Origin of the sequence: Teichococcus aestuarii (assembly GCF_042651065.1) — a bacterium.
Lineage (GTDB): Bacteria > Pseudomonadota > Alphaproteobacteria > Acetobacterales > Acetobacteraceae > Pseudoroseomonas > Pseudoroseomonas aestuarii.
In genome coordinates this window covers 54616-109215 of the sequence record NZ_JBHSCH010000006.1, presented here as the reverse complement: position 1 = coordinate 109215, position 54600 = coordinate 54616, and the positions used below count along the sequence as shown (strand labels likewise).

The 54600-nt window shown below is 72.2% G+C and carries 53 protein-coding genes and 2 tRNA genes (2 of these 55 cut by a window edge); 22 read left to right on the top strand and 33 right to left on the bottom strand.

Annotated features, from left to right (window positions below; translation table 11 throughout):
- Both ACFOY6_RS05175 and ACFOY6_RS05170 read left to right on the top strand, forming a co-directional pair.
- Positions 1-183, top strand: partial view of a hypothetical protein gene (locus ACFOY6_RS05175; protein ID WP_379633302.1) — the end only. Its footprint begins 228 nt before the window's first position; only the last 183 of its 411 coding nucleotides appear in the window; the start codon falls outside the window, past its left edge; the stop codon is at positions 181-183.
- A 10-nt stretch (positions 184-193) separates the two neighbouring features.
- Positions 194-625 (top strand): secondary thiamine-phosphate synthase enzyme YjbQ, encoded by a 432-nt coding sequence (locus tag ACFOY6_RS05170; protein ID WP_109516175.1) that lies wholly within the window; start codon positions 194-196, stop codon positions 623-625.
- A gap of 10 nt (positions 626-635) precedes the next feature.
- Here the strand turns inward: ACFOY6_RS05170 and ACFOY6_RS05165 are convergent, their stop codons facing one another.
- Positions 636-1058 (bottom strand): DUF4112 domain-containing protein, encoded by a 423-nt coding sequence (locus tag ACFOY6_RS05165; RefSeq protein ID WP_379633304.1) that lies wholly within the window; start codon positions 1056-1058, stop codon positions 636-638.
- A 201-nt stretch (positions 1059-1259) separates the two neighbouring features.
- On the opposite strand from ACFOY6_RS05165, the gene ACFOY6_RS05160 reads away from it, so the two are divergent.
- Together ACFOY6_RS05160 and ACFOY6_RS05155 are read left to right on the top strand one after the other, a co-directional pair.
- The gene (locus ACFOY6_RS05160; RefSeq protein WP_379633306.1) at positions 1260-1733 is read left to right on the top strand and encodes a hypothetical protein; all 474 of its coding nucleotides are present in this window, start codon (positions 1260-1262) and stop codon (positions 1731-1733) included.
- 2 nt (positions 1734-1735) lie between these two features.
- Positions 1736-1867 carry a hypothetical protein gene (locus tag ACFOY6_RS05155; protein WP_379649329.1) on the top strand — a complete coding sequence of 44 codons (132 nt, stop codon included), beginning with the start codon at positions 1736-1738 and terminating at the stop codon, positions 1865-1867.
- 8 nt (positions 1868-1875) lie between these two features.
- Here the strand turns inward: ACFOY6_RS05155 and ACFOY6_RS05150 are convergent, their stop codons facing one another.
- The 4 genes from ACFOY6_RS05150 to ACFOY6_RS05135 all read right to left on the bottom strand — a co-directional run bounded on the left by ACFOY6_RS05150 (position 1876) and on the right by ACFOY6_RS05135 (position 5095).
- Positions 1876-2079, bottom strand: a complete 204-nt coding sequence (locus ACFOY6_RS05150) for a hypothetical protein (RefSeq protein WP_379633307.1) — start codon at positions 2077-2079, stop codon at positions 1876-1878.
- A gap of 145 nt (positions 2080-2224) precedes the next feature.
- Entirely contained in the window at positions 2225-3544 is a 1320-nt protein-coding gene (locus ACFOY6_RS05145; protein ID WP_379649327.1) for a TRAP transporter large permease, read from the bottom strand.
- Positions 3541-4047 carry a TRAP transporter small permease gene (locus ACFOY6_RS05140; RefSeq protein WP_379649325.1) on the bottom strand — a complete coding sequence of 169 codons (507 nt, stop codon included), beginning with the start codon at positions 4045-4047 and terminating at the stop codon, positions 3541-3543. Before ACFOY6_RS05140 ends, ACFOY6_RS05145 begins: the two co-directional genes overlap by 4 nt.
- A 43-nt stretch (positions 4048-4090) precedes the next feature.
- A complete protein-coding gene (locus ACFOY6_RS05135; RefSeq protein ID WP_379649323.1) occupies positions 4091-5095 on the bottom strand; it encodes a TRAP transporter substrate-binding protein in 1005 nt (334 codons plus the stop codon).
- A 280-nt stretch (positions 5096-5375) separates the two neighbouring features.
- Between ACFOY6_RS05135 and ACFOY6_RS05130 the strand changes: the two genes are divergently transcribed.
- A complete protein-coding gene (locus ACFOY6_RS05130) occupies positions 5376-7313 on the top strand; it encodes a sensor domain-containing diguanylate cyclase (protein ID WP_379649321.1) in 1938 nt (645 codons plus the stop codon).
- 48 nt (positions 7314-7361) lie between these two features.
- On the opposite strand, the gene ACFOY6_RS05125 is transcribed toward ACFOY6_RS05130, so the two are convergent.
- Complete coding sequence (locus ACFOY6_RS05125; RefSeq protein WP_379649319.1) at positions 7362-8366, bottom strand: 2-hydroxyacid dehydrogenase; 1005 nt, start codon at positions 8364-8366, stop codon at positions 7362-7364.
- 244 nt (positions 8367-8610) lie between these two features.
- Here ACFOY6_RS05125 and ACFOY6_RS05120 point away from each other — a divergent pair, with 244 nt between their 5' ends.
- A complete protein-coding gene (locus ACFOY6_RS05120) occupies positions 8611-9804 on the top strand; it encodes an MFS transporter (RefSeq protein ID WP_379649317.1) in 1194 nt (397 codons plus the stop codon).
- Between the two features lie 17 nt (positions 9805-9821).
- Here the strand turns inward: ACFOY6_RS05120 and ACFOY6_RS05115 are convergent, their stop codons facing one another.
- Complete coding sequence (locus tag ACFOY6_RS05115; protein WP_379649315.1) at positions 9822-10724, bottom strand: DMT family transporter; 903 nt, start codon at positions 10722-10724, stop codon at positions 9822-9824.
- A 198-nt stretch (positions 10725-10922) separates the two neighbouring features.
- Between ACFOY6_RS05115 and ACFOY6_RS05110 the strand changes: the two genes are divergently transcribed.
- From ACFOY6_RS05110 to ACFOY6_RS05095, 4 genes are all read left to right on the top strand, one after another.
- Complete coding sequence (locus ACFOY6_RS05110) at positions 10923-12158, top strand: ABC transporter substrate-binding protein (protein ID WP_379633319.1); 1236 nt, start codon at positions 10923-10925, stop codon at positions 12156-12158.
- A gap of 214 nt (positions 12159-12372) precedes the next feature.
- Positions 12373-13941 (top strand): ABC transporter substrate-binding protein, encoded by a 1569-nt coding sequence (locus tag ACFOY6_RS05105; RefSeq protein ID WP_379633321.1) that lies wholly within the window; start codon positions 12373-12375, stop codon positions 13939-13941.
- A gap of 3 nt (positions 13942-13944) precedes the next feature.
- A complete protein-coding gene (gene otnK / locus ACFOY6_RS05100; RefSeq protein WP_379649313.1) occupies positions 13945-15198 on the top strand; it encodes a 3-oxo-tetronate kinase in 1254 nt (417 codons plus the stop codon).
- Positions 15195-15848 carry a class II aldolase/adducin family protein gene (locus ACFOY6_RS05095; protein ID WP_379649311.1) on the top strand — a complete coding sequence of 218 codons (654 nt, stop codon included), beginning with the start codon at positions 15195-15197 and terminating at the stop codon, positions 15846-15848. The genes otnK and ACFOY6_RS05095 overlap by 4 nt, the downstream gene beginning before the upstream one ends.
- 8 nt (positions 15849-15856) lie before the next feature.
- Here ACFOY6_RS05095 and ACFOY6_RS05090 read toward each other — a convergent pair whose 3' ends face one another.
- The 9 genes from ACFOY6_RS05090 to ACFOY6_RS05050 all read right to left on the bottom strand — a co-directional run bounded on the left by ACFOY6_RS05090 (position 15857) and on the right by ACFOY6_RS05050 (position 26714).
- A complete protein-coding gene (locus ACFOY6_RS05090) occupies positions 15857-17104 on the bottom strand; it encodes an aminotransferase class III-fold pyridoxal phosphate-dependent enzyme (RefSeq protein ID WP_379649309.1) in 1248 nt (415 codons plus the stop codon).
- Between the two features lie 61 nt (positions 17105-17165).
- A complete protein-coding gene (locus ACFOY6_RS05085; RefSeq protein WP_379649307.1) occupies positions 17166-19334 on the bottom strand; it encodes an alpha-ketoacid dehydrogenase subunit alpha/beta in 2169 nt (722 codons plus the stop codon).
- 74 nt (positions 19335-19408) lie between these two features.
- On the bottom strand, positions 19409-21664 hold the full coding sequence (locus ACFOY6_RS05080; RefSeq protein WP_379649305.1) for a N,N-dimethylformamidase beta subunit family domain-containing protein: 2256 nt from the start codon (positions 21662-21664) through the stop codon (positions 19409-19411).
- Positions 21664-22008 carry a hypothetical protein gene (locus ACFOY6_RS05075; RefSeq protein ID WP_109516158.1) on the bottom strand — a complete coding sequence of 115 codons (345 nt, stop codon included), beginning with the start codon at positions 22006-22008 and terminating at the stop codon, positions 21664-21666. The genes ACFOY6_RS05080 and ACFOY6_RS05075 overlap by 1 nt, the downstream gene beginning before the upstream one ends.
- Before the next feature lie 76 nt (positions 22009-22084).
- Positions 22085-23146, bottom strand: a complete 1062-nt coding sequence (locus ACFOY6_RS05070) for an extracellular solute-binding protein (RefSeq protein WP_379649303.1) — start codon at positions 23144-23146, stop codon at positions 22085-22087.
- Positions 23147-23198: 52 nt separating this feature from the next.
- The gene (locus ACFOY6_RS05065; protein ID WP_379649301.1) at positions 23199-23912 is read right to left on the bottom strand and encodes a GntR family transcriptional regulator; all 714 of its coding nucleotides are present in this window, start codon (positions 23910-23912) and stop codon (positions 23199-23201) included.
- 5 nt (positions 23913-23917) lie between these two features.
- Positions 23918-24757, bottom strand: a complete 840-nt coding sequence (locus tag ACFOY6_RS05060) for an ABC transporter permease (RefSeq protein WP_379633335.1) — start codon at positions 24755-24757, stop codon at positions 23918-23920.
- Positions 24754-25626: an ABC transporter permease gene (locus ACFOY6_RS05055; protein ID WP_379633337.1), complete on the bottom strand. Its 873-nt coding sequence runs from the start codon at positions 25624-25626 to the stop codon at positions 24754-24756. Before ACFOY6_RS05055 ends, ACFOY6_RS05060 begins: the two co-directional genes overlap by 4 nt.
- The gene (locus ACFOY6_RS05050; RefSeq protein WP_379649299.1) at positions 25623-26714 is read right to left on the bottom strand and encodes an ABC transporter ATP-binding protein; all 1092 of its coding nucleotides are present in this window, start codon (positions 26712-26714) and stop codon (positions 25623-25625) included. Before ACFOY6_RS05050 ends, ACFOY6_RS05055 begins: the two co-directional genes overlap by 4 nt.
- Before the next feature lie 95 nt (positions 26715-26809).
- Between ACFOY6_RS05050 and ACFOY6_RS05045 the strand changes: the two genes are divergently transcribed.
- Genes ACFOY6_RS05045 through ACFOY6_RS05035 form a run of 3 tightly spaced genes read left to right on the top strand, consistent with a single transcriptional unit; the run spans position 26810 to position 32228 of the window.
- On the top strand, positions 26810-29140 hold the full coding sequence (locus tag ACFOY6_RS05045) for a penicillin acylase family protein (RefSeq protein ID WP_379649297.1): 2331 nt from the start codon (positions 26810-26812) through the stop codon (positions 29138-29140).
- Entirely contained in the window at positions 29137-30648 is a 1512-nt protein-coding gene (locus ACFOY6_RS05040; RefSeq protein WP_379649295.1) for an amidase, read from the top strand. Before ACFOY6_RS05045 ends, ACFOY6_RS05040 begins: the two co-directional genes overlap by 4 nt.
- Entirely contained in the window at positions 30645-32228 is a 1584-nt protein-coding gene (locus tag ACFOY6_RS05035; protein WP_109516151.1) for an ABC transporter substrate-binding protein, read from the top strand. Before ACFOY6_RS05040 ends, ACFOY6_RS05035 begins: the two co-directional genes overlap by 4 nt.
- A gap of 138 nt (positions 32229-32366) precedes the next feature.
- Here ACFOY6_RS05035 and ACFOY6_RS05030 read toward each other — a convergent pair.
- From ACFOY6_RS05030 to ACFOY6_RS04955, 16 genes are all read right to left on the bottom strand, one after another.
- Positions 32367-32442: transfer RNA gene (locus tag ACFOY6_RS05030), tRNA-Phe, on the bottom strand.
- A gap of 103 nt (positions 32443-32545) precedes the next feature.
- A complete protein-coding gene (yacG, locus tag ACFOY6_RS05025; RefSeq protein ID WP_109516150.1) occupies positions 32546-32734 on the bottom strand; it encodes a DNA gyrase inhibitor YacG in 189 nt (62 codons plus the stop codon).
- Positions 32724-33788 (bottom strand): ribonuclease E/G, encoded by a 1065-nt coding sequence (locus ACFOY6_RS05020; RefSeq protein ID WP_379649293.1) that lies wholly within the window; start codon positions 33786-33788, stop codon positions 32724-32726. The genes yacG and ACFOY6_RS05020 overlap by 11 nt, the downstream gene beginning before the upstream one ends.
- Positions 33773-34438: a Maf family protein gene (locus ACFOY6_RS05015; protein ID WP_379633344.1), complete on the bottom strand. Its 666-nt coding sequence runs from the start codon at positions 34436-34438 to the stop codon at positions 33773-33775. The genes ACFOY6_RS05020 and ACFOY6_RS05015 overlap by 16 nt, the downstream gene beginning before the upstream one ends.
- Positions 34438-34656, bottom strand: a complete 219-nt coding sequence (gene infA / locus ACFOY6_RS05010; protein ID WP_007003972.1) for a translation initiation factor IF-1 — start codon at positions 34654-34656, stop codon at positions 34438-34440. The genes ACFOY6_RS05015 and infA overlap by 1 nt, the downstream gene beginning before the upstream one ends.
- A 167-nt stretch (positions 34657-34823) precedes the next feature.
- Positions 34824-36119: a histidinol dehydrogenase gene (gene hisD / locus ACFOY6_RS05005; protein ID WP_109516148.1), complete on the bottom strand. Its 1296-nt coding sequence runs from the start codon at positions 36117-36119 to the stop codon at positions 34824-34826.
- On the bottom strand, positions 36116-36832 hold the full coding sequence (gene hisG, locus ACFOY6_RS05000) for an ATP phosphoribosyltransferase (protein ID WP_379649291.1): 717 nt from the start codon (positions 36830-36832) through the stop codon (positions 36116-36118). The genes hisD and hisG overlap by 4 nt, the downstream gene beginning before the upstream one ends.
- Before the next feature lie 36 nt (positions 36833-36868).
- Positions 36869-38128 carry a UDP-N-acetylglucosamine 1-carboxyvinyltransferase gene (murA, locus tag ACFOY6_RS04995; protein ID WP_379649289.1) on the bottom strand — a complete coding sequence of 420 codons (1260 nt, stop codon included), beginning with the start codon at positions 38126-38128 and terminating at the stop codon, positions 36869-36871.
- Between the two features lie 14 nt (positions 38129-38142).
- On the bottom strand, positions 38143-38697 hold the full coding sequence (gene dcd, locus ACFOY6_RS04990) for a dCTP deaminase (protein ID WP_109516145.1): 555 nt from the start codon (positions 38695-38697) through the stop codon (positions 38143-38145).
- 97 nt (positions 38698-38794) lie between these two features.
- Complete coding sequence (locus tag ACFOY6_RS04985) at positions 38795-38974, bottom strand: hypothetical protein (RefSeq protein ID WP_379649287.1); 180 nt, start codon at positions 38972-38974, stop codon at positions 38795-38797.
- Positions 38975-39041: 67 nt separating this feature from the next.
- Positions 39042-39116 (bottom strand) — tRNA-Thr (locus tag ACFOY6_RS04980).
- A gap of 145 nt (positions 39117-39261) precedes the next feature.
- Positions 39262-39453: a hypothetical protein gene (locus ACFOY6_RS04975; protein WP_109516143.1), complete on the bottom strand. Its 192-nt coding sequence runs from the start codon at positions 39451-39453 to the stop codon at positions 39262-39264.
- Between the two features lie 43 nt (positions 39454-39496).
- Complete coding sequence (locus ACFOY6_RS04970; RefSeq protein WP_109516142.1) at positions 39497-39868, bottom strand: phage tail fiber protein; 372 nt, start codon at positions 39866-39868, stop codon at positions 39497-39499.
- Between the two features lie 54 nt (positions 39869-39922).
- Complete coding sequence (locus ACFOY6_RS04965) at positions 39923-41146, bottom strand: hypothetical protein (RefSeq protein WP_379649285.1); 1224 nt, start codon at positions 41144-41146, stop codon at positions 39923-39925.
- The gene (locus ACFOY6_RS04960) at positions 41146-43599 is read right to left on the bottom strand and encodes a glycosyl hydrolase family 28-related protein (RefSeq protein ID WP_379649283.1); all 2454 of its coding nucleotides are present in this window, start codon (positions 43597-43599) and stop codon (positions 41146-41148) included. The genes ACFOY6_RS04965 and ACFOY6_RS04960 overlap by 1 nt, the downstream gene beginning before the upstream one ends.
- 42 nt (positions 43600-43641) lie before the next feature.
- Complete coding sequence (locus ACFOY6_RS04955; protein WP_379633358.1) at positions 43642-44295, bottom strand: hypothetical protein; 654 nt, start codon at positions 44293-44295, stop codon at positions 43642-43644.
- Between the two features lie 309 nt (positions 44296-44604).
- Between ACFOY6_RS04955 and ACFOY6_RS04950 the strand changes: the two genes are divergently transcribed.
- The 7 genes from ACFOY6_RS04950 (at position 44605) to ACFOY6_RS04920 (ending at position 51943) form a co-directional block, all read left to right on the top strand.
- Positions 44605-45717, top strand: coding sequence for a polyamine ABC transporter substrate-binding protein (locus ACFOY6_RS04950; protein ID WP_109516139.1), 1113 nt, complete (start codon positions 44605-44607; stop codon positions 45715-45717).
- Between the two features lie 3 nt (positions 45718-45720).
- Positions 45721-46767, top strand: coding sequence for an ABC transporter ATP-binding protein (locus ACFOY6_RS04945; protein ID WP_379649280.1), 1047 nt, complete (start codon positions 45721-45723; stop codon positions 46765-46767).
- On the top strand, positions 46767-47630 hold the full coding sequence (locus ACFOY6_RS04940) for an ABC transporter permease (RefSeq protein WP_379649278.1): 864 nt from the start codon (positions 46767-46769) through the stop codon (positions 47628-47630). The genes ACFOY6_RS04945 and ACFOY6_RS04940 overlap by 1 nt, the downstream gene beginning before the upstream one ends.
- Positions 47627-48436, top strand: coding sequence for an ABC transporter permease (locus tag ACFOY6_RS04935; RefSeq protein ID WP_379649276.1), 810 nt, complete (start codon positions 47627-47629; stop codon positions 48434-48436). Before ACFOY6_RS04940 ends, ACFOY6_RS04935 begins: the two co-directional genes overlap by 4 nt.
- A 206-nt stretch (positions 48437-48642) precedes the next feature.
- On the top strand, positions 48643-49446 hold the full coding sequence (locus ACFOY6_RS04930; RefSeq protein ID WP_379649274.1) for a DUF2189 domain-containing protein: 804 nt from the start codon (positions 48643-48645) through the stop codon (positions 49444-49446).
- Positions 49447-50200: 754 nt separating this feature from the next.
- The gene (locus ACFOY6_RS04925) at positions 50201-50569 is read left to right on the top strand and encodes an SPW repeat domain-containing protein (protein ID WP_146201838.1); all 369 of its coding nucleotides are present in this window, start codon (positions 50201-50203) and stop codon (positions 50567-50569) included.
- Between the two features lie 171 nt (positions 50570-50740).
- On the top strand, positions 50741-51943 hold the full coding sequence (locus ACFOY6_RS04920) for a pyridoxal phosphate-dependent aminotransferase (RefSeq protein ID WP_379649272.1): 1203 nt from the start codon (positions 50741-50743) through the stop codon (positions 51941-51943).
- A gap of 60 nt (positions 51944-52003) precedes the next feature.
- Here the strand turns inward: ACFOY6_RS04920 and ACFOY6_RS04915 are convergent, their stop codons facing one another.
- Positions 52004-53029, bottom strand: a complete 1026-nt coding sequence (locus ACFOY6_RS04915; RefSeq protein ID WP_109516132.1) for a zinc-dependent alcohol dehydrogenase — start codon at positions 53027-53029, stop codon at positions 52004-52006.
- Between the two features lie 151 nt (positions 53030-53180).
- Here ACFOY6_RS04915 and ACFOY6_RS04910 point away from each other — a divergent pair, with 151 nt between their 5' ends.
- The gene (locus ACFOY6_RS04910; RefSeq protein ID WP_379649270.1) at positions 53181-54380 is read left to right on the top strand and encodes a pyridoxal phosphate-dependent aminotransferase; all 1200 of its coding nucleotides are present in this window, start codon (positions 53181-53183) and stop codon (positions 54378-54380) included.
- Positions 54377-54600 carry the 5' end (the start) of a GNAT family N-acetyltransferase gene (locus ACFOY6_RS04905; RefSeq protein ID WP_379633370.1) on the top strand. It continues 781 nt past the right edge of the window, so 224 of the gene's 1005 nt are visible here — the first part of the coding sequence; the start codon lies at positions 54377-54379; the stop codon falls past the right edge of the window. The genes ACFOY6_RS04910 and ACFOY6_RS04905 overlap by 4 nt, the downstream gene beginning before the upstream one ends.

The following is a 54600-nucleotide window of genomic DNA, read 5'->3' as shown; positions in this document are numbered from 1 at the left end:
CCTTCGCCGGAGGCGATGCAGGGCTTCCTGTCCCGCGCCACCGGCCTGGTGGAGGAGGGCGATGGCGAGGCGGCGGAGATCCGGCAGAAGATGGGCGGCTTCCTGCTGCGCCCGGACGTGGCCGCCGCGCATGCGAAGCTGCGGGCCGTGCTGGCCGAGCTGCGCGCCCAGCGGCCGCACTGAGCCGCGCGCCATGCGGCAGCACAGCCACCGCCTGGAGGTCGCCACCCGCGGGCGCGGCCTGCGCGACATCACCGCGCCGCTCTGCGGCTGGGTGGCGGAATGCGGCATCGGCACCGGCCTGCTGACAATCTGGTGCCGCCATACCTCCGCCTCGCTGCTGGTGCAGGAAAATGCCTCGCCCGAGGTGCTGCAGGACCTGGAGGATTTCCTCGGCCGCCTGGTGCCGGATGGCGATGCCATGGCCTACCGGCATGACGAGGAGGGGCCGGACGACATGCCCGCCCATCTGCGGGCCGTGCTGACCCAGACGCAGCTTTCCATCCCCGTGCTGGAGGGGAAGCCGGTGCTGGGCCGCTGGCAGGCCGTCTATCTCTGCGAGCACCGCACCCGGCCGCACCGGCGGGAGCTGGTGCTGCACCTGCTGGGCACCCCCGCCGGCTGACGGCCGGGCCTCAGCCCGGCGGCAAGCGGCGCGGTGGCGGCCTGTCCGGCGAGGGCATGTCCAGCGGGGGGCTGTCGAGCGGGCGGTCCAGGTGCTCGCGCAGCAGCCGCATGTTGCGCAGATTGGCGCGGTAGAACACGTCCCCCGCCCAGCCGACCACCGGCACCGCGCTGATCAGCGTGTCGAGGCCGAGATGGCCCAGCATCCGCAGCAGCGTGGGCAACGGCACGCCGAGCCGCCGCGCCTCCCACAGCAGGTAGACCGACACCCCCTTGGAGGCCAGCAAACCCAGGCCGGGCACCAGATTCAGCACCGGATCGGCGCCGAAGCGGATGTTGGTGAGGGGAAGGCGCCAGCGGCTGTCCAGCAGGCGGGCGACGGCCTCCAGGCGGCGGCGGGTGGCATCGGTGTCGGCGTCTGTGCGAGGTGGCATGGCAGGGGCCTTGGCAGCGTCTGGAGAGGGAACGCGGGGGCAGGGCAGGCGTTCCGTCCCCTCCCGCCGGTGGCGATGCACGCCGGGGCTGTGGCGGAGTGCGCTGCCACCCCTTTCCCGCGTGCGTGATCGTTCGAACAAAAGAAGAACATTGCCCCGCTCCCGACCGCATGGCACACCAAGGCAGGACGGGAGGAGGGCATGGAAAATCTGGCGCGCTGGACCCTGGCCCAGACTTTTGGACTGCTGGGCACACTGGCGGTGATCTTCCGCGACAATTACCGCTCTCCCCTGCCGGTGCTGGAGCTGGGCGAAATGCTCGTGCGCTTCGGCCCGCAGGCCTCGGCGCTGGGGCTGCTGCTGGCGCTGTGGCCGGTCTCGGACCTGGTGTTCCGCGCCTGCGCACCGGACCGTGCCTGGCAGTGCGCGGGGGCCTTCAACCGCTGGGCGGTGGCGCTGCTGCTGTTCTTCCTCTGCGCCCATGCGGCGGTGCTGGGGCTGGTGGCGATGTCGGACCCCGCCCTGCTGGCGCGCGCCGTGCGCCCGGCGCTGCGGAGCGCCTATGGGGCGGCGCTGCTGGCCACCGCGCTGCTGTCCCTGGCTTATGTGCTGAGGCTGGAATTCACACTGTGGAAGGCGCATGATCAGGCGATGAGGAACGATCGCCAAGGCTGAGCATGGGGGGGCAGGACATCCTCGCCGCCCTGATCTGGGGTGCCAGCCTGCTCGGTATCGGGCTGGGCGGCTACGGGGTGGCGCGCTACGGGCTGGGCCTCTGGCGTATCTCGCGCGGCCGCCGCCGGCGCTGAGGCGCGCCTCAGTCCCGCCGCCGCCGGCCGATCAGCCGCGCCACCAGCATCAGCATGCCACCGGCGACGATGAGGCCGGCCGTGCCCGGGCTTTGCTCCACCGTCTCCATCAGCATGGCCGGGATCCAGAGCAGGGTGTCCCAGCCCAGCACATGAGCGGCGATGCCCAGCGCCACCAGCAGGCTGCCCAGAAACCAGAGCTGTGACGCCATCCGTCCGTGTTCCGCCTGATCCGTGCGGCGGCCGGCCGGCACCATGCCGGGCCGTGCCGTGCCGCCTGAAGGGCGGAGATCGTGCTTCGCGGCCCCGCCGGCAAGGGGGGCGGCGGGGAGGGGGCGCGGCGGCCCCCTCCCGGATTCAGTTGAGGAATTCCGGCGAGACCAGGCTCGGCAGGAACAGCACCAGCCCGGGCCAGGCGATGATCAGCAGCAGCACCGCCAGCATCGGCATCAGCATGATGAAGGTGTCCTTCAGCGCATCTGCCATGCGCATCCCCGCCACCGAGCAGGCGATCATCAGGCAGAGGCCATAGGGCGGCGTGACCAGCCCGAAGGCCAGCGAGACGATGCCGATCATGGCAAACTGCACCGGGTCGATGCCGACCGAGACGGTGAGCGGCTGCAGGATGCTGCCGACGATGATGATGGCCGGGATGGCATCGAGGAAGCACCCCGTGATCAGGAACACCGCGGCGATGAACAGGCCCACCCCGAGCGGCCCCATGCCCCAGGCCTCGACGCCGGCCAGCAGCACCTTCGGGATCTCGTAATAGGCCAGCAGCCAGCCGAAGGCGCTGGCGGTGCCGACGCAGAACAGCGCCACGGCCGCCAGCCGCCCGGAATCGAGCAGCGCCGCCCACAGCCCCTTCATGTCCATCTCGCGGTAGACCAGCAGCGAGAGGGCGCCGGCGTAGAGCACCGCAATGCAGGCGGATTCCGTGGCGGTGAACCAGCCGAACAGCTTGCCGCCGATGATGATGAAGGGCGTGGTGAGCGCCGGCAGCGCCACGAACAGCGCCACGCCCAGCTCCCGCAGGGTGGAGCGCGGATAGGTCGGGTAGCCGCGCAGCTTGGCGTAGGTGTGCACCGTGGCCATCTGCACCCCCGCGATCAGCAGCCCCGGCACCACGCCCGCCAGGAACAGCGCGCCGATCGAGACGCTGAGCACGCCGCCCCAGACGATCATCAGGATCGAGGGCGGGATGATGACGGCGAGCACCGCCGAGACGGCGGTGATGGCGACGGAGAAGCTGTCGTCATACCCCTCCTTGCGCTGCGCCTCGATGAAGATCTTGCCCTGGCTGGCGGCATCGGCGGTGGAGCTGCCGGAGATGCCGGCGAAGAAGAAGGAGAGCACCACGTTGATCTGCGCCAGCCCGCCGGGGAAGTGCCCGACCAGCGCCCGCGCCAGCCGCATCAGCCGGTCGGTGATGCCGCCGACATTCATCAGGTTGGCGGTGAGCAGGAAGAAGGGCACCGCCAGCAGGATGAAGCTGTTGTAGGCGTTGAAGGTCTCCTGCACCATCAGCGCGGGGGAGAGGTGCGGCTCGATCAGCATGATCGGCAGGCAGGCGAGGCCGAGGCAGAAGGCCACCGGCACGCGCAGCGCCATCAGCCCGAAGAACACCCCGAACATCAGCGCCGCCGCCGTGCCGGAGGAGAGGACGGCCCCGTTCATGCGTCCCGCCTCCGCAGCAGCAGCGCCGCGTCGGCCATGCGCAGCCCCATGAACAGCAGCCAGGAAGCACCGGCCACCGGCCAGGCCATATGGATCAGCCAGAGCGGCAACTCCGCCATCTCGCTGATGCGGTAGAAGGCGAACTCGGTGAACTCCCAGCCCCAGACCAGGAACACCCCGGCCATCACCAGCACGAAGCTGCCGGAGACCAGCTCCATCAGCGCCGTCGCGCGCGGGGAGAGGACGGGGAACACGTCGACGATGAAGTGCGTGCCCTCGCGCACCGCCAGGATGGCGCCCAGCATCACCATCCAGACCAGCGCGAAGCGCGCCATCTCCTCCGTCCAGATGTAGTGCGGGATGACAGCGGTGTAGCGCGAGAACACCTGCAGCGTGACAGGGAACAGCAGCACCAGCACGCTGAGGCCGAGCAGCCCCCGCAGCAGCGCCGCATAGGCGTCGGCGAGGCGCCGCAGCGGCCCCGCCCGTTGTGGTTCAGTCATCGTTTCGTCCAGCTAAAGGGCTAGGGTCGCTGCGGCCTGTCCCTCAGCTCGTCACCTCGGCGATGCGGCGCAGGATGGCCTCCGCGTCGATCTCCTTGGCGTAGGTGGCCAGCACCGGCGACACCTTCTGCTGCAGCGCGTCGCGGTCGGTGAAGGGCACGCGCTTCAGCCGCCCCGCGGCTTCCAGCGCGGCGATCTTCTGCCCGTCCTCGGTGGATTCGATCTGCCGCCCATAGGCCGCGGCCTCCGGCCCGGCGCGGCGGATGGCCGCCTGCAGGTCGGCCGGCAGCCGCGCGAAGGTGACGGCGGAGAAGCAGAGCGGGCGGATGGTGATGGCGTGCTGCGTCATCGAGAGGTGCGGCGCCACCTCGTAGAAGCGCATCTGCTCGACGCCCGCCGCCTCGTTCTCGCCCGCCTCGATGACGTTGTTCTGGATGGCGTTGTAGACCTCGTTGTAGGCGATGACGGTGGGGGACATGCCGGCCGCGGCGAAGGTGCGGCTCCAGATCGGCGCGCCCTGCACCCGCACCTTCATGCCGCGCAGCGCCTCCAGGTTGCCGGCCGGGCGGCTGGCGAAGATGTTGCGCACGCCGCCGCCGGCATAGCCCACCAGCATCACCCGCGCCCGCTTCTCCACCTCCTCGGCGATCGGCTTCAGCATGTCCTGCTCCAGCACCTTGTTCCAGTGCGGCAGGTCGCGGAACAGGAAGGGCGCGTCGATGAAGGGTGCTGCGCGGGAGAAGGTGGACATGTGCGCCGGCGAGACGATGCCGTAATCCACCGCGCGGCCCTGCGCCATGTACTCGAAGTACTGCTTCTCCAGCCCCAGGCTGCTGTTCTTGTGCAGGATGAAGTTGATGGGCTTGCCGTAATACTGCTTCACCAGCTCCTCGAACCGGACGATGCAGCGGGTGAAGGCGTGCTCGTCGTTGAACTGCGACGCGCCGTTCAGGGTGATGGCCTGGGCCTGGGCCCGCCCGGTGATGGCGAAGCCCGTGACCCCCCCCGCGACTCCCAGCGTGGCGCCAAGCAGCGTCCTGCGATCCATGGTCGTTCTCCCATATTATCAGATGGCCATACGTCCGATGGCCTGCGACGCAGACTAGACCGGTGACAAAGGAAAACAAAACCGCAGAAATGCGGGGCTGGGCGTCCCGCGCCGGCCGCCCCGGCGCCGGGGCAGGGGCCGGCGGGCAAAATCGAGGCACCGGCCGCGGCCACGGGCGGGGGGAGCCGGTCTAGTCTGCGCCGGTCGCTCCCCGGGTTGTCGAGGCCGCACCTTGCGTCTGCTCCTGCCCTTCAAGGTCCAGGCTTCCAGGTTGCACGGCGTGGCCGGGAGCCTGCCCCTGCGCATGGCCGCCTTCGGCATGCTGGCCTGCCTGGCGCTGCTCGGGGTCGAGACCCTGAACAGCGTCCGCGCCCGTGCCGAGCAGCTGCAGAAGGCCGAGGCCTCGGTCACCAGCCTGGCCCGCGCGCTGGTGCAGCATGCCGATGACATGCTGAGCCTGGCGGATGTCATGCTGGTCAGCCTCGTGGAGACCGCCCGGAGCGAGGGCCTGCAGCTTCCGGCCCTCGGCCGGCTGAACCTGTTGCTGGAGCGACGGGCCACCATGCTGCAGCGGGGCCTGCGCTTCTCCATCCACGGCCCGGACGGCGCCCTGCTCGCCACGTCCCATCCCGGCGCCGATGCCGGCCCGGCGGAGCGCGACGAATTCCTCCACCAGGGTGCGGCGGGCGGCGGCGTGGCCTATCTGGGCCTGCCCGTGCGCGACCGCGCGTCGGGCGCGTGGATGCTCACCCTCTCGCGCCGGATCGAAGGCCCCGATGGCAGCCTGGCCGGGGTGGCCGTCGCCACCATCGAGACGGCCCATTTCGTCGCGCACTACGCGTGGCTCGGCCTGGGGCCGCAGAGCACCGTCGCCCTGTTCCGCGACGACGGCACCGTGCTGGTCCGCCATCCGCCGCACGACGACCTGATCGGCCGCCGCAGGCTGCGGCAGGACATCCTGCAATCCGGGAAGGACGGGCCGGAGAAGCCGGACCGCTACATCTCGCCGGTCGACGGCGTGAAGCGCATCGGCGCCTTCCACCGGGCCGAGAACCATCCGATCCTGCTGGTGGTCTCGCTCTCCGTCGAGAACGTGCTGACGGGCTGGCGGAACGATCTGGCGAAGCGGGCCATGATCACCGGCGGGCTGATCCTGCTGCTCGCCTTTCTCGGCGTCCGGCTGACCCGCAGCGCCCTGGAGCGGCACCGTGTGGCCCAGGCCCTGGCGGAAAGCGAGGCCAGCTTCCGGTCGCTGGCGGAGAATTCGAGCGATGTGGCGATGCGGGTCGATATGCAGTGCATCATCCGCTATGTCTCGCCGGGCATCCAGCCCTGGCTGGGCTGGCAGCCGCAGCAGATCGCCGGGCAGTTCATGCCCAACCTCGTGGCCGCCGAGGACCGCGGCACCATACAGGCCACACTGCTGCGGATGGTCTCGGAGGGGCTGCCGCCAACCCGGCACACCCTCCGCCTGCACCGGCGCGACGGTGCGCTGGTCTGGGCCGAACTGGCGCTGCACCCCATGCGCGACCCCCGCACCGGCCGGCCCGACGGCGCCGTGATCGTCGCCCGGGACATCGGCGAGCACAAGGCGCGGGAGGCGCAGCTGCATCGGTTGGCCAGCACCGACGGCCTGACCGGCCTCGCCAACCGCCGGGCCTTCGACGAGACGCTGGAGCGCGAGTGGCGGCGCATGGTGCGCGGCGACGGCGCCCTGTCGCTCCTGCTGCTGGACGTGGACCGCTTCAAGCCGTTCAACGACCGCCATGGCCATCCGCAGGGCGATTGCTGCCTGAAGGCGGTGGCGGACGCGCTGTCCACCCTGGCGCGCCGCCCGGCCGACCTCGCCGCACGCTATGGCGGGGAGGAGATGGTGCTCCTCCTGCCGGACACGGACAGCGCCGGCGCGGCCCGCATGGCCGAGGCGGCGCGCGCCGCCATCGAGGGGCTGCAATGGCCGCATGAGGACAACACGCCGTTCCGGGTGGTGACGGTCAGCATCGGCGTTGCCACGGCCAGCCATGGCAGCGGCCTGATGGCCGCCGAGCAACTGGTCAAGGCGGCGGACGGCGCCCTCTACCACGCCAAGCGGAATGGCCGGAATCGCATCGTCCTGGCCGAGGCGCTGGCGGAGCGGCCGGCCCTGCCGGCGGGCGGGATGGAAGACTGGCCGCCCCCCACCCGGGCCGGGCAGCCCGGCCAGCCGGAGCGCGGCTGAGCCGGGCATGCGAGGCCGGGCATGCGAGGCCGGGCCGCCGCCCGCGGATCAGGCCGGCGGCGCGACCGCGTGGACGGGCCTGCCGGTCGCCGCGAAGCTGGACAGGTTCTCCAGCGTGGTGTGGGCGATGGCCTGCATCGCCTCGGCGGTGAAGAAGGCCTGGTGGCCGGTGATCAGCACGTTCGGGAAGGTGAGCAGCCGGGCGAAGACATCGTCCTGCAGGATCTGGTCCGACAGATCCTCGAAGAACAGGTCGCTCTCCTCCTCGTACACGTCGAGGCCCAGATGGCCGATCGCCCCGTTCTTCAGCCCCTCGATCAGCGCCCGCGCATCGACCAGCGCGCCGCGCCCCGTGTTGATGAGCATGACGCCATGCTTCATGCGGGCGATGGCCGCATGGTCGATCAGGTGGCGGGTGTCCGGCGTCAGCGGGCAGTGCAGCGACACGATGTCGGACTCCGCCAGCAGCGTCTCGAGCGGCGCCACCGTCGCGCCGATCGCCGCCAGCTCGGGGGAGGGGTAGGGGTCGTGCACCAGCACGCGGCAGCCGAATCCGGCCATGATCCGCGCGACGGCGAGGCCGATCTTGCCGGCCCCGACGATGCCGGCCGTGCGGCCGCGAAGGTCGAAGCCCAGCAGCCCCTCCAGCGCGAAGTTCCCCTCCCGCACCCGCGCATAGGCGCGGTGGATCTTGCGGTTGAGCGATAGGATCAGCGCCACGGTGTGCTCGGCCACGGCATGCGGCGAATAGGCCGGCACGCGCGCCACGGCGAGGCCGAGCGAAGCGGCCGCGGCGAGGTCGACATGGTTGAACCCGGCGCTGCGCAGCGCGACCAGCCTTGTGCCGCCGGAGGCCAGGGCTTCCAGCGCCGGGCGGTCCAGCTCGTCATTGACGAAGGCGCACACGGCCTCGGCGCCGGCCGCGAGGGTGGCGCTGTCGCGCGTCAGCCGCGCCTCCAGGTAGCGCAGCGCGTGGGGCTGGCCTGCCGCCGCATTGGCGGCGTCGAGGAACCGGCGGTCATAGGATTTGGTGCTGAAGACCGCGACCTGCATGGTGTCCTCCGTCTTGCCGGGATGGCGGGCACAGCGTCGCAAATCCGGCGGCCCGGCGCACCCCTTCTGCGCCGGGCGGGGGAGGCCTAGGCCGCTCCGGCTGCGCGCGGTATCTCGTCAGACGGCCATGGGCGAGGGCCGCCGGCGGAACAGCCGCCCTGCGGCGGGCCGACAGGGAGTGAAAACGATCTTGAGAATGCCGCTATGGGCCAGCGCCCTTGCCGCGACGCTGATTGTCCAGACCGTGAGCTCCTTCGCCAGCCTTGTCGTTCCGCTGCTCGGCCCGCCCCTCATGGCCCGCGCCGGCCTGCCGCCGGAGAGCATCGGCCTCGTCTCCGCCATGACCTCGGTCGGCATCTGCTGGAGCCTGGCCTGTGGCGGGCCGATGCTCGGCCATCACGGGCCGGTCCGGACGTTGCAGATCGGCCTCGCCTGCATGGTGGCCGGGCTGTTCGTGCTGTCGCAGCCGCTCGGCCTGCTGGGGCTGCTGGGTGCCCTGGCGATCGGGTTCGGCCTGGGGCCGAACACGCCGGCGGGCAGCCAGATCCTGATGCGCACGGCTCCGCCCCGGCACCGCACGCTGATCTTCTCGATCAAGCAGGCGGGCGTTCCGTTGGGCGGCGCGCTGGCCGGGCTGGTGGTGGCGCCCCTGGTGCTGCGGTACGGGCTGCCCGCCACCCTGGGCGTCGTCATCGGCGTGATCCTGCTCACTCTCCTGGTGGTGCAGCCCTTCCGCCGCCGGCTGGACGAGCCGCGTGGCGCGGGGCATCCGGGCTGGGCGCGCGCGCTGGTCTCCCCGGCGGGGATGCTCGGCTCCATCGGCGTGCTGCGCGCGCATTCCTCCCTGCCGATGCTGACGGCCCTGGGCGCCTCCTTCTCGATGACGCAGTCCTGCCTGACGGCCTTCACCGCGACCTACGCGGTGACCCGCCACGGCGCCTCCCTGGCCGAGGCCGGGCTGATCGTCGCCCTGATGCAGGGGGCCAGCATGGTGGGGCGGATCGTCATGGGCTGGGTGGCGGACCGCATGGGGCAGGCGATGCGGCTGCTGGTCCTGCAGGCCGGGGCCTCCGCCCTGGCGGTGGGGCTGCTGGTCGTGGCCGGCGGCCAGGGCGCCTGGGCGCTGTATGGCTGCGCGGCACTGGCGGGGCTGACCGCCATCGGCTGGAACGGCGTGCACATCGCGGAGCTGGCCCGCGTCGCGCCCCTGCACCAGGTGAGCGACGTGACCTCCGCCGCCAGCCTCTTCGGCTTCATCGGGTCGATCTTCGGGCCGCTGCTCTTCACCCTGCTGGTCAGCTGGAGCGGCAGCTATGGCCTGGCGTTCCTCTTCATGGCGGTCCAGCTCGCGGGCTTCGGGCTCGCTGGCGCCGCCTTCCTCTGGCGGGGTGCGGGCGGGCATGGCGCAGGCGGGCGGGCGGACGACGAGGCCCGCTGAGGGCCCGCGCGTTTCCCTCAGCCCGGGCCCGCCTCGTGGCGCAACTGCTGCTCCCGCAGGAAGATGAAGAGGCCAGCGCCGATGATGATGGCGGCCCCGGCCAGGGTTAGCGGCCCGATCACCTCGCCGAAGAAGAGGTAGCCGAACAGCATGCCCCACAGGATCAGCGTGTACTGGTAGGGCACCACCACTGAGGCCGGCGCCATCCGCAACGCCTGGTTCACGCAGAGATTGCCGGCGAGCGAGCCGATGCCGAGGAACAGCATCAGCACCAGGTCGATGGCGCCGGGCGGCGTCCAGCCCTGTGCCAGCACCAGCACGGCGCCGAAGAGCAGGGCGGCCAACAGCTGCGCCGTCATCAGCACCGTGCCGCGCGTGCCGGCCAGCTTGCGGGTGGCGACCAGGAAGCAGGCATAGCTGAAGCTGCCCGCCAGGGCGCAGGCCGCGCCGAGGGAGAGCGAGTCCGGCGAGGGATGCAGCGCCAGCACCACGCCGCCGAAGCCCACCGTCACGGCCGTCCACCGGCGCCAGCCCACCCGCTCGCCCAGCAGGAAGGGGGAGAGGGCGGTCACGTAGATCGGGCCGGCCATGTAGTAGGTCATGACCTCCGCGAGCGGCAGCGCGACGAGGGCCCAGAAGAACAGCGAGGTCTCCAGCGTCGAGAACAGCACGCGGAGCAGCTGCAGCCCGGGCCGCGGCGGCCGCAGGAAGGCGTGCGGACCGGTGCGGTAAATGAAGGGCGCCATGACGCAGAGCCCGGCGATGCTGCGCACCAGCAGCAGCTGGCCGACCGTGTAGGCCCCCACCAGCCATTTGCCCAGCGTGTCGTTGACGGCGAAGAGCAGCACGCCCAGCAGCATCATGGCGATGCCGCCGGCGGCGCCCGTGGGCATCAGGCCCAGGCGCAGGAATGCGGACACGGCGATAGACCCAACCCCTTGTGGCGCTTCTCGCCCGGAATGGGGGGCGCCGCCCCGCAGCAGTAGCCAGAGCCGGCCGCGCTGCAAAGGCCGCGCCGCGCGAGGGGCGCCGGCAGGCTTGCGCCGGGCCGCCCGCTATCCGCATCATGCGGCGCAAGCGCCCGCGCCATGACGGGCGGCATGGAGGATCGGATGAGGATGTTCACCCGCCGCGGCCTGATGGCCGCCAGCGCCACCCTGCCTGCGCTTTCCGCCCTGCCGGCGCGGCCCCGCGCCCAGGGCGCCGCGCCGACGCTGCGTATCGGCGTGCTGGCCGATTTCTCCGGCCCCTACCGGGATACCTCCGGCCCCACCTCGGTGGTCTGCGCGCGGCAGGCGGTGGCGGATCTCGGCCTGGATACGCGTGGCATCAAGGTGGAGATCCTGCAGGCCGACCACCAGAACAAGGCCGATGTGGGCCTTGGCATCGCGCGCCGCTGGTTCGACCAGGACGGGGTGGATGCGATCACGGAGGTGAACAACAGCGCGGTCGCCCTCGCCGTGGCCAACCTGGCGCAGGAGAAGGACAAGGTGGTGCTGGCCTCCGGCCCGGCCAGCGCCGTGCTGACGGGCGAGCGCTGCACCAGCAACCTGGTGCACTGGACCTACGACACCTGGATGTGCGCCAACGTGGTGGGCAAGGCCTCGGTCCGGGCGGGCAACGACAGCTTCTTCTTCCTGACCGCCGACTACAGCTTCGGCCACCAGCTCGAGCGCGACACCACGGCGGCGGTGCAGGGCGCCGGCGGCAAGGTGCTGGGCGGCGTGCGCTTTCCCTTCCCCGGCACCGCCGACTTCTCCTCCTTCCTGGTGCAGGCGCAGAGCTCGCGCGCCAAGGTGGTCGCCATGGCCACGGCCGGCGCGGACACGGTGAACTGCATGAAGCAGGCGCAGGAATTCGGCCTGACGCGGCGGCAGAAGATGCTCGCCCTGATCGCCTTCATTTGCGACATCCACGCCATGGGCCTGCCCGCCGCGCAGGGCCTGCTGCTGAACGAGACCTTCTACTGGGACCTGAACGACCGCACCCGCGCCTTCCTCGGCCGCGTGCGCGACAAGACGCCCACCAACTGGCCCAACCAGGAGCATGCCGGCACCTATTCCGCCGTGCTGCACTACCTGAAGGCCGTGGCCGATATGGGCCCCGACGCGGCGCGCGCCTCCGGCCGGGCTGTGGTGGAGCGGATGAAGGCCATGCCCACCGATGACGATTGCTTCGGCCCCGGGACGCTGCGCGCCGATGGGCGCAAGATCCATCCGGCGCATCTGTTCGAGGTGAAGCGCCCGGAGGAGAGCCGGGGGCCGTGGGATTACTACAAGCTCGTCGGCACTGTGCCGGCGGCGGAAGCCTTCCGCCCGATGGGCGAGGGCAACTGCCCGCTCGTCCGCAGCTGAAGGACATCGCGGGTGCCCTGGCGCCGGGTCCGGCGCGGGGCGGAAGATCCCCGACAGGCCCGGCGGCACGGCCGCCGGGATGCCTGAACAGGCACCCGGGCCTGATGGCCGCATCCCGATATATCATATCTTGCACGGGAAGACCGATGGCCTAGGATGTTCCGCGAGCGGGCCAGAACAGCCGACAAGCCGCTCCGGCAGACAGGAGGCGCCCATGGTCGATCCGAACATTTCCCGCCGTGCCCTGCTCGCGGCCGGAGCCCTTGCCGTGCCGGCGGTCCTCGGCACGCCACGCCCGGCGCGGGCGGCCGGCGCCATCACCGTGATGCTGGAATCCGAGGTGGTGGTGCTGGACCCGCACGCGACCACCGCCGCCATTACCCGCAGCTTCGGCTACCACGTGTTCGACACGCTGTTCGCGCAGGATTCCAAGGGGACGATCCGGCCGCAGATGGCGGAAGGGCACGAGGTCTCGGCCGATGGGCTGGAATGGCGCTTCACCCTGCGGGACGGGCTCGCCTTCCATGACGGTGCGCCGGTCACGGCCGCCGATTGCGTCGCCTCGCTGCGCCGCTGGACGGTGCGCGACAGCCTCGGCCGCATGCTGCTGGCGGCGATGCGGGAGATGCGGGCGGAGGATGCGCGCCGCTTCTCCATCGCGCTGAAGGAGCCGTTCCCGCTGATGCTGGAGGTGTTGGGCAAGCCCAACGCGCCGGTGCCCTTCATCATGCCCGCGCGCATCCTGCCCGAGGGCGACGCGCGCATCACCGAGATCACCGGCTCCGGCCCCTTCAGCTTCGTGCGCGAGCAGTGGCGCACCGGCGACCGCATGGTGCTGCGGCGCAACGCGCGCTACGTGCCGCGCGACGAGCCGGCCGATTTCCTGGCGGGCGGCAAGGTGGTGAAGCTCGACGAGCTGGTGCTCAAGACCATGCCGGACGACACCACCGGCGTGAATGCGCTGATCGCCGGCGAGATCGACTACATGCAGTACCTTCCCTTCGACTTCCTCGGCGTCCTCGGCCGCAACCGGGATCTGCGGCTGATGGAGCTGAAGGGCATCGACATGTTCCAGGGCAATTTCCGCCTCAACCACGCCAGCGGCCCCTTCGCCGACCCCGCGGTGCGCCAGGTGATGTGGAAGCTGGTGGACCAGAAGCAGGTGCTGGACGCCATCGGCATCCCGCCGCGGTTCCGGGTGGAGAACTGCCGCTCCTTCTGGATGTGCGACGCGCCGCTGGAGACCGCCGCCGGCAGCGATGTGGCGCGCTTCGACCCGGAGGCCGCGAAGCAGGCGCTGGCCCGCACCGGCTACAAGGGCGAGCCGGTGGTGATGCTGGAGGTCTCCGGCTCCATCTCGCAGACCGCCGGGCATGTGCTGGCCGAGAACATGAAGAAGGCCGGCTTCACCGTGGACGAGCAGGTGATGGACTGGGGCACGGTGCTGGCACGCCGCGCCAAGCCCGATGGCTGGAGCCTGTTCCCTGTCTACGCCAACGGCGTGGACATGGTCTCGCCGCTGAACCACTTCTATGTCGCCAACAACTGCGCCGACTATCCCGGCCGCAGCTGCGATGCGCGCATCACCGGCCTGCTGCGGGACTATGCCCGCGCGCCGGATCTCGCGGCGCGCCGGGTGGTGGCCGAGCGCATCCAGATCGCCGCCTACGAACTGGTGCCGAGCGTGATGTGGGGCCAGTTCTCGCGCCCCGCCGGCTACCGGGCGCGGCTGCGGAACATGATCCAGTCCAGCTTCCCGCTTTTCTGGCAGGTCGAGGTCTGACGCATGCTGCTGGGCGGGATCGCGGATGACCTGACGGGCGCGGTGGAGCTGGCCGGCATGCTGGCAGCGGGCGGGATGCGCGTGGCGCTGGTGCTGGACGACGCGCCGATCCCCTCCGGCCAGGATGCGGTGGTGGTGGCGCTGCCCTCCCGCGTCGCGCCGGTGGCGGAGGCACGCGATGGCTTCGCGCGCGCGGCCGATGCGCTGCTGGGCGCCGGGGCGCGGATGCTGTTCTTCAAATACTGCGCCACCTTCGATTCCACGCCCCAGGGCAATATCGGCCCCTGCGCGGACCTGCTGATGGAGCGGACGGGCGCGCCCTTCACCCTGTTCGCGCCCAGCTTCCCGGAGGCGGAGCGGCGGGTGTTCATGGGCCATCTCTTCGTGGGCGCCCAGCTCGTCTCCAACTCGCCCAAGCGCTTCGACCCGCTGACGCCGATGACCGAGCCGGATCTGGTGAAGGTGCTGGCGGCGCAGACGGCGCGGCGGGTCGGCCTGCTGCCGCTGCCGGTGGTCGCGCAAGGGGAGGCGGCGGTGGCGCGGCATGCGGCGGTGCTGCGGGAGGCCGGCCTCTCCTACGCCATCGCCGATGCCGCGACGGAGGAGGACCTCGCCACCCTGGCGCGGGCGAGCTGGGACTGGCCGCTGGCGACCGGCGGCTCCAACCTCGCCGCGCATTACCCGCCGATCTGGCGGGAGAAGGGGCTGCTCGCGCCCGCGGCCGCCCTGCCGCCCGCGCGGGCCGGCGGGCATGGCGTGGTGCTGGCCGGCAGCTGCTCGGACCGGACGCGGGAGCAGGTAGCGCATTTCGCCGGGCATCACCCGGTGTTGCGGATCGACCTGGCCCGGCTGGAGACGCCGGCGGCGGCGCTGCGCAAGGCGGCCGGCTGGGCCCTGCCGCGCCTGGAGCGGGGGCCGGTGTGCATCACCACCGCGGGCGATCCGGAGGCGGTCGCCGCCGCCCAGGCGCGCCTCGGGCGCGAGGGCGCGGCGCTGGCGGCGGTGCTGCTGCTGGGCGGGCTGGCGCTGGCGCTGGTCGCGGCGGGCGCCCGGCGCCTCCTGGTGGCGGGCGGCGAGACCTCGGGCGCGGTGATCCGCGCGCTGGGCATCGCCCGGCTTACGGTCGCGCCCTATGTCTCGCCGGGCATCGGGCTGTGCGCGGCGGAGGCGCCGGAGCCGCTGGCGCTCTGCCTCAAATCCGGCAAGCTGGGGCCGGTGGACATGTTCGGAACGGTGCTGGAGCGGATGCGCGCATGAACGGGGTGCGGCAGGCGCGCGAGGATGTCGCGCAGGGCTACCGGGAGCTGGGGCGGCTGGGGCTGAATTTCGGCAGCGCCGGCAATGTCTCGCGCCGTGTCGAGGGCGGCATGGTCATCACCCGCTCCGGCACCACGGTGGATGCCACGGCGGAGGCCGACACGGTGTGGATGTCTCTGGAGGGCGCGGCCCGGGATGACGCCGCGCCCTCCAGCGAATGGCCGATGCACGCCGCCATCCTGCGCGCCTTCCCCGAGGCGGGCAGCGTGGTGCACACCCATGCCGATGCCTGCACGGCGCTCGCCTGCCTGGGCGAGGGGCTGCCGGCCTTCCACTACATGGTGGCCGGCTTCGGCGGCGAGGATGTGCGCTGCGCCCCCTATGTCACCTTCGGCACGCCGGAGCTGGCGGTGGTGGCGGTCGAGGCGCTGCGCGGCCGCACCGCCTGCCTGCTCGGCAATCACGGGATGATCACGACGGGGCGCGACGTGAAGGCGGCCGTGGCCGCCGCGCTGCGGCTGGAGACGCTGGCCCGGCAATACCTGCTGGCGCGCTCGGCCGGCACGCCGCGCCTGCTGGACGCGGCGCAGATGCAGGCCACGCGGGAGCGCTACAAGACCTACGGCAGCGCCGCCCCCGCGCGGGGCTGAGCGCCGCCCTACAGCGCGGCGACGGCCCGGAAGCCGGCCTCCGCCGCTTCCAGCGCGCGGTCGATATCCGCCTCGGTGTGCGCGCAGGAGAGGAACATGTTGTGCCGGGGGTGGAAATACGCCCCGTGTCGCAGCGCCGTGGCGCAGAAGGCGTCGCCCTTCGCCCAGTCCGGGTCGTTGTCGAAGATCATCAGTGGCATCTGCGCCGGGCCGGTCTGGCGGACGGGCAGGGCGTACTGGCGCGAGAGCGCGTCCAGCCCGTTGCGCAGCCGCTCGCCCATGGCGCGCATGTAGGCCGGGCCGTCGATGCGGCGCAGCTCGGCGATGGTGGCGACGGCCGCGGCCATCGGCACCGCGCCGCACCAGAAGGAGCCGGTGGTGTAGACTTGCGTCGCCGCCTGGCGGAACCGCTCCCGCCCGGTGACGGCGGCGAGCGGATGGCCGTTGGCGATGGCCTTGCTGAAGGCGGAGAGATCCGGCCGCACGCCGAGCGGCTCCCAGGAGCCGGCGAGGTCGATGCGGAAGCCCGCGCGCACGTCGTCGAGGATCAGCGCGGCACCCGTCGCGTCGCACAGCGCGCGGAGGTGGCGGGCGAATTCCGGCGTCGGCAGCTCCTGGTGGCGGCCGAAATCATGCCGGAAGGCGGTGACGATGACGGCGGCGAGGTCGCCCTTCGCCGCCTCGGCCGCCGCGTCCAGGCTGGCCGTGTCGTTGTAGTCGAAGGTCAGGAGATGGGCGCGGTCCTCGGTGGTGACGCCGGCCAGGGAGGGCGAGCACCAGGGCACGGCGCCGTGGTAGGAGCCGCGCGCCACCAGCACCTTGCGCCGCCCCGTCTCGGCGCGGGCAATGGTGACGCAGGCGGTGGTGGCGTCCGTGCCGTTCTTGGCCAGCAGCGCCCAGTCGGCATGGGCGATGGTTTCCACCAGCAACTCGGCCAGCTCCACCAGCACGGGGGCGGGGCCGTTCATGCAGTCGCCCTGCGCGGCCTGGCGGCGGGCGGCCTCCTCCACCGCGGGGTTGCGGTGGCCGAGCACCATCGGGCCCCAGGAGCACATGAAGTCGATGTAGTCCCGCCCGTCGGCGTCGCGCAGGCGGCAGCCCTCGGCCGATGTGAAGTATTGCGGGTAGCCCTCCGGCAGCTTGGCCGCGTTGAGATGGCCCCAGAGGCCGCCGGGGATGACGGCCCGGGCGCGGGCGCGCAGGGCGGCATCGCGGGAGGCGGTGCCGGACTTCTCGGGCAGGAGGGCCTGCGACATGGACGGATCCTCGTCTTGATCCATTCGATATATCATATTTCTCCAAGGGGCCGGAAGGCCTTCAGCCCGTCAGCCGGCGCAACGCAGCCCCGATGCCGGAGGCGTTACCCAGCGCGGCCATGTTCAGCGGGCGCGACACCACGGGCGCGGCCGCGCCGCCGGTGACGCGCAGGATCTCGGCATCCAGCCAGTCGAAGCAGCGCTCCTGGATCTCCTGCGCGATGCGGGCGCCATGGCTGGTGCCACGCGCCGTCTGCTCGGCGATCAGCACGCGGTTGGTGCGGCGCACGCTGGCCTCGATGGCCGGCCAGTCCAGCCCGCCGGGGTCGAGGCTGCGGAGGTCGATGATCTCGGCATCGATCCCGGTGGCCTCGGCGGCCTCGAGGCCGGCGGCGACCATGGTGGAGTAGGTGAGCACGGTGCAGGCGCGGCCCGGGCGAACGGTGCGCGCGGAGCCGAGGGGGATGATGTAGTCCCGGTCGTCGCCTGGCACCGGGCCGGTGGTCTGGAACAGGTCCTGGTGCTCGATCACCAGCACCGGGTCGTCGCAGCGCAGCGCCGCGTTCATCAGGCCGATATAGTCGTGCGGGGTGGAGGGGGAGACGATCCGCCAGGCCGGGTAGAGGGCGAAGAGCGCCGAGGGGTCCATCGAGTGCTGCGAGCCGTAGCCCGCCTGCGGCGAGACGCGGGCGCGCACCACCACCGGCACGCCGAAGCCGCCGCCGAACATGTGCGAGAACTTGCCGATGCCGTTGAACATCTGGTCGGCGGCGACGATGCAGAAATCGCCGAACATGATGTCCACCACGGGCCGCAGCCCGCAGGCGGCGGCGCCGAGCGCCATGCCGGTGAAGCCGTTCTCGCAGATCGGCGTGGGGAAGACGCGCTCGGGGAAGCGCTCCATCACCCCCCTGGTCGAGCCGGAGACGCCGCCGCGCAGCCGGTGCACATCCTCGCCGATGACGATGATGCGCGGGTCGCGCTCCATGTTGCGCAGCAGGGTGCTGGCGATGGCGTCGACATATTTCACCTCCACCCGCGCTTCGGCGGGCACCGAGGCCGCCTCCAGCACGCGGGCGCCGGCCAGCTCGGAGAGGTCGCCGCGGATGCCGTTCTCGATTTCCGCCACATCGGGGAAGGCGCCGGCGCGGATCTGCGGCGTGTTGGAATCGCGCGGCATCTCGGTCAGCGCGGCGGCGGCCTCGGCCACCATGCGGGTGGCGCGCGCGTCGAGCGCGGCGAGCCCGGCCTCGTCCAGCACGCCGAGCGCCTTCAGCCGGGCGGGCATGGTGGCGAGCGGGTCGCGCGCCTGCCATTCCGCCTCCTCCTCCCGGCTGCGGTAGCCGAGCTGGCTGCCCAGCAGCGGGCCGCTCTGGTGCAGGAAGCGGTAGAGGATGGCCTCGACGAAGACCGGCCCGCCCGTCTCGCGGATGGTCTGCACCGCCCATTGCATGGCCCGCCGCACGGCGACGAGATCCATGCCGTCGCACTCCACCGAGGGCACGCCGAACATGGCGCCGCGCGTGGTCAGCCGCGTCTCGCGCGTCTGCTCCCGGACATGGGTGGAGACGGCGTAGAAATTGTTCTCGAGGAAGAAGATGACGGGCAGGTTGTAGAGGGCGGCGAGGTTGATGGCCTCCATCGACTGCCCCGCCATCAGCGTGCCGTCGCCGAAGAAGGCGACCGAGACATGGTCGCGGCCCAGCACCTTGTCGGCCAGGCCGTAGCCCACGGCGTGGGGGAGGTTGCCGCCGATGATGGCGCTGGTGCCGACGATGCCCGCCGGCGCCCAGCGCATGTGCATGGAGCCCCCACGCCCGCCGCAGAAGCCTTCCGCCAGCCCCATGATCTCCGCCATGGCGCGGCGGACGAGGCCGCCCGCTTCCTCGACCGGCGCGTCCCGGCGCGGGTCGTAGCCGCCGGGGAGGGCGCTGTTCAGCAGCTTGGCCAGGATCTGGTGGTGCGCGCGGTGCGTGCCGTTCAGCTTGTCCTCCGTGCCGAGCACGGACATGGCGCCGACCGCGCCCGCCTCCTGCCCGATGGAGGCATGCGCCGGGCCATGCACCAGGCCCTGCCCGTGCAGTTCCAGGATCTTCTCCTCGAAGCGGCGGATGAGCAGGAGCTGCTCCATCCAGCGGGCGAGGTCGGCGGGGTCTTCCGCCGCCCAGTCGGCGTCATCCACCTCCAGCCGGAACCAGGGCGTGTCGGTGGCAATCGGGGTGCGCTGCATGGGAAGGCGTTTCCTGGGTTCCGCGCCTTGTGGCGGCGCTTCGCCCCCGCCGCGCGCGGCGGGGGGCTGTTCTGTCAGAGGTCGAAGCCCTCGAAGGGGGCGGGGTCGAGGAAGCGGCGGAGGACATTGCCCGTCAGGCGGCTGACGGAATTCTCGTAGCCATTGTGCGAGAGCGCGCAGGCCCAGGCGATGGAGCCGGTGGAGAAGACGGCGCCACCGCGCGCCGTGGGGAAGAAGGCGATGTCCGCGCGCACCTGCGCGTTCTGGTCGCCCATGGTGCCGCGGTGCAGGGTGCGCAGCTCCTCCAGCGTCGGCACGCCGCCATAGTCCAGCCGGTCCGCCGTGGCGAGCCAGAGGAGGTGCGGCGGCGAGCCGAGGGTGGGTTCCACCCGGTCCACCTCCAGCCCCGCCGCCCCGCCGCCGCGCAGGCCGAAATCGCCGAGCGGCGCGTCGAGGTCGATGCCTTCCACCGCCCAGGCGATGCGCGGGTCGCGCGCCGGGGCGCGCCATTCATAGGGATAGGAGCGGGTGAAGACCTGCGCGTCGAAGCCGACGCCGACGAGACGCTGCGGCGGCCGGCCGCTGGCACGCCACAGGCCGGAGGGCTCGCCGGTGAAGGAGAGGGCGTTCTCGCCCGGCTCCCCCTCCCAGGTGCGCAGCCCGATCATGCCACGGCGGATCTCCATGGCATGCGGCTCGGTCGGGTGCCAGCCGATGCGCCAGTAGAAGCCGTTGCCGCCGAGATAGATGTGGCGGCCGCCGCCACGCTGGTAGGCATCGAAGGCCTCGATCATCGAGCGGCTGAAATACTCGGGATGCGAGCCGGTGATGACGCAGCGATAGCGGGCGAGCGTCTGCGCGCCGTGGCGGTGGATGTCGTCATCCGTGACGATGTCGTAGTCCTGGCCGATCTGCTCCAGCCAGTCGAGGATATGCGTGTCGTTGCCGTAGTTGAAGGTGGCGCCGCGCGGCCGCATGTTCAGGATGGGGCGCTTCGCCGTGGAGTAGCACCAGCCGCTGCCGTCGCTGTGCGTGTCGTAGGTGGAGAGGCCGAGCTCGCGGTGCTCCTGCAGGTAGACATCGTCGCGCGAGAGGGCGATGAGGCCTTCCAGCATGGCCTCCGCATGCACCTGGTCCAGCCGCAGCGCGCTGTTGGCATAGGCCAGGAAGGTGGCGGTGCTGGCGACGAAGGCGAGCTTCGCGCGCGGCCTGCCGAGCGGCGCGCGGACGAAGAAGGCGACGAAGCTCTCCACCGGGTCCTCGCCGCCCTGCCGCGCGCGCAGGCGCAGCGCGTAGAAGCCGCTGCGCCAGTCCTCGGGGATAGTGAGGCGGAGATCCGGCGACCAGCCGGCATCGTGCATGTCGTCGCTGTGGAAATGGATGGCGCCGTAGAGTTCCGGCGCCTCGGTCCACTGCACGGTGCGGCCATCCCAGTTGGCGCCGGTGGCCGCGCGCATCGGCATCTGGCGCAGCCTTCCGTCCAGCCGGTTGGCGGAGAGGTCGCGGATGATGTCGGTGGACATCTCGCGCGAGAAATCCCAGGCGCCGACCAGGTCGGGCTCGGCGGGGGAGGGCGTCAGGCTCTCGGCCAGGGCGCGCAGCGCGGCCTCGTCGCGGGCGGCGGAGAGCAGGCGCGGGCGGTCGATCTTGCCGTCGAAATGCCCGGCGGTGCGGGGCGTGGCGCCGGCCTCCAGCGCATGGGCGGCGATGACGAGGGCGATGTCCGCCGGCCAGGCAATCTCTCTGGGGGCCTCGGCGCTGGCCATGCCGCCCATGTCGCGCCCGGCCTGGGCGTCGAGGCTGGACTGGAAGACGGTGATCCGCCCCTGCGCCGGGTCGTAGCAAGCACCGACAAAAATCCACTCCCGCTCCAGCACCGGGCGCGGCGCGGTGACGCGCCAGAGCCGCCCCCCGGCGCCGAGGGTGAATTCAAGCCGCGCCTCGGCATCCAGGCCGAGGCGCCAGCCCTCCGCCGTGTCGTCGCGCCAGCGGGAGAGCAGGGTCTGCGGGCCGGTGCCGGGCGCGGTGGGGTGGATGAAGGCGGCCACCGAGAGCGCGCCCGGGCGGTTCAGCGCCGGCGCGTCCGGGACCAGGGCGCAGGAGCCGGGGCGGAGCGGCTGGTGGCGCAGCGCCACCGGCCCGTCGAGCGGCGTGCCGGGTTGGTGGAAGCGAAGGCCCGGCCCGTCCGGGTCCGGGTCGGCGCAGCGGACGCGCAGCAGCGTGGCCTCGGCCCCTTCCAGCGTGACGCTGGAGAGATGGAAGGCCACCTCCTCGCCGGGGGAGACGACGAGCGGCCAGGCATAGCCGAGAACGGCGGTGGTGTCGGTCATCAGGGCGTGGTCCTGCTGGGCGCCAGCGTCTGGCCGGTCAGCGCTTCCCAGCGCAGGGCGAAGACGGCCCACTCGGCCTCGGCCAGGCTGGTGAAGACTTGGTTGGGGAAGGTCTCCACCGGCGCGCCGCGGCGGCCGGGCATGCGTGCCAGCATCCAGCGGCGGTTCGGCTCCAGCACCACGAGCACGTGGCGGCGGCCGACGCCGGACCAGCGCATCCGGTGCAGCAGCTTCTGCAGCTCGTCGCTGTGCGGGCCGCGCGGCTTGCGGCGGAATTCCTCGACGAGGTCGAGCCGGCTCGGGTCCACCGGCCAGTGTGCCGCCTCGGGGTGGTTCACCAGCATGAAGGGCGGGTTTCCGTGAGAGGGGTGGCGCGGGCGGGCCCGTGCGGCCCGCCCGTGGGATCGGTCAGTGGGCCGGTCAGCGGGTCAGCCAGTTCACCCAGCGCTCGCGCATGGCGTTGCGGTTGGCGGCGATCCATTCGTAGTCGGCGATCACCAGCCGGTCCCAGTTCTCGGGCCAGGAGGCGCGGTAGCGGCGCTCCGCCTCGGGCACCAGCGCGGCGGTCTCGCGGTTGTTGCTGTCGAAGGAGACCTTCTCGCTGAAGGGCAGGTGCTCCTTCGGGTTCTGCACGAAGAACTCCAGGAAGCGCATGGCGTTGGCGGTGTTCGGCCCGCCCTTCAGCACCGCCCAGTTGCCGACGTCGCGGATGGCGCCGTTCCAGGTGAAGTCGAACTCCCCGCTCTTGGCCAGCGGCACGGCGCGGGAGGAGTAGAGCACGCTCATCACCGCATCGCCGCCGCGCAGGATCTGCATGGAGTTGTCGCCGCTCTTCCACCAGGCGGCGACGTGCGGCTTGATCGTGTCCAGCTTGCGGTAGGCGCGGTCGAGATCCATCGGGAAGAGCTTGTCGCGCGGCACGCCATCGGCCATCAGCGCCGCCAGCGGCAGCCACCATTCGCGGTCGCCCGTATCCGGCAGGGAGCGGGGGCCGGGAAATTTCTGCACGTCGAAGAACTCCGCCCAGGAGGCGGGGCCGCCATTGGGGAAGGCCTTTTTGCTCCAGGTGATGGCCATGCCGCCAGCGGTGCGGATGATGCCGGTGGGGAAGCAGCCACCGGGCAGGGCGTGCTGCGTCATGGCCGGCGTGGTGCAGTCCACCGGCGCCAGGATGTCGGCGTGCTGGATCAGGTCGGGCGGGGTGGCGGTCACCACGTCGAAGGGGATGTTGCCGCTGCGCTGCCCGGCGCGGGCGCGCGCCCACTGGTCCGGCAGCTCGATCGGGATGGAGCGGACGCGGATGCCCTGCTCCTGCTCGAAGCGGCGGTAGAAATGCTCCTGCAGGCTGCGTTCCATCAGCCCGCCGGTGGCGCAGACCACCACCTCGCCCGAGCCGCGCTGGGCGAGCGATGGCTTCGCCAGGCCCGCCGACCCCGCGCCCAGCGCGGTGGCCGCCAGAAGTGTTCTCCGTGTCACGCCCATGCCCTGTCTCCTGTCCTTGCCGGTTGAGAGAGGACCTGGCCGCCGCCGGGGATCAGCCGGGGGTGGTCCAGGCCGTGTCGCGTTCCATGCGGCCGAGGAGCGCGACGAGATTGGCGCCGCCCTCCATCAGATCCGCGCGCAGGGCGGCGCGGGTCGCCTTCGGGTCCCGCGCGCGCAAGCCGTCGATGATGTCGAGGTGCCGGTGCCGGCCGGGGTAGCTCGGCCGCGCATCGGGGTAGAGGAAGGCGTGCATCGGCCCGTTGCGCAGCCAGATGCTCTCGATGAGGGCGAGCAGCTCCGGCATGGCGGCGGCGGCGTAGAGGGTGTGGTGGAAGGCCCAGTTGGCGCGGTTGGCGGCGGTCGCCTCGCCCGCCTCCTCGGCCGCGGCCAGGGCGGTGTTGGCGCGCTCCAGCGCGTCGAGGTCGGAGGGGGTGATGCGCAGCGCGGCGGCCTCGGCGGCCAGCCCCTCCAGCTCCAGGCGGATGGTGCGCAGCTCCAGATACTGCTCCAGGCTGAGGCCGGCGACGGTGATGGAGCGCGCCGCCTCCAGCCGCAGCGCGCGCTCGCGGGCGAGCTGCACCACCGCCTCCCGCACCGGCGTCTCGGAGACCTGCATGGCGGCGGCGAGGTCGCGGATCTTGAGCCGCTGGCCGGGGCGCATGCGGCCCTCGAACAGGGCGCTGCGCAGCTCGTCATAGACACGCCCCGCCAGGTTCTCCCGGCCGACGGGGGCGACGAAATCGAGCACGTTTGCCGCTTCGGGCATGGTCTTCATGGTCCTGAGTCCGGTGCCGTGCCGGCGGCCCGCGCCCTCCGCTCCAGGCTGCGCTTCAGCCCGTAGCCGAGCAGCAGCGCGAGGATGGTGAGGGCGGTGAGCATGGTCGCCACGGCGGCGAGGGTGGGCGAGATGTTGAAGTCGATATCCTCGAACATCTTGCGGGGCAAAGTCTTGCGGTCGAGATCCGAGATGAAGAAGGAGACCACCGCCTCGTCGAAGGAGATGATGAAGGCGAAGAGGGCGGCGGAGACGAGGCCGGGCGCGATCAGCGGCAGGGTGACGTGGCGGAAGGCGCGGATGGGCCCCGCGCCGCAGGACAGCGCCGCGCGCTCCAGATCCACGTCGAAGCGGTAGAGCGCCGCCAGCACGGTGAAGACCACGAAGGGCAGGGCGAGCACGGTGTGCGCCATGGCGAAGCCGAGCAGCGTGCCGGTGAGCCGCAACTGCTCGAACACCAGGAACATGGCGACGGCCAGCGCGATGTGCGGCACGATGACGGGGCCGATCACCAGCAGCTCGATGAAGCCCTTGCCCGGCAGCCGCCCGCGCACCAGGGCGAGGGCCAGCATGGTGCCGATGAGGGTGGCGCAGACCGCCGAGATGAGCCCCGCCTCGGCGCTGAAGAGGGTGGCGCGCAGCCAGTCGCTGTCCTCGAAATAGGCGGCGTACCAGCGCAGCGAGAAGCCTTTCGGCGGGAAGCTCAGCAGCCGCTCCGGCCCCACCGACATCGGCGCGATGATCAGCGTCGGCAGTAGCAGGAACACCGTGACGGCATAGGCCGCCGCGTTCAGCGCCATCCGCCCGGCGCGGTTGTGTGTCCGCGCGGCGCTCATGCGGACCCCACGAAGCGGTCCAGCCGCACCGCGCGCTTGAACAGCAGGGTGAGGGCCAGCACGAAGACCAGCAGGATGCCGACCAGCGCGCCGGCGAAGGGCCAGTCCAGCATCTCCCGCACCTGCTGCGAGACCAGCGTGGCGATCATCATCTGCTGCGGCCCGCCGATCAGCGCAGGCGTGACGAAGAAGCCCAGCGCCAGCAGGAAGACCATCAGGCAGCCGGAGGTGACGCCGGGCAGCGCCAGCGGCCAGATCACCTCGCGGAAGGTGGCCCAGGGCGAGGCGCCGAGCATCTGCGCCGCGCGCGGATAGTCCTCCGGGATGCCCTTCAGCGCGGAATAGATGGGCAGCACCATGAAGGGCAGCAGCACATGCGCCATGGCCAGCACCACCGCGCCCTCCGTGTAGAGCAGGCGGATGGGCGCCTCGGTCAGCCCTAGCTGTTGCAGAAGCTGGTTCACCACGCCGTTGCGCTGCAGCAGCACCATCCAGGCATAGGTGCGCACCAGCACGGAGGTCCAGAGCGGCAGCAGCACGGCGGCGGCGAGCAGCGCGAGGCCCAGCCCGCGGCTGCGCGACATCACCCAGGCCATCGGCCAGGCGAGCAGCAGCGCCAGCGCCGTCACCAGCGCCGCAATGCGGAGCGTGCGCAGCATGACGCGCAGATAGACCGGCTCGGCGAAGGCGCGGGCGTAATGCTCGGTGGTGGGGGCGGGGACGAACAGGCTTTCATGCAGCAGCGTCGCCAGCGGCAGGATGAAGATGATGGCGACGAGCAGCAGGAAGGGTGCCGCCAGGGCCAGGCTGGCCGCCGGGCTGTAGCGGCGCCCGCCGAGCCGGAAGCGGGAGGGGCGGGGCGCGCTCACGCGCGGAAGGCCCTGGCGTCGGCGGCCTGCCAGGCGAGGCGCACCGTCTCGCCTGGGCGCGGCTCGTGCAGCCCGGCGCCGGCGGGGATGCGGGCGCGGAGCGGCTGGCCGAAGGCGCCTTCCAGCATCAGCGTGGTGGCGTTGCCGGCATAGATCGCCTCCGCCACGCGGGCGGCGGCACCCTCCGCATCGGCGGGCAGCACGCGCAGCCGCTCCGGCCGCAGCGCCACCTTGATGCGGCCGCCGGCGGGCAGCGCCTCGGCGGCGATGGCGGGCAGGCTGCCGCCGCCCGTGAGCGCGACCGTCACGGACTCACCGGGTGCGGCGGCCTGGGCGAGCTGCCCCTCGCAGAAATTCGTCTCGCCGATGAAGCCGGCGACGAAGGCGGTCTGCGGCGCCTCGTAGAGATCGCGTGGCGTGCCGAGCTGCTGCAGCCGCCCATGGTCCAGCACGGCGATGCGGTCGGCCATGGTCAGCGCCTCCGTCTGGTCGTGGGTGACGAAGATGACGGTGATGCCGATGCGCTGCTGGAGATGCTTGATCTCGATCTGCATCTCCTCGCGCAGGTTCTTGTCCAGCGCGGAGAGCGGCTCGTCCATCAGCAGCACGCGCGGCTGGTAGACGATGGCGCGGGCGATGGCCACGCGCTGCTGCTGCCCGCCCGAGAGCTGCGCCGGCCGGCGCCCGCCCATCTCGCCGAGCCGCACCGTGGCCAGCGCCGCGCGGGCGCGCTCCTCCCGCTCGGCGCGGCCGACGCCGCGCATCTTCAGCGGGAAGGCGATGTTCTCCAGCACGCTCATATGCGGGAACAGCGTGTAGCGCTGGAACACCATGCCGAGGTTCCGCCGGTTCGGCGGCGTCCAGGTCACCTCCTCCTGCCCGATCAGGATGCGGCCCGCATCCGGGAACTCGAAGCCGGCGATGGACATGAGGATGGTCGTCTTGCCCGAGCCGGAAGGGCCGAGCAGGGCGAGGAACTCGCCGGAGCTGACCTCCAGCGAGACATGGTCCACCGCGTTCACCGGCCCGAAGCGCTTCACTAGCCCCTCGACCGCCACGCGGCCCGCCAACCCGTCCGTTCCGCCCATTCGGCTCCCCTGGCCCCGATCCGGAAACAGAGTATTTGATATATCGACAAGACCCGCAAGCCGGTTCCACACTCCCCGCAGACAGGGAGGACGGCATGACCGGAGTGGATGCGCGGATGCTGGAGGCGGCGCTGCCGCCGCTGGAGGGGGAATTGCGGGTGCCCGGCCTGGAGGGGCCGGTGGAGATCCTGCGCGATGCCTATGGCATTCCCCATCTGTGCGCCGGCGGCACGGGCGATGCCTGGTTCGCCCTCGGCTTCGTCCACGCGCAGGACCGGCTGTTCCAGATGGAGCTGACGCGGCGGCGCGCTCTGGGCCGGGCTGCCGAATGGCTCGGCGCCGGCGCGGCGGAGGCGGATATCCTGGTCCACCGCCTCGGCATGGAGGCTGCCTGCCGGCGCGACCACGCGGCGCTGGGCGGGGCGGCGCAAGCGATGCTCGACTCCTACGCGGCGGGGGTGAACGCCTTCCTCGCCTCCGGCGCGCCGCTGCCGGTGGAGTACGCGCTGCTCGGCGCCACGCCGGAGCCCTGGGAGGGCTGGCACAGCATCGCGGTGATGCGCCGCCTCGGGCTGCTGATGGGCTCGGTGTGGTTCAAGCTGTGGCGCGCCGCGGCGCTGCCGGTGGTGGGGGCGGAGCGCGTCGGGCTGCTGCGCTACGATGATGGCGGGGGGGACCTGCTCTGCATCCCGCCCGGGGTGGAGGCGGCGCGCTACGAGGCCGATCTCGCGGCGCTGGCGCCCGCCCTCCGCGCGCTGCTCGACTCGCTCGGCGTGCAGGGCGACGAGACGGGGGGCGGCAGCAACAACTGGGCGGTCGCGCCCTCGCGCAGCGGCACCGGGCGGCCTGTCCTCGCCGGGGACCCGCACCGGGTCTTCGAGATCCCCAACATGTACGCGCAGCACCATGTGGCCTGCGACGCCTTCGACATGATCGGCCTCACCGTGCCGGGCGTGCCGGGCTTCCCGCATTTCGCGCAGAACGGCCGCGTGGCCTATTGCGTGACGCACGCCTTCATGGACATCCACGACGTCTTCCTCGAGCGCTTTTCGGAGGATGGCGCGCGGGTGATGCAGGCGGGCGCCAGCGGGCCGGCCAGCGGGCCAGAATGGGTGCCCGTCATCCGGCGCGAGGCGGAGATCGCGGTGCGCGGCGCGCCGCCCCGCCGCTTCGAGATCCTGGAGACGCCGAACGGCCCGGTGATCGCGGGCGATGCGCGGGCGGGCACGGCGCTGTCGCTGCGCTCCGTGCAGTTCGCCGAGACGGACCTCTCCTTCGACTGCCTGCCGCGCATGACGCAGGCCAGCGGCGTCGAGGACCTGTTCGAGGCGACGCGCGGCTGGGGGCTGATCGACCACAACCTCGTCGCCGCCGACACGGGCGGGCATATCGGCCATCTGGTGCGCGCCCGCGTGCCGCGCCGCGGGCGGGAGAGTGGCTGGCTGCCCATGCCAGGCTGGACGGGCGAGCATTCCTGGCGGGGCTGGATCGGGCATGACGAGATGCCGCGCGCCATCGACCCGGCGGAGGGGCTGATCGTCACCGCCAACAACCGCGTGGTGGCGGATGACCACCCGGACTACCTCTGCACCGATTGCCACCCGCCCTACCGCGCCGCGCGCATCCTGGAGGCGCTCCGCGCCAACCCGGCCTTCCGCGCGGAGGATGCCGGGCGGCTGCATGGCGACACGCTCTCGGCCAATGCGCTGCTGTTCCAGAAGCGCCTCGCCGCGCTGCCCGAGCCGGAGGGTGCGGCGGGCGCGCTGCGCGCCCGTCTGCTGGCCTGGGACGGGCGCATGGAGGCCGGCGCCACCGAGCCGGGCGCCTATGTCGCGCTGCGCCGCGCGCTGACGCGCATCCTGGCCGAGCGCAGCGGGCTCTCGGGCGCCGGCGCCCATCCCTGGCTGGCCGTGGCGCCCGGCGTGGTGCCGATGAACCAGCTCTGGTGGACCCTGCCCAACCTGCTGCGGCGCGACGATGCCGCGCTGCTCGATGGCTGGAACTGGGACCAGGCCCTCGGCGCCGCGCTGCGCGAGGCGGCGGAGACGGAATGGGAGACCCCCTGGGGCGAGGCGCACCGGCCGCGCTTCACCCATCCGCTCTCCGCGCTGTTCCCCGAGGCGGCGCCGCTGCTCGACCCGCCCGCCCTGCCGATCGGCGGCGACAACGACACGGTGCTGGCCAACGGCCTGCTCGCCGCCGCCGGGCCCGCCGCCGCCTATGGCGCCCTGGCGCGCTACGCCTTCGACGTGGGGGATTGGGACAACAGCCGCTGGGCGGTGTTCCACGGCGTCTCCGGCCATCCCGGCAGTCCGCACCACACGGACCAGCACGCCGAATGGGCGGCCTGCCGCATGGTGCCGATGCTCTATGGCTGGGAGGCGGTCCGCAAGGCGGCGCGCGCCACCCAGGTGCTGCGCCCGTGAGCGGGCCGGCAACCGGCCTGCCCGCCGCCATCGCCACGCCGGAGCTGTGCCGGCTCGGTGCCGTGCCGCTCGCCGCCATGATCCGCCGCCGCGCGGTCTCGGCGCGCGAGGTCATGGCGGCCTATCTCGACCATATCGCCGCGGTGAACCCGCATGTGAACGCCATCGTCTCGCTGCGACCGCGCGCCGCGCTGCTGGCCGAGGCGGAGGCGGCGGACGCGGCCGTGGCGCGCGGCGAGGCCACCGGCCCGCTGCACGGGCTGCCGCAGGCGATCAAGGACCTGGCCGCGACGAAGGGGCTGCGCACCACCCTCGGCTCGCCGCTCTTCGCGGAGCAGGTGCCGGAGGAGGACGCCATCTTCGTCGCCCGCATGCGCGCGGCGGGGGCCATCATCATCGGCAAGACCAACGTGCCGGAATTCGGCTACGGCTCGAACAGCTACAACCCGGTCTTCGGCCTGACCCGCAATGCCTGGGACCCCTCGCGCGTCGGCGGCGGCTCCAGCGGCGGGGCGGGGGTGGCGCTGGCCACGCGGATGCTGCCCGTGGCCGATGGCGGCGACATGGGCGGGTCGCTCCGCAACCCGGCGGCCTTCAACAACGTCTATGGCTTCCGCCCGAGCCAGGGCCGCGTGCCGGCGGACACGCCGGACCCCTTCTACGGCCAGATGGCGGTGGAAGGCCCGATGGGCCGCAGCGTGCGGGACGTGGCGATGCTGCTCTCCGTGCAGGCCGGGTACGACCCCCGCGCGCCGCTCTCCCTGGAGGCGCCGGGCTACCGCTATGAGGACCGGCTGGAGGAGGGCTGGGCGGCACCGCTGCGCTGCGGCTGGCTGGGCGACCTCGGCGGCCACCTGCCCTTCGAGCCGGGCGTGCTGGCGCTGTGCGAGGCGGCGGCCGGGCTGTTCCGGCAGGCGGGCGGCAGCGTCGAGCCGGCGCGGGTGGAGTTCGACCCCGAGCGGCTGTGGCGCGCCTTCGTCACCCTGCGGCAGCAGAGCATCGGCGGCCGGCACGACGCCGCCTGGCGCGACCCGGCGCAGCGCCGCCTGCTGAAGCCCGAGGCGATCTGGGAGATCGAGGGCAGCCACCGCCTCTCGGCGCTCGATGCCTACAAGGCGGGGCTGGAGCGGGGCGCCTGGTACAAGGCCTTCACCGCCCTGTTCGCGCGCTTCGACGTGCTGCTGATCCCCGCCGCGCAGGTCTTTCCCTTCGCGGCGGAGGTGACCTGGCCGCGCGAGGTCGGCGGCCGCGCCATGGACAGCTACCACCGCTGGATGGAGGTGGTGGTGGGCGCGACCATGGCGGGCTGCCCGGCCATCAGCGTGCCGGCGGGCTTCGACGCGCGCGGCCTGCCGATGGGGCTGCAGATCATCGGCCCGCCGCGTGGCGACCTCCGCGTGCTGCAGGCCGCCGCCCGCTACGAGGCCGCCTGCCCCTGGACCGGCCGCCTGCCGCCCTGGCTGGACACGCCCCCCGCCACCACCCCCGCTCAGGAGATGCAGCCATGAAACGCCGTGACCTTCTGGCCCTCCCGGCCGCCCTGCTCGCCGCGCCGAATGTCGTGCGCGCGCAGGGCACGGCGGGGGCGCGCAGCCTGCTCCGCTTCGTGCCGCAATCCGACCTCGCCTTGCTGGACCCGGTGTTCAACACGGCGCTGGTGACGCGCAACCACGCCATGATGGTCTATGACCAGCTCTACGGCCTGGATGAATCCTACGAGCCGCGCCCGCAGCTCGTGGAAGGGCATGTCATCGAGGATGAGGGGCGGCGCTGGCGCATCACGCTGCGCGAGGGCCCGGTCTTCCACGACGGCACGCCGATCCGCGCGGTGGACGCCATCGCCAGCATCGCGCGCTGGAGCCAGGCGGATGTGCTGGGGCAGGGCATCCGCGCCATCACCGAGGAGATGACCGCCGTCTCCGACCGGGTGTTCGAGATCCGGCTGCGCCGGCCCTTCCCGCTGCTCGCCGCCGCCCTGGCCAAGCCCTCCTCCTTCTGCCCGGTGATGCAGGAGCGCTTCGCCCGCAACCCGCCCGCGACGCAGGTGACGGAGATCGTCGGCAGCGGCCCCTTCCGCTGGATCGCGGGCGACCGCTTGGCCGGGGTGCGCGCGGCCTATGAGCGCTTCGAGGGCTATGTGCCGCGCAACGAGCCGCCGAGCTTCCTCGCCGGCGGCAAGCGCGCCTATCTCGACCGCGTGGAGTGGCACACCCTGCCGGACGTGGCGACGGCGGCCGCCGCCCTGCAACAGGGCGAGGTGGATTGGTGGGAGCAGCCCTCGCCGGACCTGCTGCCGCTGCTGCGCCGCAACCGCAACATCCGCCTGGAGGTGAAGGACAGGAGCGGCTCCATGGGGATGATCCGCTTCAACCACCTGCAGCCGCCCTTCGACAACCCGGCCATCCGCCGCGCCTTCCTCCCCGGCATCCGGCAGGCCGACTACATGACCGCGGTGCTGGGCGAGGACCGCTCGCTGTGGAACGACCGCTGCGGCTTCTTCCTCCCCGGCAGCCCGCTGGCCACCGAGGTGGGGCTGGAGGCGATGGAGGGCGCGCCCGACCATGACAAGGTGAAGCGCAACCTGGAAGCCGCCGGCTACAAGGGCGAGCGCGTCGTCTTCGTCGTGCCGACGGACAATGCCCGGCTGAACGCGATGAGCGAGGTTGCCGGCGACATGTTCCGCCGCAGCGGCGTCAACCTCGACTACCAGGCGGGCGACTGGGGCACCATCGCCGCGCGGGTGAACAACCGCGGGCCGCTGGACAAGGGCGGCTGGAGCGTGTGGTGCAACACCATTCCCGGCATCATCGCCACCAGCCCGGCCACGCAATCCTACCTGCGGGGGCCGGGCAAGGCGGGCACCTTCGGCTGGCCGGACCTGCCGAAGATCGAGGCGCTGCGCAACCAGTTCATGGATGCCACCGACCCTGCGGAGCAGAAGCGCCTGGCCGAGGCGATGCAGCGTCAGGCCTTCGAGGACATCCCCTACCTGCCGACGGGCGCCTTCACCCAGCCCACGGCGTTCCGCGCCAATGTGACGGGGATGCTCAACGGCTTCCCGATCTTCCACAACGTCCGCAAGGGCTGAGCAGACGCGGCCCCGCGCCCCTGGCGCGGAGGTCCGCTGCGCGGGCTCCCCGGCCAGGAGCGCTGGCGCGAACGCGTGCGGCTGCCGTGCCACGGCAGGAAGCCTGCGGCCGCGCTCGTCTCAAAGGGGAGAAGGAGATGGTGCCCAGAGCCGGAATCGAACCAGCGACACTGCGATTTTCAGTCGCATGCTCTACCAACTGAGCTATCTGGGCCCATGCTTGAGCGCCCTCTCGGGCGCCGTCGGCAGATGACGGGGAAATAACGGATGCGCCGCGGCCTGTCCAGCGGGGTCGCAGGATTGTTTTGCGGCCGGTTTCAAGCCTGGCCATCCTCCTCCTCAGGCCCCGGCACGGGCGCGCCGGGGATGACGTAGCCGCCCTGCAGCCAGCGGCCGAGATCGACCTGCCGGCACCGGTCGGAGCAGAAGGGGCGGTGCGCCGGGTCGGAGGGCTTGCCGCAGACAGGGCAGGCCGCACGCCGGCGGGGCTTCGGGTCATTCGGCATGGACATGCTCCTGTCCGGGGAGGCAGAGCGGGTCGGCGCGCAGCGACAGCGGCCCGGCGGCCCGGGTGAATTCCTCCAGCGCGCCCGGCCAGTCGCGCAGCGCGGCCAGCACGGCCGGGTGGGCGGTCAGCGCCAGGCGCGCGCCGGGCCGGGCGGCGGCCTCGCGCACACCCCGCCGCAGCGCCAGGAGGCCACGGGTGAGGGGGGAGGGCGGGTCGCCCAGCACCTCGTGCAGCGGGGTGTGCACGCGGCGCCGCTGCAGCTCGATCAGCCCCAGCCCCGTCATGCCGACCAGCCGCAGATGCGGGTCCGCCGCCAGATGCGGCTGCAGCCCCGGCAGCAGGTCGCGCCGGCGGGCGATGGGCATGCCCGCCATGTCGATGAGGATGGCGCCGGCAAGGTGGCGCAGGCGGATCTGCCGCAGCGCCTCGGCCAGGGCGGCGGCGTTCAGGGTGCGGTGCGCCGCCGCGTCGCGCCCGCCGGCGGCGGCGCCGGCATCGATGTCGATGGCCAGCAGGGCGGGGGTGGGGTGCAGCGTCAGCCGCCCACCGCCGGGCAGCGGCACCGCCATGCCGGAGAGGGTCTCGAACGCTTCCTCCACCGCCTCGTCGAAGGCGGGGGCGGTGGAGAGGGACACGCGCGCGGCGCCGAGCGCGGCGCGCAGCCGGGCGGCGGTGGCGGGGTGGTCGGTGCGGAGCGTGGCATCGGGGTGCTGCGCCTCGGGGCCGGGCGGGGCGGCGAGGCGCGGCCCCTTGCCGCCCTGCGCCGCGCGCGTCACCGCCACGCGCAGCCATTCCCCCTCGGTGCGGCCCTTGGCGCCCTCGGAATCGGGCAGGAAGCCGGTCTCGCCGCCCGCCATGGCCAGGAAGGCGCCGCCCATGGCCGGGGCGCGGGCGGAGAGGCGGGCGATGTGCAGGTCGCCCACCCCCTCGGGCCGGGCGGGACGCTCGATGAAGGCGGCTTCCAGCCGGTCCCCGTCGATCAGGTCTCCGCCGAGCAGGGCGGTGCGCTGCTCGCCCGGCGAGACGGAGACCAGGATCAGGGGCGCAGCCACCCGATGCCCCGCAGCAGCTGCGCGGTCTCGTGCAGCGGCAGGCCCACCACGTTGGAATGGCTGCCCGAGAGGAAGCGGACGAAGGCCTCGGCCGATTCCTGGATGGTGTAGCCGCCCGCCTTGCCGCGCCACTCGCCGGAGGCGATGTAGGCCTCGACCTGCGCCGCGGTGAGCCGCTGGAAGGTGACGACGCTCTCCACCACCCGCGTCAGCAGCCGCCCGTCCGGCAGGCCCAGCGCCACGCCGGTATAGACGCGGTGGCGGCGGCCGGAGAGCAGGGCGAGGCAGTCCCGCGCCTGCGCCTCGGTCTCGGCCTTGGGCAGGATGCGGCGGCCGACGCCCACCACCGTGTCGGCGGCCAGCACCAGCGCCTGCGGCTCGCCCGCCATCACGGCGCGCGCCTTTTCCTGGGAGAGGCGCCCGGCCAGCTGGCGCGGCAGCTCCTGGGGGCGCGGGCGCTCGTCGATCTCGGGCGGCAGGATGCGCGCGGGCACGACCCCGATGCGCGCCAGCAGGTCGCGGCGGCGCGGGCTGCCGCTGGCCAGCACCAGCGGCGGGCGGGCCGCCTTGTCTGGCCCGATGGCGTCGGGAAGGGTGGCGGCGCCCTCGGGCGCGGCGGCCGGCAGAGCCGGCGGGCCCGCCTCGGGCATTACTTGAACCGGAAGGTGATACGGCCCTTGGTGAGGTCGTAGGGCGTCATCTCGACATTCACGCGGTCGCCGGCCAGCACGCGGATGCGGTTCTTGCGCATCTTGCCGCTGGTGTGGGCCAGGACCATGTGCTCATTGTCGAGCTTCACGCGGAACATCGCGTTGGGCAGAAGTTCAACGACCTGGCCGCTGAACTCGATCATATCTTCTTTTGACATCAGGCCTCTTTCGGGGGGTGTGGACGGGCGGGGCGGACCATGATCGTCCGCGCCCGGCCGGTCAAGCACAGGCTGCGGGGACGGGCAGGGCGCGCGCCGCTCGGTGCGCCGCAGAAATGGCGCCGCGGCGCGGATTCTTCAACCGTTCAGGGGCGGTGACAGGGGGTTCAGCCCTGCCCCAGCCGCATGGCCACGCTGCGCGCATGGGCGCCGAGCCCTTCCGCCTCGGCCAGCGCCACGGCGGCGGGCCCGATCGCCTCCAGCCCGCGCCGCTCGGCGGCGATCCAGGTGGTGCGCTTGAGGAAGTCGAACACCGAAAGGCCGGAGGCGAAGCGCGCCGTGCGGCCGGTGGGCAGCACGTGGTTCGGCCCGGCCACGTAGTCGCCCAGCGCCTCGGGGCAGTGGGCGCCCAGGAAGGCGGCGCCGGCGTGGCGGATGCGGGCGAACAGCGCCTGCGGCTCGGCCACCATGATCTCCAGGTGCTCGGGCGCCAGCCGGTCGGTCAGCGCGGCGCCCTCCTCCCAGTCCCGCACCACGATGATGGCGCCGTGGCGGCGCCAGCTCTCGCCGGCGATGGCGGCGCGGGGGAGGCTTTTCAACGCATCCTCCACCGCGTGCTCGACGGCGTGCGCCATCTGCCCGCTGGTGGTGATGAGGATGGACTGCGCGCTCTCGTCGTGCTCGGCCTGGGCCAGCAGGTCGATGGCGATGAGCGCCGGGTTCTGCGAGGCATCGGCCAGCACCACCACCTCGGAGGGACCGGCGATGGAATCGATGCCGACGCGGCCGAAGACCTGCCGCTTGGCCTCGGCCACATAGGCGTTGCCGGGGCCCACCACGCGATCGACCGGCGCGATGCTGGCGGTGCCCCAGGCCATGGCGGCCACCGCCTGGGCGCCGCCCACCCGGAAGATCTCGCTGACGCCGGCACGGTGCGCCGCGGCCAGGACGAGCGGGTTCAGCACGCCATCGGGGGTGGGGACGCACATGGCGATGCGCGGCACCCCCGCGACGCGCGCGGGAATGGCGTTCATCAGCACGGAGGAGGGGTAGGCCGCCTTGCCGCCGGGCACGTAGATCCCCACCGCGTCCAGCGGCCCCCAGCGCAGGCCGAGGGTGAGGCCGAGCGGGTCGTCCAGCTCCACGTCGCGCGGCAGCTGCGCCTGGTGGAAGCGCTCGATGCGGGTGGCGGCGAGGTCCAGCGCGTCCAGCAAGGCGGGGGCGCAGCCGGCGCGGGCGGCCTCGATCTCGGCCTCGGTCACGCGCAGCGCGGCGGCGCTGCCGGGGGTCCAGCGGTCGAAGCGGGCGGTGATGTCGAGCAGGGCGTTGTCCCCGCCCGCGCGCACCTCGGCGATGAGGGCGGAGACGGCGGCATCCACCTTGGCGGTGGTGTCGCGCGCCTGGTCGAGCAGCGCCCGGAACTTGCCCTCGAAGCCGGGCTCGGCGGTGGAGAGGCGGATCATGCGGCGGGCTCGGTTCCGGTGGCGGCGAGGGCGGCACGGAAGCGGGCCAGCCAGGCGCCGATCGCCTCGGGCCGGGTCTTCAGCGCGGTGCGGTTGACGATCAGGCGGGAGGTGACCTGGGCGATCACCTCCGTCTCCACCAGCCCGTTGGCCTTCAGGGTGGAGCCGGTCTGCACCAGGTCCACGATCAGGCGGGAGAGGCCGAGCGAGGGGGCCAGCTCCATGGCGCCGTTCAGGTGCACCACCTCGGCCTGGATGCCCTTGGCGGCGAAGTGGCGGCGGGCGACGTTCGGGTACTTGGTGGCCACGGCGAGGCGTGACTCCCGCCCCAGCGCGTGCTGCCCGGCGCTCTCCACCGGCTCCGCCACCGAGACGCGGCAGCGGCCGATGCCGAGGTCGAGCGGCGCGTAGATCTCGGGGTAGTCGAACTCCATCAGCACGTCGGCGCCGCAGATGCCGATCTGCGCGGCGCCGAAGGCGACGAAGGTGGCCACGTCGAAGGAGCGCACCCGCACCACGTCGAGCCCCGGATGGTTGGTCTCGAAGCGCAGGCGGCGGCTGGATTCGGCGTGGAAATCCTCGGCCGGCACGATGCCGGTGCGGGCCAGCATCGGGCCCAGCTCCTTGAGGATGCGGCCCTTGGGCAGGGCCAGGACGAGAGGCGCCGCATCATCGGCGGCTGCCGCGTTGGGGAGGGTGATGGGCTGGTCCATGGCGGGTTGTATCACCGGAAAAGCGGCAAAGCCATGTCAGCCTGGAATACGTTCAATGTCGGCGCCGACGGCGGCGAGCTTGCGCTCGACCCGCTCATAGCCCCGGTCCAGGTGATAGACGCGGTTCACCACGGTCTCCCCGTCGGCGGCGAGGCCGGCGATGATGAGGGAGACGGAGGCGCGCAGGTCAGTGGCCATGACCGGCGCGCCGGAGAGGCGCGGCACGCCGCGGACGATGGCCGAGGAGCCGTGCGCGTTGATCCGCGCGCCCATGCGGGTCAGCTCCGGCACATGCATGAAGCGGTTCTCGAAGATCGTCTCGGTGATCATCGAGGCGCCCTCGGCCACGGCCATCAGCGCCATGAACTGGGCCTGCATGTCGGTGGCGAAGCCGGGGAAGGGCTCGGTCATCACATCGACGCCGTGCAGCCCGTTCAGCCGGCGGGCGCGGACGCCCTCCGCCTCCTGCTCCATCTCCACCCCCGCCTCGCGCAGCGAGCGGGTGCAGGCGCCGAACAGCTCCAGCGTCATCCCCTCCAGCAGCAGCTCGCCGCCGGTGATGGCGCCGGCGCAGGCGAAGGTGCCGGCCTCGATGCGGTCCGGCAGGATGGCATGGGTGGTGCCGTGCAGGCTGTCCACGCCCTCGATGGTGAGCCGGTCGCTCCCCACCCCCTCGATGCGGGCGCCCATGGAGATCAGGCAGTTGGCGAGGTCGGTGATCTCCGGCTCGCGCGCGGCGTTGACGAGCTGGGTGGTGCCCTCGGCCAGCGCCGCCGCCATCAGCAGGTTTTCCGTCGCCCCCACCGAGACCTGCGGGAAGAGGATGCGCGCGCCCTTCAGGCGGCCCTCCACCTTCGCGTCGATATAGCCGGCCGCGAGGTCGATCCGCGCCCCCATCTGCTCCAGCCCCTTCAGGTGGAGATCGACGGGGCGGGTGCCAATGGCGCAACCGCCGGGCAGCGAGACGCGGGCCTGGCCGTAGCGCGCCAGCAGCGGCCCCAGCACCAGGATGGAGGCGCGCATCTTGCGCACCAGGTCGTAGGGCGCCTCGAACTGGCTGGCCGCGCCGTCCAGCAGGATGCGGCGGCCCTCCGTGTCGTGCTCCACCGTCAGCCCGTGCTGGGCGATCAGGTGGCCCATGGTGGCGACGTCGGCGAGCGCCGGGGCGTTGGTCAGCACCACCGCCTGCTCGGTGAGCAGGCCGGTGGCCATCAGCGGCAGGGCGGCGTTCTTGGCGCCGCCGATGGCGATGCGCCCCTCGAGCCGGCGGCCGCCGCGAATGCGGATGCGGTCCATGATGCGCGCTCCCCTTACAGCCGGGGCAGCGCGACGCCGCGCTGGCCCATGTATTTGCCCTTGCGGTCGGCATAGGACACCTCGGGCGCCGCCGAGCCCTGCAGGAACAGGAACTGGCAGATGCCCTCATTGGCATAGATGCGGGCCGGCAGGGGGGTGGTGTTGGAGATCTCGATCGTCACCTGCCCCTCCCATTCCGGCTCCAGCGGCGTGACGTTCACGATCAGCCCGCAGCGGGCATAGGTGCTCTTGCCCAGGCAGATCACCAGCACGTCGCGCGGGATGCGGAAATACTCGACCGTGTGCGCCAGGGCGAAGGAATTGGGCGGGATGATGCAGGTCGGGCCGCGCCGGGTGACGAAGCTGTCATCGGCGAATTTCTTCGGGTCCACCAGCGCGTTGTCCACATTGGTGAAGACCTTGAACTCGTCCGCCACGCGGGCATCGTAGCCATAGGAGGAGAGGCCGTAGGAGATCACCCCCTCGCGCCGCTGGCTCTCGACGAAGGGCTCGATCATGCCGTGTTCGGTCGCCATGCGGCGGATCCAGTGATCGGGCATGATGGACATGGGGCAGGAACGTCCTTCGGCGCGCGGCAGGGCCGGCCCCGATAGCGCAGCGGGCAGCCGCCGGCAACTCGGGGGCTGGATGGCGGGGCCTGCGGGCTCAGTCCTGGCGGGGCGGCTCGGCAGGCGGCGGGGAAGGGGTGGGGGCGGCCCCGGGCGCCTCGGTGGTGGCGCGGGCGCGGCTCTGCGCCTTGCGGCGGCGCAGGTTCTCGCGCAGGGCGGCAGCCAGGCGGGCTTCGCGTTCGCTGCTGCGGTCGGCGGGCGGGGGTGTCTTGCTCATCGGGCGGGCAGGGCGGGGAGGGTCACGGAACGAACCCCCAGGGGCCGGCCATTCCAGGAAGGGAAGGTGGTGCTGCTAGAGAGGATTGAACTCTCGACCTCTCCCTTACCAAGGGAGTGCTCTACCACTGAGCTACAGCAGCATACCGCCGTGGAAGCGAGGCGCTCTCTAAGGGCGGGGGCGGGGCGGCGCAACCCCTTTTTTGCGCCGGGGGCGGAAAACCGCCCCCGGCGCCTGGCGGGAGAAAGGCCTTCCGCCCCCTGCCGGAGGTGGCGGGGTAGGCCTTCTCAGGCGCCGGGCTCGCCGAAGCCGCGCCCCTTCCGCGCCGCCTCCCACACGCCAAGCGCGGCGATGGCGAGGTTCGGCAGCGCCGATTGCAGCTCGGCCGAGAGGCTGATGCCGAAGCCGGCGGCCAGCAGCAGGAACAGGCCGCGCCAGGTGCTGGGCTGGCCGATCTGCTGGCGAATCCATTCGCTCATGGTCGATACTCCCTGGGGGGTGGGATCAGGCTGGGGGCCGGGATCAGACGCCGTTCAGCGTCAGCGCCTCGGCAGCGATGGTTACCGTGCCCGGGCCCGTCACGCTGGCGGTTTGCGCCAAGGGCCCGTAGGCGAGGGCATTGCCACCGCTCGCCGCGTCATAGAGGCCGAGATGCGTCAGGCCGCCGGCGGCGCCCGTGAAGACGAAGCGCAGCGCCTCGGTGTTCCGCTGCGCGCCGGTGCCGGTGAAGATGACCCGCTGGCGGGCATAGCCATTGCCGGCCGGCTCGCCGGTCAGGCCGCCGGCGCCCGCCCCGGTGCCGAGACCGGCATAGACGATGGCGGGCAGCGCGGGCGCGCGGCCGCACAGGGCGCGGGCCAGCATGTTGCGGGCGTAGTCGGTCAGGGTCGGCATGGAGGTGCGTTCCTTTCTGTCCAAGGAGATGTTGCGCGCAGGGGCGGTGCGGCCTCAGCCGGCCGCCGAGACCGCCTGCAGCATGGCGTCGGGCAGGCGCAGCGGGCGGTGGTCGATGAGGGCGACCTCGCCATTCGCCGCACGGTTCAGCGCGGTGGAGGCGTGGCCGACCAGCATCCGGACGAGCCCGGCAGGCGGGGTCACGGCGGCGCTCTGCACCGTGCCGCCATTCAGGCAGAAGGCCACCTCGCCCTGCGCCCAGGCCAGGGCGGCACGGAACGGCGTGCCCGGAACCATGTTGCCGCCCGGGAGCGCGGCCAGGGTGGCGCCGCCGCTGTCCACCACGCCGAAGATCTCCGACCCGCCGGAGGTGTTGCGGATCAGCAGCCGGTTGGCATCCGTGCCGTCGTCGATCTGCAGCAGGCCCTGGCTGGCGCCGAAGGCAGCGGCATTGGGCAGCATGCCCGCCACCACCACCGTCCCCGCGCCGCCGAGGCCGCCGGGCGGCGACCAGATGGGCGCATCGGCGCTGCGCGACGACGCGGCGGGAGCGCCGGCCGGCGGCAGCACCGGGGAGGTGGCCACCTCGCCCCGCTCGAGCTGCGGGGCGCCGAGGAAGAAGGTGGCGTTGATCGCTGCGCCCGCGTTCTGGGTGAAGTAGAAGCGCGGCACCAGGCCTGTGGTGCCGGAGCCCATCACCGTGGTCAGGCTGGGGCGGGCGAGCGTGGCGCCCGGCGAGACCGCCAGGCTGCTCGGGCTGGCCGTGCCGCCGGCGGTGCGGATCGAAAGCTGGATGTTGGACAGGCCGGCGAGGCTGCCGCCGGTCAGTGCCACGAAGAAGCTCGCCGCCCAGATCTCGGTGGCCGTGGTGGGGACCGAGGTGTCCGCATCGAAGGTCAGCGCCGTGTTGAGGCCGTTGCCGGTGCCGCTCACCTGCAGCTGGAATCCGGGGATGCCGTTCAGCACCGCCGGCCCCAGGAGGACGAGGTTGGCCGGGCTGCCCTGCAGGCTCCAGGTGGATGGCAGGGTGCCGGCGGCCGCGCCCTCGCATCGCGGGTTGCGCAGGCTGTTGGTCCTGCCCGCCTCCACCAGCAGCCGGCGGGCCGGCCCGTGGAAACGTGGCGTGTCCGCCGCCGCGGCCTGCCAGAGCCCGGCCGCATCCTGCACCAGCGCCGCACCGGCGCGGCTGAGGGCGACGCGCCCCGCGTGATCCGGGCCCAGCGCGCGCAGCGGGATGCCCGCGCCGGGCAGCCCGAGAAGACTGGCCGTGGTGATCATCAGGGCGCCCCCGCCCCCACCAGCTGGCAGATCTTCGTCGTGCCGCCATCCGGCGAGTAGGCCAGCAGCGTCGCCACGCCGCCGGCGCGGATCCTGGTGAAGCCATCGCTGTTGGTGGGCGAGGCGTTGCTGGTGAAGCCCGACAGCGTCAGCCCCAGATCCGCCCCCGTGCGGTTCACCACCGTGCAGGAGAAGCCATCGCCCGTGTTGGCCCAGCTCAGCGAGAGGGTGGTGCCGGCGTTGGCCACGAGCATCCGCGCATTGTGCGCGGCATGCGTGACGGTGGTGGCCGCCGAGAGCAGCACGGAGGTCAGCCGCCGGTCGGTGAACTGCGCGTCCACATACTGCTTCGTCGCCGCATGCAGGCTGGCCGCCGGGCTGGCGGGCAGCACCAGCGGGCCGGTCAGCGTCACCGTGCCGTTGGCGGCGATGCGGAAGCGTTCCGCCACGCTGCCGCCCTGGCGGGTCTCCACCACCACCGCGCCGGCCTCGGCGCCGCTGGTCACCGCCTCCGCCACCGTCACGAGGCGGGCGAAGACCTGCTCTGTGCCGGCGCTGTTGTTGCCGCTGCTCTCCAGCACGCCGATGCGGTCATTGGCCGCCGGCGTTGCGGAGAGGCGGCGCAGCCGCACCGTCTGCGCCGCCGTCATGCCGCTGCCGCCGAAGGTGAAGCCGGCATTCGGGTTGCCCGTCTCGCCGGCGAAGACGCAGTCGGTGCCGGAGATCGAGAAGCTGGCGTAAGGCGCGTTGCCGCTGTTGTGGAGCCGGAGCTGGCTGCCCAGGCTGCCGCTGCGGCGGTGCAGGTTCACCGCGCCATCCGTGTCCATCGACAGCCGCGTCTCGATCGCGGCGCCCGAGGAGACGGAGGCCAGCTCCAGCCGCCCGGCGGCGATGCGCTGGGTGGTGGGGGTGCCGCTGCCCAGGCGGTTGCCCAGGAGCTGCAGCCGCTGCATCGCCGCCGCGCTGTCGGCGGTGAAGGTGACGGCGCTGGTGTCGCAGCCCGAGACGATGAGGTTGCCTGCGCTGGCGCCGAGATGGATGGCGCTGATGGTGACGTTGCCGGTGCCGGGCGCGCCGGTGAAGTCGCAGCCAATGAGCGACAACTGGCCGGCCAGCACCTCGGCGATGCGGCGGGCGCCGCCGGTGATGTTGACGCCGATCATCTCGTGCTGCTCGTTGCCGGTGGTGTTCACCTGCACCGAGCAGCCCTTGGAGGAGAGGAAGCCGCCCACCCACTTGCAGCGCAGCGCCGTGCCGCCGATGCGCACGCCGATGGTGGCGGGGTCCGCAGCGTCCACCCAGCCATCCGTGCCGCTGTTGAAGAAGCTGCAGGAATGCGTGGCGTCCTGGATGTCGAAGCCGATCTCGTGGCCGAACTCGAAGCAGTTGTCGAAGGTGGCCATGTCGACATCGTTGACGACGAAGCCGGTGCCGGGCCGCCGGTTCGGGCTGATGTAGACGGCGCCGCCCGCCGTCCAGCCGGCCGCGTAGGTGCTGCCCACCAGGTCGACCGTGGTGGCGTCCACCACCGCCACCGTCCAGCGGCCGTAGCAGCCCGGCGCGCCGGAGGTGCGCACCTCGGCGATGTTGATGATGTCGCCATTCACCAGGCTGTGCGGCGTGGCCATGGTGACGCGGAACAGCCCGGCGCCGTTGCTGGCGACGTTGGTGATCAGGATTCGGGTGTTCGACCAGCTCCGCGAGGTGGTGACCAGCGGATGCCAGTTCACCTCGCTGATGCGCGAGACGTCGAAGGAGCGGGCGAAGTAGAGGCCGTTGGTGCAGTCGCCCAGGATGTTCTCGATGCGCACGCGCGCATTGCCGTTGCTGTGGATGCCCCAGTTGAAGCCGAGGATCAGCAGGCGGGAGAGCTGGCTGTCGGCGCCGTTGGCGATGCCGCTGCCGCCGCTGCCGTCGCCGATGGTGACGGCGGTGCCGGCGAAGGCGGCCACCTCGTCCAGCCCCTCGCGCAGCGTGGCCGGTACGCCGAGGCCGCGGCGGAACAGGGCGATGCCGTCCAGCCCGCCATTGCGCCGCACCCGGATGGTGTAGGCGGGATCGACGATCAGCGCGTACGGCACGCCGCTGTAGCTGCCGCCGATCCGCCAGCCGCCGGAGCCGGGGCGGCCGCGCAGGAAGACGCCATCCTTCAGGATCAGGTCGGCCGCGCCGATCAGGTAGCGGCGCGGGCCGATCAGCACCGTGCCGCCGCCGCGCGACGCGGCCGCGTCGATCGCCGCCTGGATGGCGGCGGTGTCGTCGGTCACGCCATCGCCCACTGCCCCGTAGTCGCGCACATGCAGCTCGCGGTCGGCCATGATGCCGCCGCGCAGCTGCCGGATGGTGGCGCGCCGCGTCTCCGCGGCGGCCTGGCTGCCCTGCACGAGCGGCGCCACATCATCGTCGGTGAGAGCGGCGGCCGCCGGCAGTTCCGTGATCTTCTTGTCGGACATGGAGCAGTGATCCTTCGGGCAGGGGAGGGCGGGCGGGCGTGGTCAGAGCAGCAATTCGCCGCCCTCGGCGGCGGCGAGGCTGGCGCCGGATTCGGTCAGCAGCGCGAAGGGCTCGGTGACGACGAAGGACGCCGAGGTCTGCGCCGCCAGCGGCTCCGCCGTGTCCTGCACCCGGATGCGGTAGCCCGAGCCGGGGTCGGGCGCGGTGAAGCTGGCCGAGGCGCCGCCCGACGCCACCGCCACCACGACCGGGCCGGCGATGACCGCGCCCGCGGCGTTGAGCATGCTGAAGCTCAGGCTGGCGACCGGCCCGGTGACGCGCGCGCCGATGGTGAAGCTGCGGCCGATGTAGAGGCCGGTCGGCACCGGATCGAGCGCGACGCTGCGCGTCTCGGCCGGCACCGGGCCGAGCGAGAACTCGAAGCCCAGCGCGGTGCTGCCGTTCAGCCGCAGCGGCGGGGCCGAGGCGTCCAGCACCAGCCCGTTCCCCACCCCCGCGCTGCTGCGCACCGGCAGGAAGGTGAGCGAATCCGCCGATTGCAGCACCACCACATGCCCCGGCTGCAGCCGGGCGGCGACGCTGGTGAAGTAGCCCGGCGCCAGCACCGCGGCGCGGGTGTCCGTGGTGACGTAGAGCCAGAGGGTGAAGCTGTCCGTGCTGGCGAGCGAGGACAGGCCGCGGGGATCGAACGGCATGCGCGTCTCCTGGATGGGTCGCGAAGGGCGTGCGGGCCCGATCCGCGTGCCGGCCCCTGGCGCATGGCGAATGGCGCATGGCGAAGGGCCGGCGCGTGGAGGGGCCGGGAAGGGCGATCAGGAATGCCGGGGAAACGGGCCTGCGCTGGACGCAGCTCACCCGTTGATGGCTAGGATTTAAAGAACATATTGACGCTTTGTCAAGAAAATATTCCCAAATCCATCATCGCCACGCCGCAGCCCGTGGACCCCTGGGCGGCGGGGAATTAACCTGCCGTTCCGTCTCCATTCCGCTGCAGGGACCGCACGATGCTCCGACGCCGGATCGCCACCGCCGCCTTCGCCGCCCTGCTGGGCCTGTCCGCTGCCATGCCCGCCCGCGCCCAGCAGCCGGAGACGGTGCTGAACGTGTACAACTGGTCGGACTACATCGACCCCTATGCCGTGGCGCAGTTCCAGCAGGAGACCGGCATCCGCATCCGCTACGATGTGTATGACAGCCTGGAGACGCTGGAAGGGAAGCTGTCCGCCGGACGCTCGGGCTACGACATCATCGTGCCGACCAGCGAGCCCACCTTCTCCCGCCTGGCGCGGGCCGGTGCGCTGAAGCCGCTCGACCGCGCGCTGATCCCGAACTGGGGCAAGCAGGATGCCACGCTGCTGCGGCAGGTGGAGAGCAGCGACCCGGGCAACCGCTTCGGCGCCATCTACCTCTACGGCACGGTGGGCCTCGGCATCCGCGCCGACCGCGTGCGCGAGTTGTTCCCCGACGCGCCGACCGACAGCCTCGACCTGCTGATGAAGCCGGAGAACGCCCGCCGCCTGGCGCGCTGCGGCATCGCGGTGATGGATTCCGCCACCGACGTGCTGCCCAGCATCCTGCAATGGCTCGGCCGCGACCCCAACAGCACCGAGCCGCGCGACCTGCGCGCCGCCGAGGACGCGCTGACGGCCATCCGCCCGCATGTCCGCGCCATCACCGCCAGCGGCAACATCCTCGATGCCCTGGCCAATGGCGAATACTGCGTGGCGCTGACCTATTCGGGCGATGTCATCCAGGCGCAGGCCCGCGCGCGGGAGGCGAAGCGCGGCGTCGAGATCGGCTATGTGGCGCCGAAGGAGGGCGCGCAGCTCTGGTTCGACATGCTGGCCATCCCGGCCGACGCGCCGCACCCGGAGGCGGCGCACCGCTTCATCGACTTCCTGCTGCAGCCGGCGGTGATGGCGGGCATCACCAACCATGTCCGCTACCCCAACGCCGTGCCGGAGGCGCGCCCGATGGTGAACCCGGCGGTGCGGGACGACCCGGATGTCTACCCCACGCCCGAGATGCTGAAGCGCACCTTCACCACCGCGCCGCTGACGCCCGCGGCGGAGCGGGCGCGCAGCCGCAGCTGGAGCCGCTTCAAGGCCGGCCGCTGAATTGTGCCGCTGCTGTCCCTCCGTGGCCTGAGCAAGCGCTTCGGCCAGACCCTCGCGCTCGACCGCCTCGACCTCGATGTGGCGGCGGGCGAGTTCCTCACCCTGCTCGGCGGCTCCGGCTCCGGCAAGTCCACCCTGCTGCGGGTGGTGGCGGGGTTCGAGGCGGCGGATGCGGGGGCGGTGCTGCTGGAGGGGCGCGACCTCTCCGGCGTGCCGCCGCACGCCCGGCCGCTGAACATGATGTTCCAGTCCTATGCCCTGTTCCCGCATCTGAACGTGGCGGCCAACGTCGCCTATGGCCTGAAGCGGGATGGCGTGCCGCGCGCCGAACGCGCCGGCCGCGTGGAGCAGGCGCTGGCCATGGTCGGGCTGGAGGGCTTCGGCGGGCGGCTGCCGCACCGTCTCTCCGGCGGGCAGCGGCAGCGCGTGGCGCTGGCCCGCGCCCTGGTCAAGCGCCCGCGCCTGCTGCTGCTCGATGAACCGCTCGGCGCGCTGGACGCCAACCTGCGCGAGCGCACCGGCTTCGAGCTGCGTGCCCTGCAACGCGAGACGGGGGCCGCCTTCATCATGGTGACCCACGACCAGCAGGAGGCGCTGGCCCTGGCCGACCGCGTGGCGGTGCTGGAGCACGGCCGGGTGGTGCAGCTCGGCGCGCCGCGCGCGGTCTATGACCGGCCGGCGACGCGCTTCGTCGCCCAGTTCCTCGGCACGGCCAATGTGCTGGAGGGCCGTGCCGCCGGCGAAGGCTTCGACTGCCCGGGCCTCGCCGCCACGCTGCGCCCGGAGGGGGCGCTGCCGCCGGGCACCACGGCCTGCGCCCTGCGGCCCGAGCGCATCGCGCTCCGCCCCGGCGCGCAGGGCCCGAACAGCGCCGGCGGCGTGGTGGAGGAGGTGGCCTTCCGCGGCGATGACAGCCTGCTGCTGGTGCGCGCCGAGGGTGGCGCACTGCTGCGCGTGGGCCATGCCGAGGAGGATGGCCCGCCGCCGCCGCGTGGCAGCGCCGTGCGCCTGGGGTGGGAGGCGGCCTCCGTGGTGCCGCTGGCCGGCTGATGCGCACCGCGCTGCACGCCATCCTGCGCCCCTTGCCGCTGGCCGTCCCGTCGCTGTGGCTGGCGCTGCTGGTGGCGGCACCGCTGCTGGTGGTGCTGGTACTGGCCTTCGCCTGGCCGGCCGAGAGCGTGCCGCCCATCGCCCCGCCCTGGGGCGCGGAGGGGCCGAACACCGAGCCCTTCGCCCTGGTGCTGGAGGATTCCTTCTACCATGCGGCCTTCGCGCAGGCGGCGCTGGTGGCGGCGGGCACGGCGGCGCTCTGCCTGCTGCTGGGCTTCCCCATGGCGATGGGCCTGGCCCGCGCCACCCCCGCCTGGCGGCTGCCGCTGCTGATGGCGGTGCTGCTGCCGTTCTGGACCGGCTTCCTGCCTCGCCTCGGCGCCTGGATCGGCCTGCTGCGCGACGAGGGCTGGGTCAACACCGTGCTGCAATCCCTCGGCCTGATCACCGATCCGCTGCCGCTGCTCTATTCCTGGCCGGCGCTGTTCCTCGGCATGGCGCATGCGTACCTGCCCTTCGCCGTGCTGCCGCTCTATGCCAGCCTCTCGCGCCGGGACCCGGCGATGGAGGAGGCGGCGGCCGATCTCGGCGCCACGCCCTGGGCGGTGTTCCGCACCGTCACCCTGCCGCTGGCGGCGCCGGGGGCGGCGGCGGCCTTCCTGCTGGTGTTCATCCCGGCGGCGGGGGAATACGTCATCCCCGAGCTGCTGGGGCCGCCGGGGGCGCAGCTTGTCGGCCGCGTGCTGTGGCAGGAATTTTTCCAGAACCGCGACTGGCCGGTGGCGGCGGCGCTGGCGGTGCTGCTGCTGCTGGCGCTGCTGCTGCCCATCCTGCTGTTCCAGCGGCTGGAGGCGCGCCGATGAGCCGGGGGACGGGACAGGGCGGCATGGCGCGGCTGGGCCTGATGCTGGGCCTCGGCTTCCTCTGGCTGCCGGTGCTGCTGCTGGCGGGCTACGCCTTCAGCGAGAGCCGCATCCCCTTCCAGTGGGGCGGCTTCTCGCTGCGCTGGTTCGCCGCCCTGGCCGAGAATGAGCGGCTGCTGGAGGCCGCCTGGCTGTCGCTGCGCGTGGCGCTGGGCTCGGCCACGCTGGCGGTGCTGCTGGGCGGCGCCACCGGCTGGGTGCTGGCGCGGCGCGGGCCGTTCCGCGGCCGGGCGCTGTTCGGCGTGCTGGCCGGCGCGCCGCTGGTGCTGCCGGACGTGGTGATGGGCCTCTCCCTGCTGCTGCTCTTCGTGCTGCTGGAGGGCGCCACGGGCTGGCCCGCCGGGCGCGGCGCCACCACCATCCTGCTGGCGCACGCCACCATCGGCGCAGCCTATGTGGCGGTGCTGGCGCAGGCGCGGCTGGCCGAGATGGCGCCCGAGCTGGAGGAGGCGGCGCGCGACCTCGGCGCCGGTCCGGCCACCGCCTTCGCCACCGTCACCCTGCCGTTGATGGCGCCAAGCCTGGCGGCGGGCTGGCTGCTGGCCTTCACCCTCTCGCTGGACGATGTGGTGGTGGCGAGCTTCGTCTCCGGCCCTGCCGGCACCACCCTGCCGATGGTGGTGTTCTCCATGCTGCGGCTGGGGCTGACGCCGGAGGTGAATGCGCTCGCCGTCATCATCCTGGCTCTGGCGGGGCTCGGCGGCGGCCTCGCCCTGCTGGCCATGCGCGGCCTGCGCAGTCTTTGAACCTTCCGTGTGCCCGGCTTGCCGGCCGGGCGCCGCATCCCAGATCGAATTTGTGGACGACCTGGCTGCGCATGGCGTGGTGGTCACATCCTACCACATGGCCACCCGGCTGCCGTTGCCCGGGCCTTCCGTGAAGCGAATGCCGCGCCCCCCCGGCGCGACAGGCAATCGAACACGGCGCCGCGGCGCGGCGCGGGAGGACGACAATGGCCACGACCTGGACCGAGGCGCCCGACATGGCCCGGCACGAACCCGCCATACACCGGATCGGCAGCACGGAGGTCGGCCAGGCGCTGGCCCTCGGCTGGCGGGATTTCCTGGCCAACCCTACGCAGCTCGTCTTCCTGGCGATCCTCTATCCGATCATCGGCCTGATCGCCGCGCAGCTCGCGGCGGGCCGGGATGTGATGCCGCTGTTCTGGCCGCTGGTGTCGGGCTTCACCCTTCTCGGGCCGGTCGCGGCGCTCGGCGTCTATGAGCTGAGCCGGCGCCGCGAGCAGGGCCAGCCGACCCGCTGGACCGATGCCCTGGCGGTGCGCCACTCCCCGGCCCTCACCTCCATCATCGGCCTCGGCGTGCTGCTGCTGGCCATCTTCGTCGCCTGGATCTTCACCGCGCGGGCGATCTACGGCATAACGCTGGGCGATACCCCGGCCACCGCCACCGATTTCCTCAGCCGGGTACTCTACAGCCGCGAGGGGCACCAGCTGATGCTGCTGGGCAACCTGGCGGGCTTCCTGTTCGCGGTGCTGGTGTTCTCCCTCACCGTCGTCTCCTTCCCGATGCTGCTCGACCGTGCGGGGCGGGGCCTGCCGGTCAACGCACGCATGGCCATGCGCGCCTCCCTGCGCGCGGTGCGCACCAATCCGGGCCCGTTGGCGCTGTGGGGCTTCCTCATCGCCCTGTTGCTGGCTCTGGGCAGCCTGCCTCTCTTCGTCGGCCTGGCGGTGGTCGTGCCGGTGCTGGGCCATGCCACCTGGCACCTCTACCGCCGGATCGTCCGCGACTGAGCGCCGGAGGCCGGCCGCCTCCGGACCCGCCCTGGGTTCCGGAGGCCCCCAGCCAGGCACGCGATCCAGGCACCCGAGCCAGGCAGAAGAGGGCCGGCTTCGTCATTCCCGCACCGCCATCCGGCCAGCATGCCGCGCAGGGGGAACCCCCGCGGCGGCGGCCTGTTTGTCTTTCTGCAACAAGCTTCTGGCCGGCAGGCAGGGCGGAGTGGCCGTCCTGGAGTCTCTTTTCCGGAAGTCTCCGATGCCGGCGCAGGCCGCAGATGAGCCGCCGATGCCTGTCTGTGCCGGCAACAGGCAGGGGCCGGCAGCAAAGAGGGGCCGGAAGCAGAAAGGGGAAAGACAGCATGGGTGACGAACACCGCACGAGCGGACCGCGGCCGCAGGGGCTGGGGGCACAGGGCCCCGGCAACGCACATGGCATCCCCGCCGATCATGAGCCCGATGTGGAAGGGCGGCCCTTCAGCCCGGAGGGTGGCCGGCCCGCCCAGGACCCGGACGCCATGGCCAGGAAGGTGCTGAACCGCACGCCGCCTGGCCCTGCGTCTGATGACGGTGCGGGGTCGGACGGGGCCGGCGGCGACAGCTAGGATACCGCTGGCGAAGATGAGGTCCCTGGAGGGGGCTGGTGCTGTTCCCGGCACACCCTCTCTGCGGACGATGCCGGCCCTGCCCGAGAACGATGGCCATCAGGCCCGGCTTCCGGGTGTCCGGAACGTCCGGCGAGCCGTCTCGTGACCCCGGAGGAATGTCGATGCTCATACCCCGCAGCATTCACGCCCTGATCGACTATATCTATGGCGTCGTACTGATCGGAATACCGTACTTCCTCGGCTTCGCCTGGCAGGAACCGGCACGCATGGTGTTCTGGGCCTTCGGCTTCGGGGCCATCCTCTACAGCCTGCTGACCAATTACCGGCTGGGTCTGCTGAAGCTGATCCCTTTCCGCATCCATCTGGTGCTGGATGTGGTGGCGGCGCTCGCCCTGCTGGCCTCCCCCTGGCTGCTCGGCTTTTCGGAGGAGGTCTGGGTGCCGCATGTGGTGCTCGGGGTGCTGGCGATCGGTGTCGTGCTGCTGAGCCGGAGGACGGATGACACCTTGCCCGCTCCGCTGCGCGACTAGGGCCGCTCCCCCGCGGGCAGGGCAGGGGCTGCCAGAGCGGTGGCGGAACGGCCGGCCCGGCCTTGGCGCCGCGCCATGGCGGAATCGGCCCCGCCGGGCGGCATGGCGCCTTGTCGGGGCGGCCGGCTGGGGTCTAGGGTCCGCCGTCTTTCGAGTTGGACCCATCCTTCCATGAACCTGATCGCCGAGCGGCTCGACCGCATCGCCCCCTCCCAGACCATCGCCATCACCGCCAAGGCGCGGGCGCTGAAGGCCGAGGGCAAGAATGTCATCAGCCTCTCGGCCGGGGAGCCCGATTTCGACACCCCCCGCAACGTCAAGGACGCGGCGATCGCGGCGATCGAGAAGGGTGAGACCCGCTACACCGACGTCGCCGGCACCAGGGCGCTGCGCGAGGCCTGCGCCACCTATTTCCGCCGCGAGCACGGGGTGGAGTACAAGCCGGAGGAGATCGTCGTCTCCACCGGCGGCAAGCAGGTGATCTTCAACGCCATCCTGGCCACGATCGACGCCGGCGACGAGGCGATCATCCCGGCGCCGTGCTGGGTCTCCTACCCCGACATCGTGACGCTGGCCGAGGGCAAGCCGGTGATCGTGCCGGCCGGGCAGAACCAGGGCTTCAAGATCACGCCCGAGCAGCTCGAGGCGGCGATCACGCCCCGCACCAAGTGGTTCATGCTGAACAACCCCTCCAACCCGACCGGCGCCGCCTACAGCGCGGAGGAGCTGAAGGCGCTGGCCGAGGTGCTGCTGCGCCACCCGGACATCTGGATCTTCACCGACGACATCTACGAGAAGCTGACCTATGGCGGCTTCAAGGCCCGCACCCTGGTCGCGGTGGAGCCGCGCCTGAAGGAGCGGACCGTGACGATGAATGGCTGCTCCAAGGCCTACGCCATGACCGGCTGGCGCATCGGCTTCGCCGGCGCGCCGGTGAAGCTGATCAAGGCGATGGACAAGCTGCAGGGCCAGTCCACCTCCAACACCTCCTCCATCTCGCAGGCCGCCGCCGTCGAGGCGCTGACGGGGCCGCAGGATTCGGTCGAGGCGATGCGCGTCGTCTATGAGCGCCGCCGCGACCTGGTGGTGGGGCTGCTGAACCAGGCGCCGGGCATCCACTGCATCGTGCCCGATGGCGCCTTCTACGTCTTCCCCTCGATCCATGGCTGCCTGGGCAAGACCACGGCCTCCGGCAAGAAGATCGAGACGGACGAGGATTTCGTCACCGCGCTGCTGGAGGATGAGGGCGTCGCCGCCGTGCACGGCTCGGCCTTCATGTTCCCCGGCCATTTCCGCATCAGCTACGCGACCGACGACGCCTCGCTGACCGAGGCCTGCACGCGCATCCAGCGCTTCTGCGCCGGGCTGAAGTGACCTGAGCGGAGGGGGAGGGCGGGCGGCGCGCCGCCCTCCCTCCGCCGGGCGCGGGGTGCCTCAGCCCAGCTTCAGCACGATGCGGCCATCGATCGCGCCGCGCTCCATGCGGGCGAAGATGTCGTTGATCTCCTCCAGCCGGCCCCAGCTGAAGTGGGATTCCACCTTGCCCTCTCCGGCGAAGGCCAGCGCCTCCTCCAGGTCCTGCCTCGTGCCGACGATCGAGCCGCGCACGGTGATGCGCTTCAGCACCGTGTCGAAGATCGGCATGGCGAAGCGGCCCGGCGGCAGGCCGACCAGCGCCATGGTGCCGTGCGGCCGCAGCATGGCGAAGGCCTGCTCGAAGGCGGCGGGCGAGACGGCGGTGACGAGCACGCCATGCATGCCGCCCGCGCGGCGCTGCAGCACCTCGCCCGGGTCCTGCTCCCGCGCGTTCACCACCAGGTCGGCGCCGAGGTTGCGGGCCAACTCCAGCTTCTCCGGGTGCACGTCCACGGCCGCCACGTGCAGCCCCATGGCCCGGGCATACTGCACCGCCATGTGGCCAAGCCCGCCGATGCCGGAGATGGCCACCCACTCGCCGGGCCGCGCCTCCGTCTCCTTCAGCCCCTTGTAGACGGTGACGCCGGCGCAGAGCACCGGTGCGGCCGGGCCGAAATCCAGCGCGTCCGGCAGCAGGCCGACATAGTCCGGATCCGCCACCACGTATTCGGCGAAGGTGCCGTTGACCGAGTAGCCGGTGTTCTGCTGGCGGGCGCAGAGCGTCTCCCAGCCGGTGCGGCAATGCGGGCAGCCGCCGCAGGCGGTGTGCAGCCAGGGCACGCCGACGCGGTCCCCCTCCCGCACCCGCCGCACCCCGGCGCCCAGCGCGGCCACATGGCCCACCCCCTCATGCCCCGGGATGAAGGGCGGGCGCGGCTTCACCGGCCAATCCCCCTTCACCGCGTGCAGGTCCGTGTGGCAGACGCCGGTGGCGGCGAGGCGGACCAGCACCTGGCCGGGCCCGGGCTCGGGCACCGGCACCTCCTCGATCGTCAGGGGGGCGCCGAATTGCCGCGCCACGGCGGCCCGCATCATCCTGGCCATCTGCCAATCCTTCTGCTGCGCGCGGCACGCTACGGGGCGGGGCGGCAGGGCGCCTTGCGCTGCATCAAGCGCGCGCCACCTTGGCGCGCGGCGCGGCCGGGCCTAGGCTGCGCCCCCTTGTTCGCCTGACATGTCGGAGATCATCCCAGCCATGCCCGCCCTCGCCGGTCGTCTGAACGACATTGCCGTCTCCGCCTCCGTTGTCATGGGCACCCGTGCCCGGGCGCTGGCCGCCGAAGGCAAGAAGGTGATCAGCCTCGCCGCCGGCGAGCCCGACTTCGCCACCCCCGCCCATGCCATCGAGGCGGCGCACCAGGCGGCGCTCTCCGGCGACACCAAGTACCCGCCGACCGACGGCACGCCGGCGCTGAAGAAGGCGGTGCAGAAGAAGTTCAAGCGCGACAACAACCTCGACTACGCGCTGGACGAGATCATCGTCGCCAATGGCGGCAAGCAGATCATCATGGACGCGCTGCTCGCCACCTGCGACCAGGGCGACGAGGTGCTGATCCCCGCCCCCTACTGGGTCAGCTACGCCGACATGGCGAAGCTGGCGACGGCCACGCCCACCTTCGTCAACTGCCCGCAGAACAACGGCTTCAAGCTGCGCCCGGAGGATCTGGACGCGGCCATCACGCCGAAGACCAAGTGGCTGTTCCTGAACTTCCCGAACAACCCGACCGGCGCCGCCTGCTCCCGCGCGGAGATGCAGGCGATCGCGGCGGTGATGCTGAAGCACCCGCATGTCTGGATCCTGACCGACGACATGTACGAGCACCTCGTCTATGAGGGCGGCTTCTGCACCATCGCCGATGTCGAGCCGCGGCTGAAGGACCGGGTGCTGACGGTCAACGGCACCTCCAAGACCTATGCCATGACCGGCTGGCGCGTCGGCTTCGCCGGCGGCCCGAAGCCGCTGATCAAGGCGATGACCAACATGCAGGGCCAGCTCACCAGCGGCATCAGCACCATCAGCCAGGCCGCCGCCGTGGCCGCGCTGGAAGGGCCGCAGGATCTGGTCGCCGAGCGTGCCGCCATCTACCGCGAGCGGCGCGACCTGGTGGTGGAGATGCTGAACCAGGCCCCCGGCATGGTCTGCCACAAGCCCGAGGGCGCCTTCTACGTCTACCCCGACATCGCCGGCTGCATCGGCAAGACCAGCAAGGGCGGCCGCAGGCTGGAGACGGACACCGATTTCGCCCTGGCCCTGCTGGAGGAGAAGCTGGTGGCCACCGTGCAGGGCACGGCCTACGGCATGAGCCCCTATCTGCGCATCTCCTACGCCACCGACACGGAAAGCCTGCGCGAGGCCTGCGCGCGCATCCAGGAGTTCTGCCGGGAGCTGGCGTGAGCGGCGCCGGCTTCACGCTGCGCGCCGGGCGGGACGCGGACGCGGCGGATTTCATCCGCCTCGTCGGCGATGCCTGGGGCGAGTACCCGAACTGCATCCTCGACGTGGATGGCGAGGTGCCCGAGCTGCGGGCGCTCGCCAGCTATTTCGCGGCGGCCGGCGGCGCGCTCTGGGCGGCGGAGGCGGCGGGGCGCGTGGTGGGCATGGTGGCCACGCGGCC

Excerpts from the sequence above, each read along its gene's own strand:
- hisG (WP_379649291.1), bottom strand. The coding sequence starts at position 36,832 with ATGGACCAGCCCATCACCCTCCCCAACGCGGCAGCCGCCGATGATGCG.
- ACFOY6_RS04915 (WP_109516132.1), bottom strand. The coding sequence starts at position 53,029 with ATGGCCAGGATGATGCGGGCCGCCGTGGCGCGGCAATTCGGCGCCCCC.
- ACFOY6_RS05050 (WP_379649299.1), bottom strand. The coding sequence starts at position 26,714 with ATGGGCGGAACGGACGGGTTGGCGGGCCGCGTGGCGGTCGAGGGGCTA.
- ACFOY6_RS04935 (WP_379649276.1), top strand. The coding sequence starts at position 47,627 with ATGAGCCGGGGGACGGGACAGGGCGGCATGGCGCGGCTGGGCCTGATG.
- ACFOY6_RS05135 (WP_379649323.1), bottom strand. The coding sequence starts at position 5,095 with ATGGATCGCAGGACGCTGCTTGGCGCCACGCTGGGAGTCGCGGGGGGG.
- ACFOY6_RS05035 (WP_109516151.1), top strand. The coding sequence starts at position 30,645 with ATGAAACGCCGTGACCTTCTGGCCCTCCCGGCCGCCCTGCTCGCCGCG.
- ACFOY6_RS05140 (WP_379649325.1), bottom strand. The coding sequence starts at position 4,047 with ATGACTGAACCACAACGGGCGGGGCCGCTGCGGCGCCTCGCCGACGCC.
- ACFOY6_RS04925 (WP_146201838.1), top strand. The coding sequence starts at position 50,201 with ATGCTCATACCCCGCAGCATTCACGCCCTGATCGACTATATCTATGGC.
- ACFOY6_RS05085 (WP_379649307.1), bottom strand. The coding sequence starts at position 19,334 with ATGCAGCGCACCCCGATTGCCACCGACACGCCCTGGTTCCGGCTGGAG.
- ACFOY6_RS04985 (WP_379649287.1), bottom strand. The coding sequence starts at position 38,974 with ATGAGCAAGACACCCCCGCCCGCCGACCGCAGCAGCGAACGCGAAGCC.
- dcd (WP_109516145.1), bottom strand. The coding sequence starts at position 38,697 with ATGTCCATCATGCCCGATCACTGGATCCGCCGCATGGCGACCGAACAC.
- ACFOY6_RS05150 (WP_379633307.1), bottom strand. The coding sequence starts at position 2,079 with ATGGCGTCACAGCTCTGGTTTCTGGGCAGCCTGCTGGTGGCGCTGGGC.
- ACFOY6_RS04910 (WP_379649270.1), top strand. The coding sequence starts at position 53,181 with ATGCCCGCCCTCGCCGGTCGTCTGAACGACATTGCCGTCTCCGCCTCC.
- ACFOY6_RS04920 (WP_379649272.1), top strand. The coding sequence starts at position 50,741 with ATGAACCTGATCGCCGAGCGGCTCGACCGCATCGCCCCCTCCCAGACC.
- murA (WP_379649289.1), bottom strand. The coding sequence starts at position 38,128 with ATGGACCGCATCCGCATTCGCGGCGGCCGCCGGCTCGAGGGGCGCATC.
- ACFOY6_RS05125 (WP_379649319.1), bottom strand. The coding sequence starts at position 8,366 with ATGCAGGTCGCGGTCTTCAGCACCAAATCCTATGACCGCCGGTTCCTC.
- hisD (WP_109516148.1), bottom strand. The coding sequence starts at position 36,119 with ATGATCCGCCTCTCCACCGCCGAGCCCGGCTTCGAGGGCAAGTTCCGG.
- ACFOY6_RS05090 (WP_379649309.1), bottom strand. The coding sequence starts at position 17,104 with ATGTCGCAGGCCCTCCTGCCCGAGAAGTCCGGCACCGCCTCCCGCGAT.
- infA (WP_007003972.1), bottom strand. The coding sequence starts at position 34,656 with ATGTCAAAAGAAGATATGATCGAGTTCAGCGGCCAGGTCGTTGAACTT.
- ACFOY6_RS05080 (WP_379649305.1), bottom strand. The coding sequence starts at position 21,664 with ATGACCGACACCACCGCCGTTCTCGGCTATGCCTGGCCGCTCGTCGTC.
- ACFOY6_RS04970 (WP_109516142.1), bottom strand. The coding sequence starts at position 39,868 with ATGCCGACCCTGACCGACTACGCCCGCAACATGCTGGCCCGCGCCCTG.
- ACFOY6_RS05045 (WP_379649297.1), top strand. The coding sequence starts at position 26,810 with ATGACCGGAGTGGATGCGCGGATGCTGGAGGCGGCGCTGCCGCCGCTG.
- ACFOY6_RS05110 (WP_379633319.1), top strand. The coding sequence starts at position 10,923 with ATGTTCACCCGCCGCGGCCTGATGGCCGCCAGCGCCACCCTGCCTGCG.
- ACFOY6_RS05060 (WP_379633335.1), bottom strand. The coding sequence starts at position 24,757 with ATGAGCGCCGCGCGGACACACAACCGCGCCGGGCGGATGGCGCTGAAC.
- ACFOY6_RS04975 (WP_109516143.1), bottom strand. The coding sequence starts at position 39,453 with ATGAGCGAATGGATTCGCCAGCAGATCGGCCAGCCCAGCACCTGGCGC.
- yacG (WP_109516150.1), bottom strand. The coding sequence starts at position 32,734 with ATGCCGAATGACCCGAAGCCCCGCCGGCGTGCGGCCTGCCCTGTCTGC.
- ACFOY6_RS05070 (WP_379649303.1), bottom strand. The coding sequence starts at position 23,146 with ATGGGCGTGACACGGAGAACACTTCTGGCGGCCACCGCGCTGGGCGCG.
- ACFOY6_RS04930 (WP_379649274.1), top strand. The coding sequence starts at position 48,643 with ATGGCCACGACCTGGACCGAGGCGCCCGACATGGCCCGGCACGAACCC.
- otnK (WP_379649313.1), top strand. The coding sequence starts at position 13,945 with ATGCTGCTGGGCGGGATCGCGGATGACCTGACGGGCGCGGTGGAGCTG.
- ACFOY6_RS05160 (WP_379633306.1), top strand. The coding sequence starts at position 1,260 with ATGGAAAATCTGGCGCGCTGGACCCTGGCCCAGACTTTTGGACTGCTG.
- ACFOY6_RS04955 (WP_379633358.1), bottom strand. The coding sequence starts at position 44,295 with ATGCCGTTCGATCCCCGCGGCCTGTCCTCGCTCGCCAGCACGGACAGC.
- ACFOY6_RS05170 (WP_109516175.1), top strand. The coding sequence starts at position 194 with ATGCGGCAGCACAGCCACCGCCTGGAGGTCGCCACCCGCGGGCGCGGC.
- ACFOY6_RS04940 (WP_379649278.1), top strand. The coding sequence starts at position 46,767 with ATGCGCACCGCGCTGCACGCCATCCTGCGCCCCTTGCCGCTGGCCGTC.
- ACFOY6_RS05095 (WP_379649311.1), top strand. The coding sequence starts at position 15,195 with ATGAACGGGGTGCGGCAGGCGCGCGAGGATGTCGCGCAGGGCTACCGG.
- ACFOY6_RS05145 (WP_379649327.1), bottom strand. The coding sequence starts at position 3,544 with ATGAACGGGGCCGTCCTCTCCTCCGGCACGGCGGCGGCGCTGATGTTC.
- ACFOY6_RS05075 (WP_109516158.1), bottom strand. The coding sequence starts at position 22,008 with ATGCTGGTGAACCACCCCGAGGCGGCACACTGGCCGGTGGACCCGAGC.
- ACFOY6_RS04960 (WP_379649283.1), bottom strand. The coding sequence starts at position 43,599 with ATGTCCGACAAGAAGATCACGGAACTGCCGGCGGCCGCCGCTCTCACC.
- ACFOY6_RS04965 (WP_379649285.1), bottom strand. The coding sequence starts at position 41,146 with ATGATCACCACGGCCAGTCTTCTCGGGCTGCCCGGCGCGGGCATCCCG.
- ACFOY6_RS05105 (WP_379633321.1), top strand. The coding sequence starts at position 12,373 with ATGGTCGATCCGAACATTTCCCGCCGTGCCCTGCTCGCGGCCGGAGCC.
- ACFOY6_RS05155 (WP_379649329.1), top strand. The coding sequence starts at position 1,736 with ATGGGGGGGCAGGACATCCTCGCCGCCCTGATCTGGGGTGCCAGCCTG.
- ACFOY6_RS05015 (WP_379633344.1), bottom strand. The coding sequence starts at position 34,438 with ATGCCCGAGGCGGGCCCGCCGGCTCTGCCGGCCGCCGCGCCCGAGGGC.
- ACFOY6_RS05065 (WP_379649301.1), bottom strand. The coding sequence starts at position 23,912 with ATGCCCGAAGCGGCAAACGTGCTCGATTTCGTCGCCCCCGTCGGCCGG.
- ACFOY6_RS05165 (WP_379633304.1), bottom strand. The coding sequence starts at position 1,058 with ATGCCACCTCGCACAGACGCCGACACCGATGCCACCCGCCGCCGCCTG.
- ACFOY6_RS04950 (WP_109516139.1), top strand. The coding sequence starts at position 44,605 with ATGCTCCGACGCCGGATCGCCACCGCCGCCTTCGCCGCCCTGCTGGGC.